Source organism: Bacteroides intestinalis DSM 17393, assembly GCF_000172175.1.
GTDB classification, from domain to species: domain Bacteria; phylum Bacteroidota; class Bacteroidia; order Bacteroidales; family Bacteroidaceae; genus Bacteroides; species Bacteroides intestinalis.
In genome coordinates this window covers 1,671,067-1,728,737 of the sequence record NZ_ABJL02000008.1, presented here as the reverse complement: position 1 = coordinate 1,728,737, position 57,671 = coordinate 1,671,067, and the positions used below count along the sequence as shown (strand labels likewise).

Sequence of the window (57,671 nt, the reverse complement as noted above, 5' to 3'; positions counted from 1 at the left end):
CAGATAATGATATGAAAATCACTTCAATAAGACATGACAAAGATACAGGCAGAGAGATGATGACCATTTATGATGCCGATGTGCTGATGGAGAAGATGAAAACGGAAAACAGAGATGGGTACGTAACCGGGTTACGAACTGTTATGCCTCAGTTGGAAGGTACTGGTTCCACATTTGCCTATATTGACAAACTTCCACGTATCTATCCTGCCGTGGAGTATGCCCGCACTAAAGACAGAGGGCGAAGAATGAAACAATACAATGGTCTGGTTCAGCTTGAAGTGAAGAAGCTAGCTGGATTGGCGGAAGCTGAACTGGTGAAACGTCAGGCGATGCTGCTTCCTCAAACGTTTGCTGCTTTTTGCGGTTCCAGTGGAAGGAGTGTGAAGATATGGGTATGTTTCGCCTTACCGGATGGAAGCTTACCGAAGCGTGAACAGGAAGCCGCATTGTTTCATGCCCATGCCTATCGCTTGGCGGTGAGTTGTTATCAGCCGTTGTTCCCGTTTCCCATTGCCTTGAAAGAGCCTTCACTGATGCAAAGCTGCCGGATGACGCTTGATGAACATCCCGGATACAATCCTCATGCGGTACCTTTCTGTCTGGAACAGCCATTCTCCATGCCCGGCGAACAGACCTTCCGGCAACGGCAGTTGGCTGAGAAAAATCCGTTGCTGAGGCTGGAACCTGGGTTTGAAACGTCGCAGACCTTCACCATGCTTTTTGAAACTGCCCTCGATAAGGCGCTCCGGGATATGGAGAACTGGCGACGGGGAGATAATCTCCAACCGTTGCTTGTCCGCCTTGCGGAGTATTGCTATAAGGCGGGCATACCGGAAGAGGAAGTTGTGAGGCAGACGATCATTCATTATTATGCACAGGCAGAGGAGCAAACGGTACGTACCATGGTTCATAATATTTACCAAGAGTCTAAGGACTTTGGCTCTAAAACTATTTTGACTCCGGAGCAGGATACCGCTCTGCGTCTGGAAGAGTTTATGGAACGGCGCTATGAGTTTCGTTATAACACGGTGTTGAACGATTTGGAATATCGTCAGCGTGATTCCATTCATTTCTATTTCAGACCGGTGGATCGGAGGGTACGCAATACGGTGGCGATTAATGCCCTGAAAGAGGGGATTCGTGCCTGGGACCGTGACGTGGAGCGTTATTTGACATCAGAGTATGTGTCTTTGTACAATCCTGTTGAAGAATACCTTTGTAATGTGGGGCATTGGGACGGAAAAGACCGCATCCGGGCACTTGCCAATCTTGTGCCATGCAATAATCCGCATTGGAGGGAGCTGTTCTACCGCTGGTTTCTCAGTATGGTGGCACATTGGCGTGGGCTTGATCGCCAGCACGGAAACAGTACGTCGCCATTATTGGTCGGTGCGCAGGGGTATCGTAAATCTACCTATTGTCGCATTATTTTGCCACCTGAACTGCGTTTCGGATATACGGATAGTCTTGATTTTAAGAGCAAACAGGATGCGGAGCGTTATCTGGGACGTTTTCTGTTGGTGAATCTGGATGAGTTTGATCAGATTAGCTCCAATCAGCAGGGCTTTCTGAAACATCTTTTGCAGAAACCTGTGGCAAATTTGCGGAAACCCTACGGTTCTACCATTCAGGAGGTGCGCCGTTATGCTTCGTTTATCGGTACCAGTAATCAGATGGAACTGCTTACCGATCCCAGTGGTAGCCGCCGTTTTATCTGTATCGAAGTGACTGCACCTATTGATACGAATGTCACCATCAACTACAAGCAATTGTATGCTCAAGCCATGGATGCCATTTATAAAGGTGAGCGCTACTGGTTGAATGATGAGGACGAAGCTATCCTGAAAGAAACCAACCGGGATTTTGAACAGATCAGTCCGCTCGAACAGCTTTTCCACTGCTATTTCCGGGTGGCGGAAGAAGAACGGGAAGGGGAATGGCTGACCGCAATGGAGATATTCAATTATCTACAGCAGAAAACCCGCGATAAACTGTCGGTCAGCAAAATAGGGCACTTCGGCCGTTCGCTGAAGAAATTGGATATTCCTTGTAAAAAGTCAAATAGGGGGACGGTGTATCATTTGGTGAGATTATGAAAAATATATTGTATGTTTTGTTGCTTATGGGTGTTGGATTCATTTCTTGTATTCCACGTCCGACAAATAGTCAGGATAAAATTTTGGCTTATGCAGACACATTGATTAGAAAATCATATTATGATAGTGCTTTGCAGATTCTTGGTTCTGTTTCACCGGAATCTTTATATACACCGGCTTCACAAGCCAGATATGCTTTGTTATTAACTCAGGCCTACGATAAAAATTACATTCGTCATACTGATGATTCATTGATACGTATAGCTGTGAAATATTACGATAATTCAAAGGATGAATCGATGTGTGCGAAAGCACATTATTACTGGGGACGTGTGTATCAGGATAATAAAGATGTAATTGGAACTGTGCGCGAATTTATGAAAGCATTGCCCATAGCAAACAAAACGCAAGATTATGATTTATTGTGCTTATTACATTCTAATTTGGGACACTTATTGTATACACATGGATTGCTTGAAGAAGCCGATTCCGTATATCAACAAGCAGAACGAATGGCGAGTGAACATAAAGATTCGTTGAGATGGGTAGTAAGCCTCATCAAAAGAGCAGATATTTGTATGGAAAGAGGAGAAGGTTTCTATTTGGAGGCAGAACGGAAACTGTTGAAAGCTCAAACAATATTGTCTTCTGGCGGTAACACTCCTTTGGCAAAGAAAATGCTATATTCTCTAGCGTCATTATATCAATATATGGGAAGGACGGAAGAAGCGATAGAAACTGTACACAATTTTTTTATCATAGAATCCGATACAGCGAAGTACTTCGCTTCTTTTTTGATAGTCGGAAGTAGCTTTTATAAAGAAGGACAATATGATTCTGCCACTTATTATTTAAAAAGAGCGGTACAATCCAAATCTTATTATACAAAATATGGAGCTTATATGAGATTGGCTGATGTGGCTAGAATACAAGGAAGATATTCAGAGGCATTGCAATATGAAGATGCATACATAGCTTATAAAGATTCTGCAATGAAGGAAGAATATCCTGCTAAGGTTATTGCAACATTAAAAGATATGTTCTATCATCAGTCCGTATATCAATATGAGACTTTCATGTCTCGTTATAGATTGTATATACTATTGTTATCCATAGTTTTATTGATTACGATCAGCAGCATTGTTTGGCGGCACTTTACAGGACAACACAAAGTTAAATTATCATTGCTAAATCAACAAGATATCCAGACAAAAACAGGTGTACTTGAACAGCTTTTGCAGGAAAAACGTGATGAAATTAGTCTTTTGGAACAATCATGCGCAGAAAGTGAAGGTGATAGAATTAAACAACTACAAATAAATAGTTGCTTAAATGGACTTTTGGAAGAGGAAAGGCGTATTGTTAGTGACTTGAAAGCGCTATTAGAGCAAAAGGAAGAAGAAATAAAACAGCTGAAAGGTATTAAGTTTAAGAGATTAATAGAAGACACTTCTATCTATCAACGATTACTGTATATAAAAGATGAAAATGCTAAAAACTCTACCGGTAAAATGAATTTGGAAGAGGAAGATTGGGAGGAACTATTATCAGAAATAGATTTGGTATCTTTCGATTTCACCACACGTTTAGTAGATCGATATGATGCTTTAGTAGATAATGATATTAGATTTTGCTGTCTCATAAAACTTGGATTCAAATTCTCTGAAATAGCACTAATCCTTGGTTGCAGTGTAGATGCTGTATATAAAAAAGAGAAGTCTATATTGCGCAGAATGGATATGGAACATACAATTAGACTCAAAGAAATATTGAGAAATATTTGACGGAAAAAGTGGAATAATCATCAGAAGTAATTTGATAGTTTATTGATTATTAAGCGGTTATATCCTATACTCTTATGCATTAACATATCACTCTAATATTTTTATAATGAATTTTGCTCGAACTTTGCGACAAATTAAAAAAATAAGATATGAAAAATGCAATTCTATTTTTTATCATTCTTGCAACTTTATGTTGTAATACAGAGATCTATTCTCAAACTTCTCCCGTTGATGACTTTTCAAAGTTTTCTAAACAAGATATACCATTAAAAGGAGATGATACTGATTTTGATGAGGGCATTGCGCGTACTCCTGCACGACAATCTGCTGCTACTGCTTTTCTTTATGGAAATTGTGTGTATGTTAATTTTGCATGTCCTGTCAATGATGTTAAAATTGCTATCATTGATAAAAGTACTGGCAAATACATATATGCTGAGAATCATAATCAACCTGATATAATAATTGATATAAACACGAAAAATAAAGGGGAATATCAGATTATGATAAATTCTATATATTTCTTTTTATGGGGAGAATTTAGTATAGACCAATAATATTCTGAAATAAATTTCCATATCATGAAATTAATACGTTTATGGGGCATATTGTTATTTGTCCTAACATCTTGTAATTTCCGTTCGTCAGATTTGGAAGAAGCACTGGTATTAGCAGGCAATAACCGTTCTGAACTTGAAGCTGTTCTTGATCATTTTAAAGACCGAGGTAAAGTGGCTTATGAATCAGCATGTTTTCTAATAACCAATATGCAATACCACGAAAGTAAAGATGAAATTGTATTAGACAGTTTGTATAATAGCTATTTTATACATACAGATTCTCTTTATAGAGGTATTTTTAGCAAAATACCTCTAAACGAACAGAAAGAATATAAGGGACGAGAATATGATTCTTTGCGTTTGACTTTAGGTGATATTTTTAATACATTGCCAGCTCCACAAATTAAGTCAGGTGTTCACCTTTCTGATTTGCAAACTGTTAAGTCGGACTTTTTAATAGATAATATTGAGGAGGCGATTAAAATTTGGGAGGCAAATGAATATGACTATCGAAAAGATTTTGATTTTTTTAAAGAATTCATTCTTCCGTATCGAACAACGAATGAGTATCTAGTGCATAAACGTAGTGAAATACGTAAAATGTACGAGAGTTTATTAGTGGACACTGCTTCTATCCGTACACAAATTGAACACTATAAAATTTATGTAGATAAATGTAGATGGATAAATCATCATACAAAACCTAAAGGACATTTAGGTATCTATGATCTGTTTGTGCCAAAATTTAAAATGGATTGTCATAATATGACAAATTGGAGTTGTAATGTGCTTCGTGCTTGCGGCATTCCAACGATATACGAATTTACCCCTAAATGGACCGATCGGGATAATCGACATTTTTGGTGTGTTTCTCCTGACTCCATTGGCATATTACAACCTTATACCGCACCAGATAATAATATCAGAGAAGATTGGGAAAGTGATATTAAATATGCAGGAAAGGTATACCGTAAGACCTATGGAGCACAAAAAAATACTCCTTACTTTTGGGCTGATGAAGATGAATTTATTCCAGAAAGTTTTAAGACTCCACTACTTAGTGATCAAACATTCAGATATCATCAGACAATAACTTTACGATTACCCTTTAAGGTAGATAGCCATAATAACATAGCTTATTTAGCGATGTTTACTGTCGATAATAAATTAGTTCCGGTAGGTTGGGGGAAAATAGATCATTCAAAACATGAGATTATCTTCGAACAAGTTCCTTTAAATACTCTGTTTTTTCCGGTTTGTTATGATGCAGACAATATGCTGCCTATAGCTGAACCATTTATCATTTATTCATCCTCAAAATTAAAAGATATACCTGAACCTTTAACAACGAATGAATTACCCCGGAATGTAGTAGATGTGTCTGTAGTTGATGGAAAACTATCATTTGACAAACAGACAAAATGGTCCGATTTAAAGTATTTGACATTGAATTGTGATACTTCTCAAAAAATCAGGATGCATTTGCTACGCAAGTATCCACAAAAAAGAAGAATGAAAACTTTTTATGAAAAATTGAATGGTGCTTGCCTACTGGGAGGTAATCAAGAGCGAGGGGAATATGATACACTTTGCACCATAAAGGAGATGCCTGTACCTTATTTACAAGAAATTGCTTTTGAGAATTGTAAGCAATATCGCTATTATCGCTTTTGCACTTCCAATAGTGAACCTGTAAATATTGCACATATGGAATTTCTTGGAAATTATTCTCCAAATCATAATTGTGCAATTCCTACGGCTTTGCCTGTTTTCTCAGAAGAAGAATTGGTACGGCAAAAATCGTGTCAACTCTATCGTATAAATGGAGTTCCGATACGGACAGGCAGTAAACCCGAATATGCTTTTGATAATAATTATAATACGTATGTCGGCGCAGCAAGTATTGGCATGGATTTTAAAACACCTGTACAAATAACAAGTATCCGTTTTGTGCCTCGCAATGCCAATAATATGATTGTTCCCGGTAATAGTTATATGCTTCTTTATTACGATGGTGAATGGAAAGAACATAAAGTATTACGGGCAGAACATCAATATTTGGATTTTGAAAATGTTCCTGTAGCTACCTTGTATTGGCTGCGGAATTTGACAGAAGGCAAAGAGGAACTTCCTTTCTTCTATATTGATGGAAAACAATATTTTTTGCATATCGATACTGTATTATTGTAGTTAATATAAAATGAAAAGCAAAATAAATTACTTAATCTCATTGTTGTTAGGTTTACTGATAATTATGTCTGTAGCCGGTATACCAGTCGAGGTATTCAATCATCCCAAAACATTTGCAGTTTTTGGAATGGCTGGAATTTCTCTTATAATAAGTTTTTTATGTTTTATTGCACCTCAAAAAGATATCAAATTTTCTAGATTAAATATATTTTGCTTCCTGTTTTTGTTACTTTATGTAATAGACTTTTTACATCTGAATACTATATGGAACATAGGATATTTATGTTTATTGTCTTTATTTATTGCTAGTCATTTGCTGCAGCAAATACATTATATTATTATCTTTAAAAGTTTGCTGGGTGCTGCTGTTTTACTTACGATATGGGGATATTTGCAATATTTTGAATATATCCCTTCTAATAGTGAATATTTTCTCATAACAGGCCCGTTTCATAATCCGGCAGTATTTGCTATTATGCTAAGCCTGTTGTTGAGTATAGCTCTAAACAGTATTATACTGTTTTATAGATCACTGATGAATCATAAATTCTTTCTGGTATTCATAATTACAGTTGTTCTATTTTGTATCCCTCTTTTAATATTAACCTATGCTCGTGCTGCCTATTTGGCACTGCTTGCATCTGTCTTATATTGTTTGTATCTAAAATTGAGGAATAATGGGAAGGGAAGAAAGATAAAGCTATACTATTCAGCAGGGGTATTACTTGTAATTTTGATTTCTATCGGAATGCTATATAAACTAAAGCCACAGTCGGCTAATGGACGCTTTCTGGTATGGAAGATAAGTTGTAGAATGATACATGATAAACCCTTAACAGGATTTGGAAAAGGTGGTTTTGCTGCAAATTATCTATATTACCAAGCGGACTATATGAAATCATTTGCGTCTCCTGAAGAACGAAGACTGGCAGGAAGTACTCATCTTGCTTTTAATGAGTCATTGCGTATAACTGTAGAATATGGGCTTATTGGATTAATTATCTATTCCTCTTTTATTATTTGGATACTTTTTTTATCTACCAACCGGACTACTGTTTGTGTTTTGTTAAAAGCTTTTCTTGCAGGAATAGTAGTCTGGGGTATGTTTGGATATCCAGATCAAGTATTTTCTATACAAGCTTTATGGATTATTGCTATAGCTTGCTATTTAAATAAAAACTCTGGAACTACATATGAGTTCTCGGGTACAAATAGGCTACTTTCTAAAATTGTAATAATAGTAATATGTGGTACAAATTGTTTTTTAGGCATGAAGCTTTGGAATAAACGGACTTCCTATCATGAATTATACACTTGCTTGGACTCTCAAAATTTTCTATCTATTTCTCAAGATTCTAACATTTTTGTTCGGTTACAAGAAGAAATGATTGACGATATTAATTTCGCTTATCTATATTGGCAATTAACAAAAATGAGACATCAAGAGATTGAATTTTTGCGCATATCAGATTATTTGGAAAAGAGCTTTCCTACACCGGGATTATTACTTATGAAAGGGGATTATTTGAAAAAAAAGAGCTGCTGGAAAGAAGCTGAAGAAGCTTATAAATTAGCATCGGATATGATGCCTTCCCTACAACTGCCTCGTGGAAAATTGGCTTTTTTATACAATGAAACTGGTAGAAAAGAAGAAGCAGTAGCAATAGCCCACGAGATACTTACTGAAGATGTAAAAGTTTACAGCTTTAGTACCTTCGATTTACATCGTGATTTAAGAAGAATCTTCGAAGATGAACTAAAATAATTGTTTAATGAAAAAAGAAAAAGCATGAAAAACATTGGAAAATGTAAAAAATGGCGTATTTTAGCATGTATAGGAATACTTTGCATGCTATTTGCCTGCGCTGATCACATGTTGCAGGATGATGAAAGGTCCACAACAAGACGTTCGAAAAACAAAAATAGAGAACTCACATCATCAGCAGCTAAAGAGTGGTTTGAAAGTAATTATGCTCCGGTTGTAACGACACGTACTTCAGGTGGAGAAGGAAAAGAACTGGCTATAAAACCATATTGGGATAAAGCCAAAGAAAGTAATAGGGGACGTTTTGAAGTTGTTGAAACTCCTACTCTAAGCAAGGGAATGCATATAATCCTTGATGAGGAAACTACAAAGCATTGGCAACCAGGTATGAAAGCTGATTATATCCGTAATACAACAAAAATGGTTGTATTGAAGGATTTGGTAACTAATAAAACTCGAAGTTTCATTATGGTATTTGTAGGATCGTATGATTATTTGACGCGTAGTCGGAATATGGGAAGAAACAGCTATCTCTATAGAGAACCCGATTATGATGGAATGGTACTGTATTACGCGATAAATGGTACCTTTATCAATGGTTGGAGATACTCTAATGGAAAACTTGTGGGCTATATTTCACCTTCATATAATGAACAAGGTGAATCTTCGGCCCAGACTCGTGGTTATTATGATTGTCATGATGTATATACAACAGAATATAGACAAGATTGTCATGATGAATATGAGCTCGTTGGAGGTGATATGGAAACTGGCTTAATATATGATATTGTGAACTATTGTGATTATATACCTTATACAACATCTTATCAAGATTGTCATTATGTTGAAGATAGTACAAGTGATAATGATGATGATGACAACTGGTGGAATAATCCTTATCCTCCTGGAGGAGCAGGCAATGAAACTAATCCGGTTAAACCCGGCAGCAACAACAGTCCAAAAGCTAAAAAGATCTTCCGCAATTCCAACATGACTGAGGCTAACTGGAAAGTTTTGGAGAAAATGCTTGATAAGATTTTAGCTGACTGCATGGGGGAAGCATTGTATAATGGCTTGGCAAATTTTCTTAATGGTCAGACTTTGACTATTCAGTTTAGTAATGGGTCAGACGGCTTATTTAGCGGGAATGGGGCAACGGCGGGTATTACCCTTGGTAGCCAAATGGAAAGTAACCAGCTATTCCATGAAATGATGCATGCTTACAGGGCTTATCAGGAGACACTTTCTTCCTATAAAGGTTCTAACATGAACGGAGAAATAGAAGCATGGTATGCACAGTATCTTTATACAAGTAGATTACCGGAATATCCAGGAAGCAAATGGGAAGAAAGGGATAATACTGATCCGCGGCGTGTTGCAATCAAAAATCTAACAAATATAATTGATAATAAAGGGAATATACGTTCTGGAGCAAGTGTTGGAGAGTTGGAACTTGAAATTGCAAATACGGTAGTACCTACTTTTCATGAGAACTATTATCCAGCGGATAAATATCCCTTTGATTATGATAGACCAGGATTGGAGAATTTTACAAATTTAAAGAAACTAACAATAAATTGCTAATGAAAACTTTAATTATTTTTATCAGTATACTGTTCAGTGCTACATATATGTATGCACAGACAAATTATTATGCCACAACTAAAACTTTCAATCAAGATGGCTATATTTATCAGTGTGATGTACGAGCCTCTGGGTTTGTTACACTTTATAATAAAAGTAATAAATTAATTAATGTTTATCCTGTTTATAAGAATACTGGTGAATCTTTTGTGCAAACAGATGCGGGTATTAAATTGCTTGAGAGTGATACTTGGACACGCTCAAAACGTTTTTCTATTGTTAATGCTGCATTTTCTGATAGTGAAAAACAAAGAATAAAGGGATATGATTTTAATATAAAGATGTATATAAATTCAAGTACAGGTAGGGTTGATGAAGTAAGTTTTGAGTTTCATAGGTCCGGTCCTTTTGCAACAATTCCTGTTTCCGTTTATCGCAAAATAGAAACAGAAATAAAGAAAGAGCTTTGGTTTACTCTTACTGCCGAGGGAAAAATGCTGAGTTATATTTTTTATTGGTGGGCACAAGAGCCTAAATAAGTAAATCGCTTAAATAATAATGTCTGTGCGTGTAAAAATGAAAACTTTAATTCTTGCTATTAGTACATTGTTTTGTGTTGCATATTTGCATGCACAGACAAATTATTATGCCACAACTAAAACTTTTAACCAAGATGGCTATATTTATCAGTGTGATGTACGAGCCTCTGGGTTTGTTAGACTTTATAATAAAAGCAATAAATGGATTAAAGTTTATCCTGTTTATAAAAGTACAGGTGAATCTTTTGCACAAACAGATGCAGGCATTGAACTGTTTGAAGATGATAATTGGACTAGTTCTAAATGTAAATCTATTGTAAATGCTGCATTCTCTGATAGTGAAAAACAGAAGGTAAAAGGACATGATTTTAATATAATTATGTATATAAATTCGAGTACAGGTAGGGTTGATGAAGTGAGTTTCGAGTTTCATAAGTCTGATCCTTTTGCAGCAATTCCTATTTCTGTTTATCGTAAGATTGAAATAGAACTTAAGAAAGACATATGGTTCACTCTTACTGCCGAGGGGAAAATGCTGAGTTATATTTTTTATTGGTGGGCACAAGAGCCTCAGTAAATCACTTAATTTAAATCATAAAAATCGTTTCACGTAAAAGACTATGAATATGAGAACATTACTACTTACATTGTCGCTGTTTCTTTCATTAGTTAGCCAAGCTCAAATAGCTTATAAATTATCTTATGATAAGCAGACTAAAATTGTAAATTTGAATTTAACCAATCAGTTTGATGAATTGGCTATCATTGAACCTCGTATGGATGATGCTCCTGGATCGGGAACATACTATAAGATAAACTATAAAGATATAGAAGGAAAGATATTAAGCTCATCCTCTAACTATGTTTTTAAAATGCGTAGTAATGAAATCTTTATAGGATCTAAAAAAAATAAGGATTATAAAATTAATTTACGTGAACAGTTTAAGGGAAATACTGTAAATGATATTTATACTGTAGAACTGTAAATACATATTCAGGCTCGAGAATTTAAACATACAGTGAGCGAAGAGTATCGATGGGAATAAATAAGTGTTTTTTCCGTATGATTCAATATATTTGCATGCAGTAATGTAATCCTAAAAGTAAGAAGCCTTTCAATGAAAAACTCAATTCCCCGGTATACTTTCTATAAGACTAAGTACGGAAGCGAACTTTTAGTGGATGTCGTAGAGCTGAAGTACGTAAAAAGGTTCTTGACCAAGGGCACTGTGCACACATTGACTTACTATGATATTACTTTCGTTACAGAGGGAGAAGGAAACTTTTCTATCGATAATCAAACGCATAAGGCAGTTCCCTGTGATGTCTTGTTTTCCAAGCCCGGAGAGATACGGAATTGGGATACCGGCCACATTGTAAATGGCTATGCTTTGATCTTCGAAGATGAGTTTCTGTCTTCCTTCTTTAAAGATCCGTTGTTTGTGCAGCATCTTTCTTTTTTCAACGTGGGGAGTAAATCTGTCGGACTGCATTTGTCGAATGAGCTTTATGTACGTATGCTTCAATTGTTGAGTGATATTAAGACAGAGATCGATTCGTATAAACAAAACGACGTACATGTATTGAGGGCATTGCTTTATGAAGCTCTCATGCTTCTGGACCGGGCATATCAAAAGATGTTGTCTGACGGCAGTATCCATAAAGAGGCAAATAGTACCCATCTAAGCAAGTTTATGGAATGGGTAGGGACCGACTTGAGGGAACATCACTCTGTCCGTTACTATGCGGACAAACTGTGTATCACTCCCAATTATTTGAATGAGATTGTAAGTTCGGCTCTGGGGATTAGCGCGAAACAATACATTCAGAATAAGGTTATGGAAGAAGCTAAAAGACTACTTGTTTATACGGATTTTCCTATCTCGGAAATTGCATTTGAACTTCATTTCTCTACTGTCTCCTATTTTGTACGCTGTTTTCGCCAATCTACGGGTGAAACTCCTTTGGCTTATCGGAGTATATATAAACCGTGAAAAGTGTTATTTCTTCCTTGTTTTTTGTTATACTACTTTTCCGTTATGCCCCTATCTTTGCCTCATTCAATAACCCAATAAAATAATTGAATTATGAGAGATGTAGAAAAAACAGTAGGGAATATGATTGATAAATTGAAAACGGTCTTTATCGGTTCGATAGATGCCGAAGGTTTTCCGAATATCAAAGCTATGCTGCAGCCCAGGAAAAGGGAAGGAATAAAAGTTATCTATCTGACCACAAATACTTCATCAATGCGTGTTGCGCAATATCGAAAGAACAATCATGCAAGTATTTACTTTTGTGATACAAGGTTCTTTAGGGGAGTGATGTTGCGCGGCACAATGGAAGTGCTGACGGATGATGCCAGCAAGGAGATGATATGGCAGGAAGGAGATACGATGTATTATCCGGAAGGCGTGACCGATCCCGACTATTGTGTCCTGAAATTTACGGCAATTTCCGGTAGATTTTATAGTAACTTTAAGTCGGAAAGTTTTGTAGTTGACTAATAATCAGATGGCTTTATCTTCCTAATGCTAAACTTGTCTTTTTTGTGTTACTCTTTGTCCATTTTGTGGCTATTGTCTTGGTTGATATAGCCTAATTTTGCACATAATTTGTGTTGACTATGTAATCTTAAGAATGTATTTATGAGACAAAAGTACTTAAAAGGTATTATGATTGTGGCTGTCACAATCGTATTCGGCAGCTTGGTGACAGGATGCATGGAAAAAGACGTGTATAATCCGGATGCAGGAAAACAGCCTTTACCTGATCCTGATGAATATTTCGGTTTTGAAACACGTGGTGATGTAAAACTTCTGGTGAACTATGACGTTCCGGGTTTTACTGCTCTTGTAGAGGTATATGACGAAGACCCGATGGAAACAGTGGAAGGTACACCGGTGAAAAAGGAAGGAGTAGAGGCTATATTCAAAACTTATACGGACAATAATGGAAAGTATGAAGGAGAGATGCATATACCTACTTCCGTGAAAACAGTATATTTGTATACTGCGGCATGGGGATTACCCAGATGCGTGCAACTGAATGTAGAGAATAATGCTGTAAACTTTGACATGAGTGTAAAAAAACAGAAGTCTTCTACTCGTTCTTATCTTTTCAATGGTCAGGTTCCATATACTATTAATGGGCGGAATCATCTCTATTCGTTGTGTAAGTGGGGAGAGGCAGGCTCTCTTGATGGTACATATCTGAAGTCGGTTGATAAGATTGGTGACGAGACTCCCTTAGAAGTAGCAGAACGCTTGATGAAATTTTTTAATCCTAATGGAATGTCGGGAGTAAATAATTCATATCTATATAAAGGACCCAGGGTTACCAATATAAAGATAACAGTAGAAACGATGTTGGATGTTATATTCCTTAAACGTGATGCATCTTATGATAATACATTCGGATATTATTATTATAAGACAGATGAGGAACCTCAGATGATATCTTCTGTTGATAAATATATTGTATTTCCAAATGTTAAATTATTTGCGTATGAGGGCAAGTATTTACCAATCTTGAAGTGTGGAAACAAAGCACGTTTGCTTTATTTTGATGAAGATGGTAAAGCAAGTGAGAAATTTCCGGCAGGGTATACGGTAGGCTGGTTTATATATGCTGATGGATTCAATGGGTACTACCATGATTATGATGTTAAAGAGAATGAAATTAGGACAAAAGAACTTCGTACTTCTAATGAGGCTTTTGGGAATTTGAATGGATTCGTTTCTGTGAAAGATGAGAAGAGCGGAAAAACGATTATAGGTGTTGAAGATGGGGCGAATCAAAGTTACTGTGACCTCTTATTCTATGTAGACGCCACTCCGGAAGGAAGTATTGATGATCCCGATAGACCTATTATTAAACCTGATGACGGTAAAGACGATCCGGAACCGGATCCGGTGGAACCTCTGAAAGGTACATTAGCCTTTGAGGATATCTGGCCTTCGGGCGGTGATTATGACATGAATGATGTAATAGTAGAATACAGGCGTGAAGTTACTTTTAATACCAAGAACATGGTAACGAAGATAACTGATATATTTACTCCGGTACACGATGGCGCTACATTCTCAAATGCGTTCGCTTATCAGATAGATCCCGGACAATTTGGTAAAGTGACCTCGAACTCAACGGGTGTAAAAGTAGAAAGTGAAACGTCGTCCATTATAGTGACTCCTAATGCTAAGGGAAGTATCGGCAAGACGTATACAATAACCAGGGAATTTAACGCTTCATTTAAGAAAGATGATTTGAAGGGGTATAATCCATATATCATTGTGAAATATGCTGAGGGACAAAAGGATAGGACAGAGGTGCATTTGCCTAAGTCTAAAGCTACATCCTTAGCGAATCAGTCACTTATCGGCACTAATCAGGATGCTTATTACATTGATCGTGAAGGGGAATATCCGTTTGCCATTGATATTCCTGTATTGGGCTTCAAGCCGGTGACAGAATCTCACCGTATTGACAGTGAATATCTTGATTTCTCGAAATGGGCAGAGTCAAAGGGTACTAAATATACAGACTGGTATAATAATTATTCCGGTCCAAAAAAATAATCTAATTGATGGGGATGGAGCAAACGGACAGCCTATGGCTGAATAGTTTGCTCCATTTTTTTTGTTTTAATGCTCTCAGTATACCTCTTTATTGAATTAAATTATTACCTTCGCTTTAATCAATGCCTGAATAGGCCTTATATATGAAAGGATTTCTGATTATAAAGAATATTATTCTTAGCAAGCAAACACTTCTTTTGGTTTATATTTTAGTTTGGGGTATGCAGGCGTATAGCTCTGATATTCTGTCTTCTGCTTTTCCGTATAATTATCGGTATAAAAGTTTTAAGAATATATATTTCCCAATAGAGTCTAATGTTGTAAATGTAGTCTTTCAAGATGATACAGGATTGGTGTGGGTCGGTACTCAAAGCGGTCTATTCTCTTATAATGGATATCAGATTTATAAATTGGCAAGAGAAACCGATATAGAGTATGCCAATATCACTGCGATTGTACAAGTAAGTAAAGAATACCTTTGTATCGGGACTAACAAGGGACTGCGATTTCTTAATCTGTTTACTGAACAGTTTGAGAATCTGTATCCGGTAACTCAAATGGTCAAGTCTGTCCGCTCTTTGGCTGTTTGGGATAATAAACTTTGGATAGGAACTAATGATGAAGGATTACTGTACTATGATTTTCAGGATGAATTCATAGTACATTTGCCATTAGATCCCGGAAAAAGTAAATCAATCGTTTATTCATTTGAACCGGCCGATGGTAGGCTTTATATAGGTTCTTATGATGGATTAAGCTGCTATGACCCGGTAAAACAAGTAAGAGAGACAGTCATATTGCCTGAAAAGTTCCGGAAGTTAATGGTGAATTCATTGCTGTGGGATGAACAACAGAATTGCCTATGGATTGGGACAGAAGGATATCTACTCAGGTATTGCCTTAATGACTCTCGTGTAGAACCGTCTCTTGCATTACCATCAAATACTTTTAAAACATTGGCTTTTGATAACAAGAATAACATTGTGATAGGTACGGATAATGGCCTGTATATTTATAGCCGAAGTTTTGGAAAAGTGAATCATATACTTCATGATTTGCGAAACGAGCAGTCCTTGTGTAATAATGTAATCTCTTGTAGCTATATTGACAGAAATAATAATGTTTGGTTAGGGACTGACTATGGTATATCGTTGATTGTTGATGATTCTGCTTTTCAGTTTATTCATATTTCTGAATTGACGGATGAGAGGAATGGTAATGATTTTACCCATATATACAAGGATAGCAAAGGAGGGTATTGGTTAGGAGGAACAAACGGACTTTTACTGTTTGACAAGAATGGTAAAGTGAAATGCTTTAATATTGAGAATCCGAAGAACTTGCTTCGGCATAACAAAATCAGATGTATATATGAAGATCGTGATCATATTGTATGGATTGCTACGGATGCCGGAGTGGCAAGATATGATAGGGAGAGGGAGAAGTTTGTACATTATAACATAGTAGACAGGCTGAATCGGAAGAAAGCAAATTGGGCGTATGATGTTTATGAGGATGAATATGGCAGCCTATGGATTGCGACTTATCTGGGCGGAATATTTATCGTTAACAAGCGGGAATTGCTTGCACACGATGATCGAGTTTTGTTTCGGGCGGAATGGAACTTGTCTGATTCATTGATTTCAACCAAGGTAAGTGAAATTGCTTATCAGATAGAAACTGATAAATATGGTTTCATCTGGGTCAATACTCAAAAAGGTTTAGCCCGGATAGACTGCAAAGCCCGTAAAATACATATATTAGACGTTTATCCGAATCGGATGATTTATGATGGAATTCAATCTATCTGGTATTCATCAAACAACGAGATTTATAAACTTAATGTCCTGACTTATACCAGTGAGAAAATAGGTGAATTATCCAGGGGAAGTCAGGTACACTCATTTGTGTTGGAAAATACCAATATTTGGGTTTCGTGTACGGAAGGAGTCATGGCATGGGATATTGTCTCATCGCAGAGAACCGGTATGGCATTTTCAGGAAGATATTACCAAGCCGGATTCTATGACAGGCAACATGATGTCATCTTGTGGGGAGGATATGATGGAATATCTTATGTATCCACTCATGCCATAAAGAGTGAAAAGGGAGCTGTCCCGGTTATTGTAACAGCTGTCCGGAGCAATGATAGGCAACTATTGCCTATGGTGGATTATGCAGGGAGTAGTATCCGATATCAGAATAAGATAGAATTGCCACATACGGAAAAGAATCTGACATTTGAGTTTTCCACATTAGCTTATTCTTCAGAATCTGAATTTTATTATCGTTTGGGAAACAGTAAACAATGGAGTAAATTAGAACCGGGACAGAATCGTATTTCTTTTGCCAATTTACATTCCGGCAGGTATAGGTTGTTCATGCGGAATGGGAACTCCGATGATCCTCAACTATCCCCGGTTACAGAGTTTGGTTTTACCATTCTTCCGCCATGGTATGCTTCAGTAATAGCCTATGTTATATATGCACTTGCATTGGCAGTGATCGTTTTTGTTATTATAAAATATATCCGAAGGAATCTTAGATTGAAATATGAGCGTAAAGAGAAAGAAAAGACGTTGGAGCTTTCAAATCTGAAATTAGACTTCTTCATTCATATTTCACATGAGATCAAGGCTCCTTTAAGCCTGATCATAGCTCCTTTAAGCACGTTGATTAAAGAAACTAAGAAGCCGGAACATAAAAGCCGACTGGAGTTTATATATAAACATGCACTGAAATTAAATTTGCTGATTCATGAAGTGCTTGATTTCAAGCAGATGGATTATACGAGTGAGGATACTTTGATCCGATCTAATATTGAATTATGTTCTTTTATAAGGAATATTCTGGATGCTTTTTCTACAATCTTTGTAGATAAAAATATCCGGTCGGCCTTTGTGTCCAATGGTGAACAGATGTGGATGAATTTGGATATAGTAAAGATGGAATCTGTAATCTCGAATATAATCACTAATGCTATTAAATTCATTCCTGATGAAGGAGGACAAATTGAGGTCTCCATAATTCAGGAAGAACAAACGGTAGCTATACAAATCTCGGATACCGGTAGCGGCATAAGGCGTGAAGATCTTCCTTATGTGTTTATCCGGTACTTTCAGAGTAAAAACAAAGAGAGGCGTAAAGATGGAAGTGGCATTGGTCTGTATATAGTTCGGAAGTTTATAGAATTGCATGGCGGACATGTTAGTATTCATAGTGCCGGTGATGATTGTGGAACTTTGGTCACCATCACTTTGCCTTTATCCGGTGATAATTGTGTGGTTTCCATGCAAAATCACTCTCAGGCGGACTCACAATTAACTCCGCTTGCAGGGAAACCTGTATTATTGATTGTTGATGATAATGTTGAAATGGCAACTTATCTGGCGGAGGCTTTTTCTGAAGAATACTGTTGTCTTCATGCCTTAAATGGTAAAGATGGGATAACTATTGCCTCTGAACACTACCCGGACATTATTCTTGCAGACCAGATTATGCCGGAAATGGATGGTATTGAGTTTTGTAGGGAGATACGGAAGATGTCACAAACGGCCTTAGTGCCTATTATTATGTTAACAGCGAGAGATGATAAGGAGACGGAACTTAAAAGTATGAAGGCAGGTGTGGATGTGTTTATGTCTAAGCCATTTGACGTCGATAAACTAAGGTCGAGGTTAGAACAATTACTTCAAACCCGGCGTGAAATAGAGAAGAAATTATGCGTTGAAACAACTGTACATTCTCAGATAAAAGAGAAAGAAACGGATACAGGGGAGGCTTTTATAACCGAGCTTGTTTCCATAATGGAAGAGAATATGGAAAACACTGAATTCAATGTTTCTATGCTTTGCCAGTTAGTGGGGATGGATAACAAACAACTATATCGGAAGGTTAAGCAGTTGGCAGGAGTGACTCCTGTAGATCTCATTCGCCGGATAAGGATGAAGAAAGCAGCCGTGTTACTATCGCAACATAGATTTTCCGTATCAGAAGTCATGTATATGGTCGGATATTCTAATCCGTCTTATTTCTCTAAATGCTTCGTAGCTGAATATAAAATTTCTCCAAGTCAATACGCGTCTAAATTACAGTCAGAAAGAAAATGATTAAAGATACCTATTGGGGATAGTCATATTTGGAATATGCATCGTATATTTGTGCCATGGATCAAACAGTGGATAAACAGTACTGTCGCTGTATCTCAATGCGCCGGATGAAACGTCGGTTGAAGGATTGCTGACGGGGATTTATATTCCTATTGATAAATAATTAAATGATATAAGTATGTTAGAATTGCCAGAAGTACTTACACTGAGTAAGCAAGCCAATGATGTTTTAAGTGGTAAAACGATTACGCAAGTGTTCAATGCTACCAAGCCTCATAAGTTCACGTTTTACAGTGGCGATCCACTGGAGTATGGAAAGTTGCTCGTCGGAAAGACGATTTTGTCGTCTAAAGGGTATGGAATGTTTGTCGATTTCTACCTGTCGGGCAATGTGATAATGAATATTGGTGACGGGGTGAGCGCACGTTACTATAATCCGGGTGATAAAGTTCCTGCCAATTACCAGTTGCTGCTGACCTTTAAAGATGAATCGTTCCTTGTATTTACGGTTGCTATGTATGGCTTTATCAGTGCCTATCCCGATGCCGTTATCGACAATAAATATTATACGATAAGCCGTGAAAGTATTTCCCCGCTGAGTGATGCTTATACGGAAGCGGAATTTGAGAAATTATTTGCTTTCGCCAAAAAGACATTGACGGCTAAAGCTCTGCTGGCTACCGAACAACGTATTCCGGGCGTAGGAAATGGGGTAACGCAGGATATTCTGTTCAATGCCGGGATTCACCCGAAACAGAAAGTGTTTGACCTGTCGGATGGACAGAAAGGGGTACTTTTTAAATCTCTGAAGGATACCTTAATGGCTATGACTTCCGGAAGAGGCCGTGATACCCAGACGGATCTTTATGGAAATGAGGGAGGGTATAAAACGATTCTTTCTTCCAAAACATGGAAGAATCCTTGTCCGCGTTGTGGCAGCGTAATTGTCAAAGAAGCCTATCTTGGAGGATCGGTTTACTATTGTTCTGAGTGTCAGAAAATAAGGAAAACATAATAACAACTTAAATTATAGTTATGGCGAAAGGAACATGTCACAAGGGTGGTGTTCTTTTTTCTCTTCTGATAATTTGGAGGAATAAAAAGTCTGCCTATCTTTGTGGCGATATAAAAAAATGTTGGATGTTTAAAGTTAAGAAGGATTCGGTAAGTAAATAACTGTGGGCATTATGCTCTCGGTTATCCTTTAGTTCAACTCGTGCATATTCTTGCAGGAGTTATTTTTATACCTATATATCAACAATAAAATTTAAACATCATGAGTAACGAAAATAAATCTATTCACGAATTCGATTTTAGTTTAATCTGCGAATACTTTTCAAGTGTAGAACGTCAGGGACCGGGAAGTGCTGAAACAACAATCAAGGCTCTTAGCTTTGTTGAGGGGCTTACGGATAAATCTCTGATTGCTGATCTGGGTTGTGGCACAGGTGGCCAGACAATTACGCTGGCGCAACATACTCCGGGACAAATTACAGGCATTGATTTGTTTCCTGATTTTATTAACCAATTCAATAGTAATGCCGAGCACTTTAATCTTCAGGACAGAGTGAAAGGTATTATTGGATCAATGGATGAACTTCCGTTCCGGAATGAAGAATTAGATCTTATCTGGTCGGAAGGAGCCATCTATAATATTGGTTTTGAATATGGGTTGAATCTATGGCGTCCGGTTTTGAAGAAAGGCGGTTATATTGCCGTATCAGAGGTGTCATGGTTCACTGACGAACGTCCGGCTGAGATCGATGATTTCTGGATGGATGCTTATCCTGAAATAAATACGATTCCCAATAAGCTGGCACAGATGCAGAAGGCCGGATATATCCCTGTAGCCTGTTTCTGTATACCGGAAAATTGCTGGATCGAACATTTCTATATGCCGCAGGTTGAAGCCCAAGAGGACTTCCTACGAAAATATAAAGGTAACCAAGCTGCTGAAGAACTGATTGCCAATCAGCGCCATGAGCAACAATTATACTATAAGTATAAAGACTTTTATGGTTATGCATTCTACATTGGGAAGAAAATCTAAGTAACTAATGAAGGAGAATTGCCCTGAGGACAATTCTCTTTCTTTTTTATATACTTTAGAGAACAACTTTCTTTTTTTATATAAAATAAATTTGAAAAAGCCATTTGTTGTTTCTATATTTAGCCCTGAAAACGACAGCAGGTTGATTAAGTAACCTTTAAAACAAGATATTATGAGAAACTACTATTTGGTATTACTACTCTTAATGACTAATTTATTTAGTTACGCGCAACAAACCCTCATTAAGGACTCTCTAAAGTCTGAAGTCTTAGGACAGACCCGTCATTTGAATCTGGTAATATCGGATACAGTCGGTATGCAACCAGGTAAGAAATTGAATGTAGTATATGTTTTGGATGGGGATAATGCATTTGTGAATTTGGTGGCATCACAAATCTCTTTTGTAACAGATATGGAGTCTGATAAAGGAGTTCCTGCATATTTGGTAGTAGGCATTGAGTCCGAAAATACCAGAATGGATGATTTTATAGCAAAAGGAGAATATAGAGTGACAGGACGTGCTGATCTGTTTCTGGACTTCATGTCTAATGAATTGTTTCCATATATCGAAGCTCACTATAATTTAAATAACCATAGAGTTTGTGTCGGGCATTCATTGGGAGGTTCCTTATGTATGCATGTTTTGTGTAACCGGGATTCCATGTTTAATGCCTATATGCTGTTTAGTCCCAACTTGATCTATGAGAAACATCAATTGATTCGTGACTTTAAAACCAAGAATCCGGATAGTCTTCATAAATTTGTTTTCATAGCCAATGGTGATGCCGGGGAATTGGAGCAGAATTATCTTAAAGGCGTGGAGGAACTGGATTCACTCATTACTAATTCTCCTCAAATAGACAATTTCAAAATTATATTCGAATATATGTCTGATGTCAACCATTCGGAATCTGTACCTGTGTCATTTGGGAAAGCGGTGAAAGAATATTTAGGTTATTCATATGGAACTCCGAAAGAAGAAGAATGAACTGCATTATTAAGTGAAGAAGATTATGCCATAGCTGTCAAAAAGATCTATGACAATAGACGATTGTATCTGGGTTATCAATTTTATCCGGAAGTATATCCCTTGTATAATGATTGGATAACGGTGGCTGGCAAGAATGAGCAACCAGACAAAGTGATACAGCTTGCTAAATGGGCCATATCAATTTATCAGAATGATTTTAGTCATTATATCATGTATTTGGCCATGTCCGAAGCCTACATGGATAAAGATGATGTGAAAACTGCCCTAAAAGCGTGCGATGACGCAAGAAGGGCAGTTAATTTATTGCGTGAAACAGTTGATCCTCAAACTTATGAGTATGCTTTGGAAGAGATTAATACATTGGTTGACGAAATTAAACAAGCGGAAAAATAACTCTAATGTCTGCAATTCAGAAGAATCCATTCTGTCATATCTTTCAAGACTTCAGGACTGATGGTTTCTTCTAATTGCCCGTATTCCATAATTGTACAAGTCTTACAGGATTGGAACAAATGGTTCAAACCGGGATATTTCTTAGTGGTAACTTTCTTGTTCCCGTTAGACTTTACCCAATCTTCCACAGCTTTGAGATTCATGTCTGCATCTACCTGTATGTCTTTATCTCCATTGACAGCTAGTACCGGACATTTTATCTTCTTTAAATCTTGGGTCGGATCGTATTTCATGAAATGAAGATACCATGGGGAGAGCATTCCGTTCATCTCAACTTCTATTTGTTTGGCGATGTTTGGGTCTTGCAGTTGTACGGGTGGCAGTGTTGCGATAATGTTGGCATATAGTTCTTTCCGGATTTCCTCAGTGCTTTTGTCCTGTGCCAATATAGCATAACGGGTGCGTAATGTGGGTTTACTTAACTCCCACATGGCATCAGAGGTACCATTTGACTTGCTAATAGCTTCTGCTTGTTTCAACATCAGGCTGTCTCCTTTTATGGTAGCGCCGGCCATTGAAATGATGTAAGCAATATCTTTGCTACGGGCGCCCAATATAAAAGCCACGGTTCCTCCACAGCTATGACCGATGATTCCTATCTGTTTGGGATTAATTTCTTTTCTGCCTTTCAGGTAATTGATTGCTGCTTCTGCATCGCTGGCATAATCTTCGTTGGTGGCTTCTGCAAAAACGCCTGTTGAGCCTCCTACGCCTCTGTCGTCGCAGCGAAGTACGGCTATACCGTTACGGGTCAGGTAGTCTGCTATTACCAGAAATGGCTTATGTCCCATTATTTCCTCATTCCTGTTCTGTGCGCCACTACCGGTAACCAATACTACTGCCGGGAATTTTTTCCCCTGTTCGGGAAGCGTCAGAGTACCGGCAATTGTGATTCCGGCTTCTTTATTTTCAAAAGTAATATCTTCTGCTCTATAGGGGAAAGGTGGTTGTGGTTCTTGGGGACGCTTAGGCTTGGCTGCTTCTCCTTTTTCCAGATTTAGTTTGAATCTAAGTCCTTGTGTGAAGTCTCCGTATATTTTGCCGTCTTTCTCCAGCTTTCCTTTGTAAGAGGCACGAATATCAGGAATCTGAATCGTCAGAATCGAATCCTGAAAGAGTGTGGAACCTGTTGGGATGCCTTTTACATTCTGATCGGGACTATCACAAGTAGAGGTATATCCCTGCTCGGTTTGTTGCAGGTTGAAGCAAATAGTCAAGGAAGCGTTGGGGAGAGACAGCTTTCCATTCCATGTTCCGGATATGTCCTGAGCATGGGTGCAAATAGGAAAGATAAATCCTAAAAGGAATAGAATGGAGTGTTTTTTCATATCTGGTGATTTAAATGGTTTTCATATAATATTGTTATTCTTCGATATCTCATTTTGCTGACGAAGGTACGCTTTTATATCTTCATATAGCCTATCTCCTTTAAAATTCTATTCAAGCTTCTTTTGAGAAGAGAAATAAAAGGCTTTGTTTATAATAGGCTTAAAGAGATTTTGTATATCTTTGCATAATTACAAAATTAGACTTAAAGGAAACATAATGAAGACAAAACGCTTATTAGGATTATTGCTATTAATCCTGCCAATCACTGGCTTTGTTGCTTGTAGTGATGATGAACCGCAAGACAAGGTAGAAACTGTAAAAATGTTTATTTCTGACAAAACTGGTACTTATCAGCCTTGGGGGAGTGATTCTCCTATCGATTGTATGTTGGTGAAAGAAGAAAGTGAAAGTGACTACAAAACGCTGGATTTTCAAGGAATTACTGATTTCGTTTACGAAAAAGGCTATGAGTATGCTTTATGGGTTGAGAAAAGAACCTTGGTTAATCCTCCTGCTGATGGGAGTAGCATTGTCTACAAATTGATAGATGTAATATCGAAGGCAAAAGTAGAGTATGAATACACTATAAAAGTAGATGGCCCTAATCCTTTTATTCTGTCTCCCGAAGGTGGTGAATATGAAATACCTTTTACCTGTAAAGCGAAGAAATTTGCAGAGGGTAGCCTGGTTGAAGATGGATATATTTCTTTAAAAGGGTTGAGATATAATATGGGTACCAATTACGGAGGGCTGACAAGAGTCGTAAAAGATGGTGAAAAGGTTGGGTTTTATAAATTTGTAATAGAAGGCATTCCGCGCTTTAATATGAAAGCGGCTCCTGTATGGTATTGTGGTATCTACACTCCGGATGCGGATTTACTTTTCGGACCTGAGCCGGAGCCTATTTATAAACAACTGTTTGAACAACCACAGACAGAGGGTGAGGACTATTATATGAATTCGGTAATCTTTATGTCTACAGGCACATTTGCTGAATAAACTCTGAAATAATATTTAAAACATACTTGAACCGGGTCTGGGCCTGATCTGCTCCGTACCAACTCCGTACCTGGTCCGTATAAAGGTACCTTTATTGGGAGTTGATACGGAGCAGGTACGGGGTTGGTACAGGGCTGGTGTGGACTTGGTAAGGCAGCGAGCGTATATTTTATACTAAGATCTGCGTAAAATCTCTCTATCTTGCAAAATGCCTTATCTTTTTGAGTAGTACAGCGTGTTTATAAAGAAAAAAGCTCCGAAATCATTCGATTTCAGAGCTTTAAGCGGTGCGTACGGGACTCGAACCCGTGACCCCATGCGTGACAGGCATGTATTCTAACCAACTGAACTAACGCACCATAATTTCATTTCTTTAATTGCTTTCTCTCTCGATTGCGGTTGCAAAGGTAGGCATTTCTTTGAAACCTGCAATAGCTACGATGAAATTTTTTTGCTTGATTTTATCACTTTTCCTTTTATATCCTCATTTTGAGAACATTGGAATATGAAAAAAAATAAGTTCTTGCAGAGCTTTTTGCGAAAGGGGATTGGGATGGTTTTGTAATGAAAACGAAGCTTTCTGTTGCTTGATTTAAACTTCTTGCTCGAAAACTTCGTTGTTTTACAATAAATCGTTATTTTTGCAAACTCAAATCGAGAAAATTGTAATTCGAAAACGATAAAAACGATAATTTAGGATGATGAAAACGGCCAAACTGTTACTTCACTGTCCCGACAAACCGGGAATTCTGGCAGAAGTGACAGACTTTATAACGGTAAACAAGGGAAATATTATCTATCTGGACCAATATGTCGATCACGTGGAGAATATCTTTTTCATGCGTATCGAGTGGGAATTGAAGAACTTCCTGATACCGCAAGAGAAAATTGAAGATTATTTTGCTACGTTGTACGCACAGAAATATGAAATGTTTTTCCGTCTCTATTTCTCGGATACGAAACCACGCATGGCAATATTTGTATCTAAGATGTCGCATTGCTTGTTCGATTTGCTGGCACGCTATACGGCAGGAGAGTGGAATGTCGAGATTCCTCTTATTATAAGCAACCATCCCGACTTGCAACATGTAGCCGAACGTTTCGGAATACCTTTCTATCTGTTCCCTATTACAAAGGAGACTAAAGAAGAACAGGAGAAAAAAGAAATGGAATTGCTGGCAAAGCATAAGGTGAACTTCATTGTACTGGCGCGTTATATGCAGGTGATTTCAGAGCGGATGATTGATGCCTATCCCAATCGGATTATCAATATTCATCACTCTTTCCTTCCTGCATTTGTGGGAGCAAAACCTTATCATGCAGCATTTGAGCGTGGTGTGAAGATCATTGGTGCTACCAGTCATTATGTAACAACAGAACTGGATGCAGGACCGATTATTGAACAAGATGTAGTTCGTATCACTCATAAAGATACTGTAGAAGATCTTGTTAATAAGGGGAAGGACTTGGAAAAGATCGTTCTCTCGCGTGCCGTGCAGAAGCATATTGAGCGCAAGGTACTGGCATATAAGAATAAAACAGTGATATTTAGTTAAGGTATATTCATGAAAGTAGCGATTATCAAATATAATGCGGGCAATATTTATTCGGTGGATTATGCGCTGAAGCGTTTGGGCGTGGAAGCTGTGGTAACGGCGGATAAAGATGAATTGCGTACGGCGGACAAAGTGATCTTTCCAGGTGTGGGTGAGGCGGAAACCACCATGAAGTTTCTGCGTGCCAGTGGCATGGATGCATTGATTAAGGAACTTAGACAGCCTCTTTTAGGGATATGTCTGGGTATGCAAGTGATGTGTCGACATTCTGAAGAGGGAGGAGATGTAGATTGTCTGGGTATTTTTGATACGGAAGTGAAGCGTTTCGTTCCACAGAAGCATGAGGATAAAGTGCCTCACATGGGTTGGAATACGCTCACAGAGACGAACAGTGGCTTATTCAAAGGCTTTACAAAAGAAGAGTTTGTCTATTTTGTGCATAGTTTCTATGTTCCCGTCAATGAATATACGGCTGCTGTGACGGACTATATACAACCGTTTAGCGCTGCCTTGCATAAGGATAATTATTACGCTACCCAATTCCATCCGGAGAAAAGTGGAGGTGTGGGAGAGCGTATCCTGCGCAATTTTTTAGAATTATAATTAAGTAGATGAATATATGATAGAGTTTATTCCTGCAATAGATATTATCGACGGAAAGTGTGTACGCCTTTCGCAAGGTGACTATGACAGTAAGAAGGTGTATAACGAAAATCCGGTAGAAGTGGCCAAAGAAATGGAGGCACACGGTATTCGCCGGCTTCATGTGGTAGATCTGGACGGAGCGGCTTCTCATCATGTAGTCAATTATAATGTTTTGAATAGAATCACTTCACAGACTTCCCTGATAGTTGATTTCGGTGGTGGCGTGAAAAGTGATGAAGACTTGAAAATTGCTTTTGAGAATGGGGCACAGATGGTTACAGGCGGCAGTATTGCGGTGAAAAATCCTGAGCTATTCTGCCATTGGCTGGAAGTTTACGGCAGTGGGAAGATAATTCTTGGTGCGGACGTGAAAGACCGGAAGATAGCTGTGAATGGCTGGAAGGACGAAAGTGCCTGTGAATTATTTCCCTTTCTGAAAGAATATGTAGAGAAAGGCATTCAGAAAGTAATTTGCACGGATATTAGTTGTGACGGTATGTTGCAGGGGCCTTCTATTGAACTGTATAAGGCAATGCTGGAAGAACATCCTGATCTTTACCTGATAGCAAGTGGCGGTGTCAGCAGTATGGAAGATATACGTGCATTGGAGGCGGCTGGAGTACCGGCTGTAATTTTTGGTAAGGCTCTGTATGAAGGGCGTATTACTTTGAAGGAAATTGAAAGAATGATGCAGGATTATTGACGAATCATTCTCATGAATATAAATCGTTAAAACAAAACAGAAGTGTTAGCGAAAAGAATTATTCCCTGTCTCGATATCAAAGACGGACAAACAGTGAAAGGAACCAATTTCGTCAATTTGCGTCAAGCGGGCGATCCGGTGGAACTGGCGCGTGCGTATAGTGAGCAAGGTGCTGATGAATTGGTTTTTCTGGATATAACAGCTAGTTTTGAAGGTCGCAAGACATTTGCAGAGTTGGTGAAGCGCATTGCTGCCAATATCAGTATTCCGTTTACGGTAGGTGGCGGTATCAACGAATTGAGTGATGTAGATCGTCTGCTGAATGCCGGTGCAGATAAAATTTCTATCAATTCTTCTGCAATTCGCCGTCCCGAACTGATTGATGAAATAGCTAAAAACTTCGGTTCGCAGGTATGCGTGCTGGCGGTAGATGCCAAACAAACTGAAAAAGGCTGGTGGTGCTATCTGAATGGAGGCCGTGTAGAAACAGATAAGGAACTGTTTACCTGGACCAAAGAAGCCCAGGAACGTGGTGCCGGAGAAATACTTTTCACCAGCATGAATCATGATGGCGTAAAGACCGGATACGCCAATGAAGCACTTGCTGAAATGTCTGACAATCTCTCTATTCCGGTAATTGCATCGGGCGGAGCAGGAGCAAAAGAACATTTTCGTGATGTGTTTTTGCAAGGAAAAGCAGATGCAGCGTTGGCAGCCAGTGTTTTTCATTTCGGAGAAATTAAAATTCCCGATTTAAAATCGTATCTTTGCGCCCAGGGAATACCAATGCGGGTGATGTAAAAGTGATAGAGTGGCAAAGTGATAAGGCGATAAAGATGACAGAATATTACCGCATCATGCTGCATAGCAATTAATAATTTATAGCTTATAATTAATAATTACCTAAATGGATTTTGATAAAATGAACGGACTTGTTCCGGCAATCATACAAGACGCAGACACCGCTAAGGTGTTAATGTTGGGCTTCATGAATAAAGAAGCTTACGACAAAACGGTAGAAACCGGTAAAGTGACTTTTTTCAGCCGCACCAAGAACCGTCTTTGGACGAAAGGTGAGGAGAGTGGCAATTTTCTGAATGTCGTTTCTATCAAAGAAGACTGCGATCAGGATACATTGCTGATTCAGGTACACCCTGTGGGGCCTGTTTGCCATACAGGTACGGATACATGCTGGGGTGAGAAGAATGAACAGCCTGTAATGTTCCTGAAGCATCTTCAGGATTTTATTATTAAGCGCCATGAAGAGATGCCGGAAGGTTCTTATACAACCAGTCTGTTTGAGTCAGGTGTGAATAAAATGGCACAGAAAGTGGGTGAAGAAGCTGTGGAAACAGTGATCGAAGCTTGCAACGGAACTGATGAACGGTTGATCTATGAAGGAGCCGATTTGATATATCACCTCATCGTGCTGCTAACATCCAAAGGATACAGTCTGGAAGATTTGGCACGCGAGTTGCAAGAACGTCATAGCGCTTCGTGGAAGAAACACTAAACAATTGACAATTAATAATTAAATGGGAATGGCTGAACCGCTGATACGATATAAAGATGTGGAAGTACACCAACAGGACTTGTGCGTTCTGAATGAGGTAAACCTTGAGCTGCAGAAGGGAGAGTTTGTGTACCTGATCGGTAAGGTAGGTTCGGGTAAGACCAGTTTGCTAAAGACCCTCTACGGAGAACTGGATATTACTGCCGGTGAAGCAATGGTACTGGGGTATGATATGAGTCGCATTAAGCGTAAGCATATTCCGCAGTTGCGTCGTAAATTGGGCATTGTGTTTCAGGATTTCCAACTGTTGACGGACCGCACGGTGAACGATAATCTTGCTTTTGTATTGAAGGCTACGGGCTGGAAAAACAAATCGGAAATAAAAGATCGTATTGCTGAAGTGCTGATGCAGGTAGGAATGGGTAATAAAGGATATAAGTTTCCTAACGAACTTTCGGGAGGCGAACAGCAACGCATCGTTATTGCCCGTGCTATGCTCAACTCTCCGGAGATTATCCTGGCGGATGAACCGACCGGTAATCTGGATGCGGAAACGGGACGTGCTATTGTAGGACTATTACATAACATCAGCCGCACGGGTGGCTCGCTGGTATTGATGACTACGCACAATCTCCATCTGCTTCACGAGTTTCCGGGACAGGTATATCGCTGTGCAGGTCATCAGATAACAGATGTGACGTCCGAGTATTCGGGTATGATGCCGACTGTAGAAGAAACAAATAATAATATATAATCATTTAATACAGGAACGAAAATGAAAGTTTTAAAGTTTGGAGGTACTTCCGTAGGTTCTGCATCGCGGATAAAGGAAGTAGCCAAATTGATCACTGATGGTGAACAAAAGATAGTTGTACTCTCGGCTATGTCGGGCACAACTAATACATTGGTGGAAATTTCGGACTATCTGTACAAGAAAAATCCGGAGGGTGCCAACGAAATCATTAACAAGCTGGAGGCTAAATATAAACAGCATGTGAATGAGTTGTATTCCACTCCCGAGTATAAACAGAAAGGTCAGGAACTGATTAAATCTCATTTTGACTACATCCGTTCTTACACCAAAGATCTTTTCACGCTGTTTGAGGAGAAAGTGGTTCTGGCACAGGGAGAATTGATCTCTACTGCCATGATGAACTATTACCTGCAAGAGTGTGGTGTGAAGTCCATTTTGCTTCCGGCTTTGGAATATATGCGTACCGATAAGAATGCGGAGCCTGATCCTGTATATATTAAGGAGAAACTTCAGATGCAGTTGGAATTGCATCCCGGTGCTGAGATTTACATCACACAAGGATACATTTGTCGTAATGCTTACGGAGAAATAGACAATCTGCAACGTGGTGGAAGCGATTATACCGCTTCTCTGATCGGTGCAGCTATCAATGCTTCCGAAATCCAGATATGGACCGATATCGACGGTATGCACAATAATGACCCGCGTATTGTTGACAAGACTGCTCCTGTACGTCATCTTCATTTTGAAGAAGCTGCTGAGCTGGCTTATTTTGGTGCGAAGATTCTTCATCCCACTTGTATACAGCCTGCCAAGTATGCCAATATACCGGTGCGTCTGCTGAATACGATGGACCCGACTGCTCCCGGTACTATGATTTCTAATGATACCGAGAAGGGTAAAATCAAGGCAGTTGCAGCCAAAGATAACATTACAGCTATCAAGATTAAATCCAGTCGTATGTTGCTTGCCCACGGTTTCTTGCGCAAGGTCTTCGAAATCTTTGAGAGCTATCAGACTTCTATCGATATGATTTGTACTTCTGAGGTAGGAGTATCTGTATCTATTGATAATACGAAGCACCTCAACGAGATTCTGGACGACCTGAAGAAGTACGGAACCGTTACAGTAGATAAGGATATGTGTATCGTCTGCGTGGTAGGTGATTTGGAATGGGAGAATGTCGGTTTCGAAGCGAAGGCACTGGATGCCATGCGCGACATACCGGTACGAATGATTTCGTTCGGTGGTAGTAACTACAACATTTCTTTCCTCATTCGTGAGTGCGATAAGAATCAGGCATTGCAGTCGCTTAGTGATGCACTGTTCAACGAAGAATAAGAGAAATAAGAAAGTACAGATATAAAATGATATGGAGCGCAAACTACACAAATTGCACAACTCGCTGATAAAGGCTCTTGTGTAATTCGCGTAATTTGCGCTCTTTTCTTTATAAACAAAGTTTTGAAGTATGAAAGGAACATTTCCCATAGATAAATTCCGTGAACTGCGTACCCCCTTTTATTATTATGATACGAAGGTGTTGCGCGACACTCTTTCCTGCGTGCGTGCAGAAGCTGCTAAATATGGCAATTTTGAGGTGCATTATGCTGTGAAAGCAAATGCTAATTCGAAGGTGCTTTCTATTATCCGTGAGAACGGGCTGGGTGCCGATTGTGTGAGTGGAGGAGAAGTGCGTGCTGCTGTTAAGGCAGGTTTTCCTACAAATAAGATTGTTTTTGCCGGAGTGGGCAAGTCTGATTGGGAAATAAATCTGAGTCTGGACTATAATATTTTCTGTTTTAATGTAGAGTCTATTCCTGAGCTGGAGATTATCAATGAACTGGCTGCAGCTAAAGGTAAAGTGGCTAATGTCGCTTTCCGTATCAATCCGAATGTAGGAGCTCATACTCATGCCAATATCACTACCGGACTAGCGGAAAACAAGTTTGGCATTAGTATGCAAGACATGGATCATGTGATAGAAGTGGCTTTGGAGATGAAGAATGTGAAGTTTATCGGATTGCATTTTCACATTGGTTCGCAGATATTAGATATGGGTGATTTCGTTGCCCTGTGCAATCGTGTAAATGAATTGCAAGACAAGCTGGAAGCACATCGCATCCGCATCGAGCATATCAATGTAGGTGGTGGACTGGGTATTGATTATAAGCATCCCAACCGTCAGGCAATACCTGATTTCAAAGATTATTTCTCTACTTATGCCGAACATCTGAAACTGCGCTCTTATCAAACACTTCATTTTGAATTGGGACGTGCCATAACGGGGCAGTGCGGTTCACTTATCTCACAGGTGCTTTATGTAAAACAGGGAGCAAATAAGAAATTTGCCATCCTTGATGCTGGTATGACGGATTTGATTCGTCCTGCATTGTATCAGGCTTATCATAAGATAGAGAATATTACTTCCGAGGATGCAGTTGAGGCGTATGATGTGGTAGGTCCTATCTGTGAATCGTCGGATGTTTTCGGGAAAGCGATAGATTTGAATAAGGTGAAGCGTGGAGATCTGATTGCATTACGTTCTGCAGGTGCTTATGGTGAGATAATGGCTTCGAGCTATAACTGTCGTGAGTTGCCACAGGGGTACACTTCGGACGAACTGGTGTGAAAGAATTGAATATATTGTAGGAAGCGTGTAAGACTATCATTTAAGTCTTGCACGCTTTTTGTCATTTTGTATTTAATTTATTTGTATTTGAAATATGAAAATTGTTTTTTTATTTTCAATATCTATATTTGTATGATGTGATTGGAAATGGAAAAGCAATGGAGGAGTTATACGCCGGACATATATATACTAGCTTCAAATGTACTTCTGATTTTATTTATTTAAAAAATGTTATCAAATGAACAAATGTTGTGTATCATTGTTACTTTTGTAATGATTTCAATTTAATTAAAAAATACGATTATGATTACTGAAAAATTACAGAATGCAATTAACGAGCAGATTACGGCTGAAATGTGGTCGGCTAACATGTATTTGGCTATGTCTTTCTATATGGAAAAAGAAGGATTTTGTGGTATGGCACATTGGTTGAAGAAACAGTGGGCAGAAGAGAATGAACATGCTTGTTCACTGGCCGATTACGTAATTAAGCGTGGTGGTAAGGCCAAAGTCGATAAGCTGGATGTAGTTCCTAATGATTTTGGTACTCCGCTGGAAGTATTTGAACAGGTTTACAAACACGAATGTCGTGTATCCGAAATGATTGACAAGTTGGTAGATGTAGCTGCTGCTGAGAAAGATAAAGCAACGCAGGACTTCCTGTGGGGATTTGTGCGTGAACAAGTAGAAGAAGAAGCAACTGCTGCAGGCATTGTTGATATGATTAAGAAAGCCGGTGCAACGGGTATCTTCTTTGTAGACGTAAAATTGGGCGAACGTTAATAATCTTTTGATATAGAATTGATAAGTCAAAAAAAGAGCTGCTTGATTTTTTAAGCAGCTCTTTTATTTTTGCTGTTTCAGTATTTTAATCTACCTTTGTTACTCTTTTTAACACGTACTGTGAATTACTATGCGTATGGGCAAAATAAATTTTAAATTCCTCCTTTGGATAATGTTGAGTTGCCATGTCTTGAGCGCTTGTTCGGAGATGGAAAAACGGAAAGTGCTGGTGGTGCACTCTTATGAGAAAACTTATGCTGCTTATCCTGATTTTAATAAAATGATTGCCGAAACTTTCCGGAAGAGAGGGATTGATGTCGAACTCCGTACAGTGTATTTAGATTGCGAGGCTTATCGGGATAACTTAGAATCTTTGTATCTGCACTCTCTGTTGGATGAAGTTTCCGAAAACTGGGAACCGGAAATTATATTGGTTAATGATGACCAGGCAACTTATTCACTGCTGAAGTGCGGACATCCGCTGGCGAAGCAACTCCCCGTTGTTTTTGGTGGAGTGAATTACCCTAACTGGCCTCTTATAAAGCAATATCCCAACGTGACCGGATTTCGTGATAAAATAGATTTTATGGCGAATATCAAGGCTGCGAAAGAGATATTCGGGAAGGGGATGCATCTCTTCACTATTATAGACTCCACTTATCTGGATAAACAAATAAGGAAGGATGCTTGGGAACAGTTGAAAGACGAGAAGGTGGAAGGTTTCATGAACTCAAAAGAATTCAATTCCAGGGAATGGAAGGAGTTTGTAAAAGACAAGAGTTATACGTATTTTGCCGGGCTTACTGTCCGGCTTCAGAAGGATCGTTCGGATGCCGGACTACTTTGGAGTTTGAGCCAATACACAAGAGATAGGTGTTATCTTCAATTGAAAAGGGACTTTACGACTGTCAATATCGGAAATATCTGTTCCAGCCCCAGTCTGACAGCCATTAATGAAGGTTTTGGCTATGGCGAGAAACTGTTGGGGGGATATATGACGACGATCCCAATACAGGTAGGGGAAATGGTGGATGCGGCGGTCAGGATTTTGCATGGTGAGAAGCCTTTGGATATGCCCATCGCAAACAGTGCTAAAGAGTATGTGGTAGATTGGGAGGTGATGGAGCAGAGGGGGCTTTCGAAGGCGGATATTCCAGAGAAGTATTCTATTATCCATATTCCGTTCAGTGAGGCATATCCTTGGCTGTGGGGAGGAATTATTTTCTCAATTACAGTTCTATTGATTACGCTGTTTGTCTTGTTGTTTTTCCTTTATCGTCGGGAGCAGGGGAGGAAAAAGAAAGCTCTCAATGCGCTGGAGGATGAAAAAGAAACGTTGGCGCTGGCTATTGAGGGGAGTGATACGTACGCGTGGAAGTTGGAGAATGATTATTTTATATTTGAGAGTGATTTCTGGAAGTCGCAGGGAATGATGTCGAAGGTACTTACGTTTGATAAACTCATTAAGTTTATTCATCCGGAATGCCGGGATGAGGTGGAGGAAAACTGGAGGAAGATATCCTTAATCCGTAAGGTGGCGGTGCAGGTGCGTTGCGACTTTAACGGAAAAGGATATCAATGGTGGGAATTCCGGTATAAGACCATTGCATTGCCGGATGGCGGCTATAAGGCTGCCGGACTGTTGCTGAATATACAGGACATTAAAGATCATGAACATGAACTGGAAGAGGCGCGTCTGCTGGCGGAAAAAGCTGAGCTGAAACAGTCGTTCCTAGCGAATATGAGCCACGAGATACGCACTCCGCTGAATGCGATTGTCGGCTTTTCCAATATATTGGCAGCGGATGAAGAACTGGAACCAGATGAGCGCTGTGAGTATATCAAGACGATCAACAAGAATAGTGATTTGCTGCTGCTGCTGATAAATGATATCTTGGAACTTTCACGGCTTGAGTCGGGCTATATGTCCTTTGAATTTGCTCCATGCGGAGTGGAGGAATTGGTGGATGAAATCTATCAGACCCATCAGATGTTAATACCGGAACAGTTGGAATTTATTAAGGATAAGGATACAGTGCCGGTAAGGATAAATGTGGATAAAGGACGGTTGGCGCAAGTGGTCACTAATTTCCTGAATAACGCTTCTAAATTTACAGCTTCAGGGTATATCAAGCTGGGATATCGTTATTTACCTGAGACTTCGGAAGTGGAAATTTATGTGGAAGATACAGGCTGTGGCATTCCTCGCGCCGAGCAGAAGATGATTTTTAATCGGTTCTACAAGCAGAATGAATTTTCGCAAGGAACGGGCTTGGGGCTTTCTATCTGCCAGATTATTATAGAGAAATTGCAGGGAAGGATTGAACTGCACTCGGAACAGGGGAAAGGGAGCAGATTTGCGGTGATACTAAAAGCTACAAGCTACGAGTGACTTGTAGCTCGTAACTCGTAGCCTGTAACTTAGCGCACTTTAGTGCGCTAATACTCCAAGTTCTTTTCCTACCTTAATAAATGCCTCGATACATTTATCTAGATGTTCTTTCTCGTGTCCTGCCGAAATCTGTACGCGGATACGGGCTTGCTCTTTCGGTACTACGGGATAGTAGAACCCGGTTACGTAGATACCCTCTTCCTGCATGCGTGCGGCATATATCTGAGACAATTTGGCGTCATACAACATCACGGCGCAAATGGCGCTTTGAGTGGGTTTGATGTCGAAACCGGCAGCAGTCATCTTATCGCGGAAATAGCTCACATTGTTTACTAACTTGTCATGTAGCGCATTACTTTCTTTCAGCATCTTGAATACTTCGATACTTGCACCTATCACAGCCGGAGCTACTGAATTAGAGAACAGATACGGACGGCTGCGCTGACGCAACAGGTCAATGATTTCTTTCGGTCCGGTCGTGAATCCGCCCATAGCACCGCCGAAGGCTTTACCTAATGTTCCAGTATAGATATCTACGCGTCCGTAAGTTTGATACAGTTCGCTTACACCATGTCCCGTAGGACCTACTACGCCTGCAGAGTGCGATTCGTCTACCATCACTAGTGCATCGTATTTCTCAGCCAGATCGCAAATTTTGTCCATTGGGGCAACATTGCCGTCCATAGAAAATACACCGTCGGTGACTATGATGCGGAAACGCTGTGTCTGGGCTTCCTGTAGGCATTTTTCCAGTTCGGTCATATCGGCATTGGCGTAGCGGTAGCGTTTGGCTTTGCATAGGCGGACACCGTCGATGATGGAGGCATGGTTCAGAGAATCGGAGATGATGGCGTCTTCTTCCGTAAATAGCGGCTCGAATACACCACCGTTAGCATCAAAACAAGCAGCATATAGTATGGTGTCTTCCGTCTTGAAATAGTCAGAGATAGCAGCTTCCAGTTCTTTGTGAATGTCTTGTGTTCCGCAGATGAAGCGTACGGAAGACATGCCGTAGCCACGGTGATCCATCATCTTTTGGGCAGCGGCAATTAGTCGCGGATGGTTGGACAAACCCAAGTAGTTGTTGGCGCAGAAATTCAGCACTTCCTTCCCTTTTACGGTGATGGCGGCTTGTTGCGCACTCTCGATCAGGCGTTCTTCTTTATAGAGTCCGGCCTCTTTAATTTCAGCAAGTGTATTGCTGAGATGTTCTTTCATTTTCCCGTACATAGCTTTATAAATTAAAAGTTTGTCATCTTAATACTAAACGATACAAAGGACACGATTTTTCTTCAAATAAACAATAGCAAAATGATAGAATAATGAAAAAAAAGTATGTATATTTGCGCGTCTCTAAGTAAGGAGTACCTTATAAATAAGTCGTATGAAGAATATTTTGGTAATTGGAGCAACCGGACAGATAGGTTCGGAACTCACATTGGAATTGCGTAAACGTTATGGGGATGACCATGTTATCGCTGGATACATTCCGAGTGCTATGCCTAAAGGGGAATTAAAGGCATCAGGTCCTTCAGCTATTGCCGACGTGACCGACCGTCAGTCTATTGAAGTGGTGGCCCGCCAATTCAAGATTGATACGATTTATAATCTGGCAGCTTTGCTTTCGGTTGTTGCTGAAAGTCGTCCGGCCATGGCTTGGAAAATCGGTATCGACGGATTATGGAATGTACTGGAAGTAGCGCGCGAGTATGGTTGCGCAGTCTTTACCCCGAGCTCCATCAGTTCGTTCGGAGAAGCTACACCTCATGTGAAGACTCCGCAAGATACGATTCAGCGCCCCCGTACCATGTATGGTGTAACCAAAGTAACTACTGAATTATTGAGCGATTATTATTATACTAAATACGGTGTAGATACCCGTGCGGTTCGTTTTCCGGGTATTATCTCCAATGTGACCCCTCCGGGTGGAGGTACTACCGACTATGCAGTCGATATATTTTACTCCGCAGTGAAAGGTGAAAGGTTCGTATGTCCTTTGAAGCCTGGTACTTATATGGATATGATGTATATGCCTGATGCGCTGAATGCAGCTATTTCATTGATGGAGGCTGCTCCGGCACGTCTGAAGCATCGGAATGCTTTCAATATCGCTGCCATGAGCTTTGATCCGGAAGAGATCTGTCAGGCTATCAAGAAGCATGTGCCCGACTTTGAAATGGTATATGAAATTGATCCATTGAAGCAATCTATTGCAGACAGTTGGCCTGATAGTCTGGATGATACCTGTGCTCGTGAAGAGTGGGATTGGAAACCGCAGTATGATTTAGAGTCCATGACAGTGGATATGCTTGAAAAGTTAAGAGCTAAACTAAATAAGTGACCTGATGAGGTCTCGGTAAAGAATGAGAAAAATAGGATTGGGGTTCTTTCTTCTCGTTTTCTTGATGTCATGCGGCAACAAGAAAACGAAGATGGACCCTTTTGCGACAATCACCAATTTGGTGGATTCAGCTTCACATAAGGCTGATACTGTGCCGGAGGTTGAAGAGGATAACGATCCTAAGCCCATAGAAGCGGATGAATCATTTGATGATTTTATCTATAGTTATGCTTCGGATGACGCCCTGCAACGGCAGCGGACCAAATTTCCGTTGCCTTTTTACAACGTCGATACACCTTCGAAAATAGAGAAGGAGGACTGGGGACATGATTATCTGTTTACCCAGCAGAGTTATTATACATTGCTCTTTGATGATGAAGATGATCTGGAATTGGTAGGAGATACTGCACTCACTTCTGTACAGGTGGAATGGATTTTTCTGGAAAACCGCATGGTGAAGAAATACTATTTTGAACGTACTAAGGGGGTATGGATGCTGGAAGCTATCAATCTCCGCCAGATAGAACAGGGCGAAAATGAAGACTTCGTTACGTTTTACTCTCGCTTTGTAACCGACAGCATTTATCAGAGTCGACATATCCGGGAACCTTTGGAATATATCACGATAGATCCGGATGATGAGTTTTCTATTCTGGAGACTACGCTTGATTTGAACCAGTGGTATGCCTTCCGCCCTATATTGCCTGTGGATAAATTGTCCAATATCAATTATGGACAGAAGAATAGTGATAACTCAAATACGAAAATCCTGAAAGTGAACGGGATTGGAAATGGATATACCAATATCTTCTATTTCCGCAGACATCGCGGAGAGTGGGAGCTATATAAATATGAGGATACGAGCATTTAATAATTAAAAATTAATAATTAAAAATTAAATGAAGATACCGAATACATTCGGGATTGATGTGGAAGCTGCCGTGTTTCTGGAATACGGTTCGGTAGAAGAATTGGAGAAGTTGATTGCCGACGGGCGTATCACTTCTCCTTATCTGCATATTGGCGGAGGGAGCAATCTGCTGTTTACCGGAAATTATGAAGGAGTGATATTGCATTCGCACATTGGTGGCATTGAAGTAACGGCTGAAAATGAAGAAAAGGTTTCGGTGCGTGTAGGTGCTGGTGTGGTATGGGATGATTTTGTGGATTATTGCACGGAACGTGGCTGGTACGGTGCTGAGAACCTGTCTCTTATACCTGGTGAGGTAGGAGCGGCAGCTGTACAGAATATTGGTGCCTATGGTGTAGAGGTGAAAGACCTGATTTCTTCCGTGGAGACGGTGAACATACAAGGAATGAAACATGTTTACCAAGTGGATGAATGTAATTACTCATACCGGAACAGTATTTTTAAAAGTCCGGAAATGAAGCAGGTATTCGTCACGTATGTTTGTTTCTCTCTGAGTAAGAAAGAACATTATACGCTGGATTACGGCACGATTCGCCAGGAACTTGAAAAGTACCCGAAAGTGGATTTGAAAACATTACGCCGGGTAATCATTAGTATTCGTGAAAGTAAACTGCCTGATCCGAAACTGCTGGGTAATGCCGGGAGCTTTTTTATGAATCCTGTCGTTTCGCGTGAAGTCTTTGAGGCTTTGAAGAAAAAGTATCCTCAAATACCCTTTTATGAGATGGGGGCTGACCGGATAAAAATTCCAGCAGGCTGGATGATAGACCAATGTGGTTGGAAAGGTAAAGCGCTGGGGCCTGCTGCTGTGCATGATAAGCAGGCGTTGGTATTAGTAAACCGGGGTGGGGCAACGGGAGCTGAGATTGTAGCCCTTTCGGATGCCGTGCGGGCGTCAGTTCGCGAGAAGTTTGGTATTGACATTCATCCCGAAGTGAATTTTATTTGAAAGATTGATAATTAATAGGTAATAGACGTGAAACTAAGAATATTAGGGAGCGGAACATCGACAGGAGTGCCTGAAATAGGTTGTAAGTGTGAAGTTTGTACTTCTGCCGATCCGCGTGATAACCGTTTGCGTGCATCGTCTTTGTTGCATACGGATGATGCGGTGATATTGATTGATTGTGGACCGGATTTTCGGGAGCAGATGTTGCATGCAGCTTCGTTTGAAAAAATAGATGGAGTGTTGATTACCCATGAACATTATGACCATGTGGGTGGGCTGGATGATCTTCGTCCTTTCTGTCGTTTCGGTGAAATACCTATATACTCCGATGAGTATACGGCAACTCACCTGCGTGCACGGATGCCTTATTGCTTTCTGGAGCATAAATACCCGGGTGTTCCTCAAATTTTCTTGCAGGAAGTGGAAGCCGGAAAAACGTTCTTCATCAATAATACGGAGATTACCCCTTTGCAGGTGATGCACGGGCGTCTGCCTATTCTGGGGTATCGTATCGGTAAACGTATGGCTTATATTACAGATATGCTGACTATGCCCGAAGAATCCTATGAACAATTACATGACTTGGATGTTCTGGTTGTGAATGCCTTACGCGTAAAACCGCATCCTACGCATCAGAGTATTTCCGAGGCTTTGGAAACGGCGAAGCGTATTGGCGCACGGGAAACTTATTTTATCCATATGAGTCATCATGCCGGATTGCATGTCGAGCTTGAAAAACAGCTTCCGCCTGATGTACATTTGACCTTTGATGGTATGGAAATTGAGTTTTGAGGCACAGGCATTCTAAAACTTTTTTATATCTACTAAAGTTTTTGAAACATTTGTTTTGTTTTATTAGTAGAAATAATTATTTTTGCCGAAACTTGATGCCTGAAAAACCATGAAGTTACGTCTTATCATAAGAATTGCCGTGATTGTGTCCATAGTATTGCTATGTACGGGGTTCGGGGTGTATTCATTCTTCAGGTTGAATGAGGTGGAGAGTCAGAAAGATTTTAATCTTTATACTTTAGTCCCTCAAAGTGCAATGGCTGTGTTGGAGACAGATCGCATGGCTGAGCTGGTTGAGGGTATCAATCAACTGAGTTGCAGCAAAGATAATCACTTCCTTTATGCTTCCGAACTCTTTGTCTATCTGAAAAACTATCTGCATACCTTGCTCGATGATACTCCGCATGGCCTTAGTAAGCAGATGAATAAAATGCTTATCAGTTTCCATGAACCGGATAACCCATTGAATCAGGTGTTGTATTGCAGTCTGGGTTCGGGAGATTATGAGTTGGTGGAGTCGTTTATCAGGAAATATAGTTCCAGTGCATTTCCTTCTAAATTCTTTGATTACAGGGGTGAAGAGATTAGTATTTATCCTATGCCTGAGGGGCGCTTTTTGGCGGCATATTTTACCCCGGACTTCCTGGCTATTAGTTTTCAGAAACGATTGGTGGAACAAGTGATCGATGCACGACTTTCTAAGAAATCATTAATAGATATGCCCTCATTCAAACTGATGCATGCAGGAAAGAATACGAATGTGGAAGCTACGGTGTATGTGCGCATCAAGTCGGTGGATATGGGGAAAAATACGGATGGCATTCGTTCGCAAACCTATCTGGGAAGTTGGGCGGAGTTTGATTTGAAGCTGAATGAAACTGCTATTTATTGTTCAGGTATCAGTCATGGCTCGGACACTACACGTACTTTTATCAATGCTTTACGCCGTCAGCAACCGGTGGAGGGGTTTCCGGGAGAACAACTTCCACTCTCTACTTTCTTTTATGACTGTTGGGCTATTTCAGATATGGATGCCATGTGTAGTTTTACGGCAGAGCAGGAATATGCCAAAGCTACTTATTCCGATTATATCAAAGAGAGGGATGAGGAGTGGATGGACTTTCTGAAGACTTATGCGGGAGATCAGGTGATTTCTTGCCTCTTCGAGCCGAAAGATACATTAAGTGAGTATCCATGTGCAGTGATGAGTGTTCCGGTGAAGAATATGTCGCAGGCTGAACGTCGTTTGCAATCACTGCTTTATACTTCTCCCAAGGAAGTGGATGCACCTCCTGTTCCGCAGGAGCGTCCTGATTATCATCTTTATCCCAAAGCATGGGGACACCGTTATTATGTATTGCCTCGAAATACTTTACTGACCCAGTTGACAGGTATCACGGAATCGGCTCTTTATACATATGTCTGTTTTTATCGTGGACATTTGTTGATGGCGCCGGATGTGGTTAGTCTTACTGCCTATATAGATGCTATGGAGAATGGAGAGGTGCTGGATGATACGGCGCTTTACGAGGAAGGAATAGGAAGTCTTTCACCATCGTATAGCTTTGTGATGATGGTGGATATGGAAAGGATGGTAGAGCAGCCGGAAACATATGTACGCCTGATACCTAACTTTTTCTTTCGTCAGGCGAAGTTTTTTCGCCACTTTATACTTTCTATACAGTTTACTTGTGTAGAAGAGGTGGTATATCCGAATTTGGTGCTTTTATACAAAGGGTAAATGGGAGGTTCAAAATGCTTGTAATTATATAATAAAAAAGAGGAGAATTATTCTCCTCTTTTTTATTATATCTAAATTTTATATATTTTAGAACGGCAGATCGTCTTTAGCATCACCTGCCAAGAATTCTGGTGCGGCAGTCGGTGCCGGTGGCGGAACAGGTGCACCCGGTGCACCGGCAGGAGCTGCAGCGCTGACACGCTCTACTTTCCATGCACGGATACTGTTGAACCAACGGTCTTGCCATTGGCGTGCATCCACATCAAATGATACGGTCAGTTCTTCACCCATCTGGATGTTAAACTGTTCTATTTTGTCTGCTCCGAAAACATCGAAACACATTTTGCGGGGATATTGGCCGTGGTCTTCAATCACGTATTCTTGTGCTTTCCACTCATTGCCCGACTTTGCCACTCCGCCTCTTGGCTGGAGTATAGCGATAATTTTTCCTGTAAATTCCATTGCATTCTTTTTAAATGATGCGGCGAAGTTACAATATTTTAGGGAAATCCGGCGAAGTTCCGGACGTTTTTTCTTAATTTTCTTTGTTGTGGGAAGATCTTTTTTTGTAACTTTGTCCGATACTATGAAGTTATAGTACGAATAGGGAATAATATAAAACTTAAATACACAGAATATATGAAATTTATCGTTTCGAGTACTGCGCTCTCCAGCCATTTACAGGCTATCAGCCGTGTGATTAATTCGAAGAATGCGTTGCCCATTTTGGATTGTTTCCTCTTTGAACTGAAAGATGGAACATTGTCGGTTACTGTTTCTGATAGTGAAACGACGATGGTAACATCAGTTGAAGTGAATGAAAGTGATGCTGACGGACGTTTTGCCGTGGCTGCTAAAACAATTCTGGATGCTTTGAAGGAAATCCCCGAGCAACCGCTGTCGTTTGAAGTAAATACTGATTCCTTGGAAATCACAGTACAGTATCAAAACGGTAAGTATAGTCTGATGGGGCAAAATGCCGATGAATTTCCTCAATCGGCTATGCTGGGCGATAATGCCGTACGTGTAGAGATGGAAGCATCCGTATTGTTGGGTGGCATTAATCGTGCCGTATTTGCTACGGCTGATGATGAACTTCGTCCAGTGATGAATGGTATCTATTTTGATATCACCACAGAAGATATTACAATGGTGGCATCTGATGGTCACAAACTGGTACGTTGCAAAACATTAGCGGCCAAAGGTAATGAACGTGCAGCATTCATTCTGCCTAAAAAACCGGCTTCGTTGATTAAGAACTTGTTGCCTAAAGAACAAGGACAGGTTGTTATTGAGTTCGATGAGCGTAATGCTGTATTTACATTGGAGAAATATCGCATGGTATGTCGTCTGATTGAAGGACGTTATCCTAATTATAATTCGGTAATACCGCAGAATAATCCTTATAAAGTGACTGTAGACCGTATACAGTTGGTAGGTGCACTACGTCGTGTATCTATTTTCTCGTCACAGGCAAGTAGTCTTATCAAGTTGCGTATGCAGCCCAATCAGATTGTGATTTCAGCCCAGGACATTGATTTCTCTACTTCTGCTGAAGAAACATTGGCTTGCCAGTATGATGGCAATCCGATGAGTATTGGTTTTAAATCGACTTTCCTGATTGATATTTTGAATAATATTGCTGCTGATGAAGTGATAATTGAACTGGCAGACCCGTCACGTGCAGGTGTCATCATCCCCGTTGAACAAGAAGAAAATGAGGACTTGCTGATGCTGCTGATGCCGATGATGCTGAATGATTAAAAAAATAATAGAGTTAACGAGGTACGAGTTGACAAGGAGACAAGGGCTGTGCTGTTATGCCGGGAATGCCTTGTTCCCTTGTCAACTCGTTCCCTTGTCAACTGTAAAATAGAAGAATAATGAAATTAAACCTCAAAAACCCGATTGTTTTTTTTGATTTAGAGACGACCGGAACGAGTATCAATGTAGACCGTATCGTTGAAATCTGTTATCTCAAAGTACATCCCAATGGTAATGAGGAAGCAAAAACACTTCGTATTAATCCGGAAATGCATATTCCCGAAGGCGCATCTGCCGTTCATGGTATCTATGATGCGGATGTGGTAGATTGCCCTACCTTCAAAGAAGTGGCCCGTACCATTGCCAATGATATAGAAGGATGTGACCTGGCAGGATTTAATTCCAACCGTTTTGATATTCCCGTGCTGGCCGAAGAATTTCTTCGTGCCGGTGTAGATATTGACCTGAGCCGCCGCAAGTTTGTGGATGTACAGGTCATTTTCCATAAATTAGAGCAACGTACACTTTCTGCTGCTTATAAATTCTATTGTGGAAAGAATCTGGAGGATGCACATACGGCGGCAGCTGATACACAAGCTACTTACGAGGTGCTGATGGCACAGCTGGACCGTTATCCGGAATTGCAGAATGACATCGCTTTCCTGGCTGAATATTCCAGCTTTAACAAGAATGTGGATTTTGCCGGACGTATGGTTTATGATGATAATGGCGTGGAAGTATTCAACTTTGGAAAATACAAAGGGATGTCGGTGACAGATGTATTGAAGCGTGATCCGGGTTATTATAGCTGGATACTGAACAGTGACTTTACACTGAATACTAAGGCAATGTTGACTAAGATACGTCTACGTGAATTAACTAATAAGTAGTATCATGGCGAATACACTGAAAGGGAAGAAAATAGTATTAGGTATAACCGGAAGCATTGCTGCCTATAAAGCTTGTTATATAATCCGGGGATTGATAAAACAAGGTGCTGAAGTACAGGTTGTCATAACTCCTGCGGGGAAAGAATTTATAACTCCAATTACGCTTTCGGCGTTGACGAGTAAACCGGTCATCAGTGAGTTTTTTGCCCAGCGTGACGGCACATGGAATAGCCATGTGGATCTGGGTTTATGGGCGGATGCTATGCTTATAGCTCCGGCTACTGCTTCGACGATTGGCAAAATGGCCAACGGTGTGGCTGACAATATGCTGATAACGACTTATTTGTCGGCTAAAGCTCCGGTATTTGTGGCACCTGCCATGGATCTCGATATGTATGCCCACCCTTCTACACAAAAGAATCTGGATACGCTTCGTTCTTACGGAAATCATATTATAGAACCGGGCACGGGAGAACTTGCCAGCCATCTGGTAGGTAAGGGACGTATGGAAGAGCCGGAAGTCATTATTCAGCATCTGGCGAATTATTTTGCTGGGAAAGAAGGTGATTTGCGAGGTAAGACCATTATGATCACTGCCGGACCTACTTATGAAAAGATTGATCCGGTGCGTTTCATCGGAAATTATTCTTCCGGTAAAATGGGTTTTGCTATTGCTGATGAATGTGCTGCCCGTGGAGCTAAGGTTATTATGGTATCAGGTCCGGTGCAACAGCAATTGAAATATCCGGCAAATTGGTTTGCAGTGGAATCGGCAGATCAGATGTATGCTACGGCGTGTAACTTTTTTGTAGAGGCTGATGCTGCTATTCTTTCGGCTGCTGTTGCCGATTTTACACTGGAACAAGTTGCTGATGCCAAGATAAAGCGGGAAAAGGAAGGGGAAATGACGTTGCGTTTGAAACCTACGAAAGACATTGCTGCCTGTCTGGGACAGATGAAGAAAGAACGTCAGGTATTGGTAGGTTTTGCTCTGGAAACGAATGACGAACAGCATAACGCTGAAGATAAGTTGCAACGGAAGAATCTGGATTTTATCGTGTTGAATTCCCTGAATGATAAGGGGGCCGGTTTCCGGTGCGATACGAATAAAATCAGTATCATCGACCGTGAAAGTAAGACGGACTTTCCGTTGAAATCAAAGGCAGAAGTAGCTACGGATATTGTAGATCGTCTAGTGGAAGTATTGAAGAATAAGTAAATAAGCTAGTGAGGAATAAGACACTTTATATGACTCTGTTTCTGGTTGTGGTGGTGTTAAAGTCTGCTGCCCAGGAATTGAATTGTAAATTTACGGTGAATTATTCTCAGATACAAGGTACGAGTACGCAGGTTTTCACTACGCTTGAAAATGCTTTGATGGAGTTTATCAATACCCGTCGGTGGACGCAGGCGCAGTATGAAATGAATGAACGGATTCGTTGCTCTATGAACTTGACAGTGAAAGAGTATAATGAGGCGGACGGGCGTTGGAAATGTGAGTTGATAGTGCAGTCTACACGCCCTGTCTGGCAATCCGGTTATCAGACGGTAGTTTTTAGCTTTAAAGATACGGATGTTGCTTTCAACTATCGTGAGTTTGATCCGCTGGAACTGCGGGATAATGTTATTGACAGTAATCTGACGGCAGTAATTGCTTACTATGCTTATATGATTATCGGACTGGACATGGACACGATGGCTCCACAAGGTGGTACGGAGTTTTTTCGGGCGGCTGAAGATATTGTAACAGCTGCACAGAATCTTGGTGAAACCGGTTGGAAAGCGTTCGATAGCAGTCGGAATCGTTATGCGTTGGTTTCCGATTATCTGGAAGATGGTATGACGCCTTTGCGCAAATTGATGTATGGGTATCATCGTACAGGTATGGATGAACTTTCAGTGAATGCTGCCCGTGCCCGTGCTACAATAACATCTATGCTTAGCGGTCTGAAAGAGGCGCAGCAGAATAAACCTATGTCGGCATTGCCCGGTTTGTTTACTGAAATAAAAAAAGATGAATTGATTAATCTTTATTCCCGTGCTGCAATGAAGGAAAAGGAAGAGGTTTGTGAGCTGCTTTCTTCTGTCAATCCTTCGCTGACTACCGAGTGGGAAAAGATAAAACAATAATAGGAAGTGGGTAAGATTTAAAATTGTAAATAAGTCATGTTACGTTCGCTTTACATACAGAATTACGCGCTTATAGAAAAGCTTGATATTAGCTTTGGTGCAGGTTTCTCCGTTATCACGGGTGAGACGGGTGCCGGTAAGTCTATCATACTGGGTGCTATCGGCTTGTTGCTGGGTCAGCGTGCCGAAGTAAAAGCCATTCGCCAGGGTGCATCGAAGTGTGTGATTGAGGCCCGTTTTGATATTTCAGCTTATGGTATGGAGCCTTTTTTTGAAGAGAATGAACTGGAATATGAAGAAGAGTGTATCTTGCGTCGTGAGGTGTATGCATCCGGCAAAAGCCGTGCATTTATCAATGATACTCCGGCTTCGCTTGTACAAATGAAAGAACTGGGTGAACAGTTAATTGACGTGCACTCTCAGCACCAGAATCTTTTGTTGAATAAAGAAGGATTCCAGTTGAATGTACTCGATATATTGTCTCATAATGATGAACAACTTTCCGTTTATCAATCTTTGTACAGAGAATGGAAGCAGACACAACAGGATCTGGCTGATCTTATAGCCCGTGCTGAGCAGAATAAGGCAGATGAAGACTATATCCGTTTCCAGTTGGAACAGTTGGAAGAAGCGAATTTATCTGCAGGTGAACAGGAAGAACTGGAACAAGAGACGGACACATTGAGCCATGCTGAAGAAATAAAGGCCGGTTTGTTCCGTGTCGGGCAGTTGCTGACCTCTGATGAAGGCGGTTTGCTGGCTGGGTTGAAGGAAAGTCTGAATACAATGCTTGGTCTGCAAAAGGTCTATTCTCCGGCTACAGAACTTGCTGAACGTCTGGAAAGTACATATATTGAATTGAAAGATGTTTCTCAGGAGGTTTCTTCTCAGGAAGAGGATGTCGAGTTTAACCCTGAGCGTCTGGAAGAGGTGAATGATCGGTTGAATCTGATTTATACCTTACAGCAAAAGCATAGAGTAACTACCGTAGAAGAGTTGTTGGCGCTTACTGAGGAATATGCAGCAAAGTTGGCCGCCATTACTTCTTATGATGAACGTATCGGTGAGTTGACCACTCTTTGCGATACCTTATATAATAAGGTGAAAAAGCAGGCTGCTGTTCTTACCAAAGCCCGTACCGGTGCTGCCCGTGAAGTGGAGAAGCAGATGGCTTCACGTTTGGTTCCGTTGGGTATGCCTAATGTGCGTTTTCAGGTGGAAATGGGAATGAGAAAAGAACCTGGCGTACACGGTGAAGATACTGTAAATTTTCTCTTTTCTGCCAATAAGAACGGCGCATTGCAAAGCATTTCATCGGTAGCTTCCGGTGGTGAAATTGCACGTGTCATGCTGTCCATCAAGGCCATGATAGCCGGTGCGGTGAAATTGCCCACTATTGTATTCGATGAAATAGATACAGGAGTATCCGGTGAGATTGCCGATCGTATGGCGGATATTATGCAGGAAATGGGCGAACAGGATCGCCAGGTAATCAGTATTACTCATTTGCCGCAAATTGCTGCACGCGGATGTGCACATTATAAAGTATATAAGCAAGATAACGAAACCGAAACCAACAGCCACATACGCAGTCTGGCAGATGAGGAGAGGGTAGAGGAAATAGCCCATATGCTAAGTGGGGCTACTTTGACAGAAGCTGCTTTGAATAATGCAAAGGCGCTTCTTGGTATCAAAAGATAGCCTTTAATTTTAAATTATTAATTTTTAATTCTCAAAGATGGTTGATAAGAGTGAAATGATTTTCGGCGTTCGCGCTGTGATAGAAGCAATACAGGCAGGAAAGGAAATCGATAAGATTCTGGTGAAGAAAGACATTCAGAGCGATTTATCCAAAGAACTTTTTGCTGCACTAAAAGGAACTTTGATTCCGGTGCAACGTGTTCCGGTGGAACGCATTAACCGCATTACCCGTAAGAACCATCAAGGGGTGATTGCTTTTATTTCATCCGTTACGTATCAGAAGACAGAAGATTTGGTGCCCTTTCTTTTCGAAGAGGGCAAGAATCCGTTGTTCGTCATGTTGGATGGTGTGACCGATGTTCGTAACTTTGGTGCTATAGCCCGTACCTGTGAGTGTGCAGCGGTAGATGCTGTTATTATTCCTGCTAAAGGAAGTGTAACGGTGAATGCAGATGCAATGAAAACATCTGCCGGAGCCTTGCATGTGCTGCCGGTTTGTCGTGAGCAGAATCTGAAGACTACATTGCAATATCTCAAGGATAGTGGTTTCCGCATTGTGGCAGCTACGGAAAAGGGGGACTATGATTATACTAAAGCTGATTATACAGGACCGATGTGTATCATAATGGGAGCTGAGGATAAAGGCGTTTCCTATGAGAACTTGGCTCTTTGTGATGAATGGGTGAAAATCCCGATGCTGGGTACTATCGAGTCGCTCAATGTTTCTGTTGCGGCAGGTATTTTGATTTATGAAGCTGTGAAACAAAGAACCAACTAAGATATGAAAAAGAACTTGTTGTTGACACTCACCCTCTGTTTGCTGGCACAGTGGAGTGTAGCTCAGGCACCCAAATGGGTGGAAAAAGCCAAGCGTGCTGTTTTCTCGGTAGTCACATACGACGAGAGTGATAAGATACTCAATACGGGAAACGGATTTTTTGTTACCGAGGATGGAATGGCTCTGTCTGATTATAGTCTGTTTAAAGGTGCGCAACGTGCCGTAGTCATTAATTCAGAGGGCGAACAAATGCCTGTGGAAGTTATCATGGGAGCAAACGATATGTACGATGTTGTGAAGTTCCGTGTAGCGATCTCAGGGAAAAAAGTACCTGCATTAGTGGTATCTCCTACGGCTCCGACTGTAGGTACAAGTGTCTACTTGTTGCCTTATTCTACACAAAAGGACCGTTCTTATACTGCCGGACAGGTAAAAGAAGAATCTAAGGTAGAGGGACAATACCATTATTATACGCTTGATATGCATCTGAAAGACAAGATGGTAAGTTGTCCGGTAATGACTGCTGACGGACAAGTTTTCGGTCTTGCACAGAAATCTTCAGGAAAAGATACAGCTACCATTTGCTATGCGGTAGGCGCTGATTATGCTATGTCTCAGAAGATCAGTCCTCTTTCTTTTAATGATCATGCTTTATCAAGTATTGGCATTAAGAAAGCGTTACCTGATACAGAAGAACAAGCGTTGGTATATCTTTATATGGCTTCTTCACAGCAAACTCCGGAGCAATATGCCGAATTGCTGAATGATTTTATTGCCCAGTATCCTAATAGTGCCGATGGTTATTTTCGTCGTGCCAACAGTCAAATGTATTTGTCGAAAGAAATAAGTTCGATGGATAAGGTGGCTGCTGATATAGATAAAGCACTTGAGGTAGCACAAAAGAAAGATGATGCATACTTCAATCGTGCCAAATTAATTTATAATTATCAGTTGACTAAACCGGAAACCACCTATAAAGATTGGACATATGACAAAGCATTGGATGAAGTTCGTAAAGCAATAGCAATTGAGGAACTTCCGGTTTATGTTCAGTTGGAAGGTGATATTCAGTTTGCTAAAAAAGACTATGCAGCAGCTCTTGCCAGCTATGAGAAAGTAAATAAAACCAATATTGTTTCTCCTGCTACATTCTTTAGTGCTGCTAAGACAAAAGAATTGATGGAAGCAGCTCCGGAAGAAGTGTTGGCTTTGATGGATAGCTGTATAGCACATTGCCTGCAACCGTACACTGAAGATGCTGCCCCTTATCTGTTGGAACGTGCCCAAGCACGCATGAATGCCGGACAGGGGCGTAATGCAATGCTTGATTATGATGAATATTATAAAGCTGTGCGTGGTAATGTGAATGATGTGTTTTACTATTACCGTGAACAAGCCGCTTTCCAAGCAAAACAATTCCAACGTGCGTTGGATGATATGGCAAAAGCAATTGAACTTAATCCGAAAGAGTTGACTTATCGTTCGGAACTTGCTGCGGTGAATATTCGCGTGGGTAGAAATGAAGAAGCTATTAAAGTTCTGAAAGATGCCTTGACAATTGATCCTAAATATGCTGAAGCTTATCGTTTGATGGGAGTTGCACAATTGCAGTTGAAGCAGAATAAGGAGGCTTGTGCTAGTTTTGCGAAAGCAAAAGAGCTGGGTGATCCGAACGTTGATGCCTTGATTGAGAAGCATTGTAAGTAGTTGCAATACAGATGATATGTCTGTAAAAAAGGCTCTGCTTTCACAAGCCGAGCCTTTATCGGGAAACTCCCGTGTCAAAAAAGAATTAGCTAAGTCTAGGTTTTTAAAACAGGTATAAGTGAATTTTTCTTTTGTGTATAATCCTATTAGGTAAATGCATGAAGTTGCAGAATACTGCATAGAATATCTGTTTTTTTTCTTGCATAAATCGTAAATTGTTGAATATTAAAATATTATTGGAATGAAAAAAGTAATTTGCAGTCAGAAAGCACCGGGAGCTATCGGTCCTTACAGCCAGGCTATCGAAGCGAATGGAATGATATTTGTATCTGGTCAGTTGCCTATTGATGCAGCTACCGGACAGATGGCAGAAGGGGCTGAAGCACAGGCCCGCCAGTCATTGGAGAATGTTAAGCATATCCTTGGAGAAGCAGGTTTGACGATGGCAAATATTGTCAAGACTACTGTTTTCCTGCAAGATATGTCATTGTTTGCAGATATGAATAAAGTATATGCCACCTATTTTGATGGTGATTTCCCTGCTCGTTCGGCTGTTGCAGTGAAAGCTCTGCCTAAGGATGCTTTAGTGGAGATCGAGTGTATCGCGGTTCGCTAACAGGTCAGCAACAATAAAGCTACTGCCTCCTACGAAGATAAAGTCTTCCGGGAGGCTTTTTTCTTGTGCCGCCTGCACGGCGGAAGGGACATCCGGGTAACAACTTCCTTGTAATCCGGCTTCAGAGGCAAGCCGTGAAAGTTCATTTTCGGGTAATGCACGTTTGACGCTGGCTTTCGTGAAGTAATATTCAGCGTCTTTGGGCAGCAATGCCAATACCCCATGTATGTCTTTGTCATTCACCATACCTATAATGAAATGCAACTTTCGGTAAGATTGCTGTTTCAACTGCTCTGTGATATAGGTGATACCACCTACATTGTGTCCGGTATCACATATCAGAGTAGGGGCGTCCTGCAATTTCTGCCAACGTCCCATCAGTCCGGTTAGTTCACAGACATGGGCAAAACCACTACGGACAGCTTGCTCACTCAGATTGTATCCGGCTTGTTGTAGCTGTGCGATGGCTGTGAGTAAAGTATGGGTATTCTTAGTTTGGTATAATCCTTTCAGTTCACATTCCAATCCGGGGTATTCATCTTTTTGGTTTTCTTCTGCAAAGAAAATGGGCGCATCCACTTCGCGAGCCTTTTTTGTAAATACAGGTTTTGTTTCGGGAGTAGTTTCTCCGATCACAACGGGTATTCCGCTTTTGATAATACCGGCTTTTTCGCTTGCTATCTTCTCTAATGTATTACCGAGGAACTGGGTATGATCGAAACTTATATTGGTGATAATACATAAATCAGGATGTATAATATTGGTACAATCCAGTCTTCCACCCAGTCCTACTTCAATAACTGCTACATCTACATGTTCATTGGCGAAATAACGGAATGCCATGGCAGTAGTCAATTCAAAGAAAGAGGGATGTAGAGGTTCAAAGAAATTTCGTTCTTTTTCTACAAATCGGACTACATACTCTTTCGGGATGGATTGTCCATTCACCCGAATACGCTCGCGGAAGTCTACAAGGTGTGGAGAAGTGTAAAGTCCTACCCGATATCCTGCTTCCTGCAAAATGGCAGCAAGCGTGTGCGAACATGAGCCTTTTCCATTAGTTCCCCCTACATGGATGCTGTGGAAGTTCCGGTGCGGATGTCCGAAGTGTTCGTCCAGTGCCAGTGTATTCTCTAAACCTTCCTTATATGCTGAACTTCCCACCTGTTGAAACATGGGGACACTGTTATATAAGTATAATAAAGTGTTCTGATAATCCATCTTTTAAAATATTTAACGAGAAAGCAAGCCATTCTCTCTTTTTAATTCCTATCTTAGAAGCTGCAAAGATAATGCAAACTGAGAGCAGAATAAAATGAACTTGTTCATTTTTTATGTCGATGTGTAGCTTATCTTCGCTTGGAGGCAAATATATCAACAATTTAAATCTAAAAGAGTATGGGAACAAAGAAAAATTTTGTGATTGATACGAATGTAATCCTTCACGACTATAACTGTCTTAAGAATTTCCAAGAGAACGACATTTATCTTCCCATCGTAGTTCTTGAAGAATTGGACAAATTCAAGAAAGGGAATGAACAGATTAACTTCAATGCCCGTGAATTTCTCCGTGAACTCGATTTAGTTACCGATGACAATCTTTTCAATAAAGGTGCCTCTCTGGGCGAAGGTCTGGGAAGTTTATTTGTGATAGCCGGTTCGGTGGATGCTCCGGATGTGTTCGATTCATTCCCCGAGCGTATTCCCGATCATAAGATTCTGGCTGTAGTGGACTGGCTGACGCGCCAGAAGAAGGACATGAAAACCATCCTGGTGACTAAGGATGTGAACCTCCGGATGAAAGCACGTTCCATAGGTCTGCTTTGTGAAGATTATATCAACGACAAGGTGATAAATGTGGATATATTTGAAAAGTCAAATGAGGTATTCGAAGGAATTGATCCTGCTTTAATAGACCGAATTTATTCTTCCAGAGAAGGACTGGATATCAGTGAGTTTGATTTCAAAGATATTATTCACCCGAATGAATGTTTTATCCTGAAGAGTGACAGGAATAGTGTTCTTGCACGTTACAATCCTTTTACACATACAATCTGCCGGGTAAATAAAACAAAGAATTATGGTATTGAACCCAGAAATGCTGAACAAAGTTTTGCTTTCGAAGTGTTGACTGATCCTAATATTAAGTTGGTTGCTCTGACGGGTAAAGCTGGTACAGGAAAGACTCTGCTAGCTTTAGCAGCTGCCCTTAGTCAGATGAATGATTATAAACAGATTCTGCTGGCACGTCCGATTGTTGCTCTATCCAATAAAGACATTGGCTTCCTACCGGGTGATGCAAAAGAGAAAGTGGCACCTTACATGCAGCCCTTGTTCGATAATCTGAATGTCATTAAGCGTCAGTTTGCTTCTAATTCTACTGAAGTAAAACGTTTGGAAGATATGCAGAAAAGCGAGCAGCTGGTAATCGAGGCGTTAGCTTTCATTCGCGGACGTAGTTTGAGTGAAACTTATTGCATCATTGATGAAGCACAAAACTTGACTCCACATGAAATAAAAACTATTATCACCCGTGCTGGCGAAGGAACCAAAATGGTGTTTACCGGTGATATTCAGCAGATAGACCAACCGTATCTGGACAGTCAGTCCAATGGCTTGGTTTACATGATTGATCGTATGAAAGATCAGAACCTTTTTGCTCATGTGAATTTGTTAAAAGGAGAGCGTAGTCAACTAAGTGAATTAGCTAGTAATTTGATGTAACAGAGCTTTATAGGCAATAAATATGGCGGCAAGGTTATATACGTAACTTTGCCGCCATTTAATTTTATCACACATTTTTATCTTTTTCTTCCCATATTTGATAAAAAATAATGTATCTTTGCCTCGCCTAAAACAAAACTGTCAAACGAAATGAAACATAAATTTTTTCATCGATACCTCTCAGCAAAGGTATTGCCGATTTGGACTATTCTGTTGATCGATGTATTGATAATCGTTGTATCCAGCCTGTTGGCTTATGCACTTCGATATGATTTCCGGAGTATTTTCCTGGAATCCTCTACCATTGACAAAACGATTGTATGTACAGTTATTGTCAACTTGGTATTCTTTCGGATATTCCGCACATATTCCAATGTGTTGCGCTTTTCTTCGTTTATAGATATTATGCGCATCTTCGTTTCATTAACAGTGTCTTATGCGCTGCTGATGATTTCGAGTGTGCTTTTATCAAGCTACATGGATGTTCGCCTGGCACCTGTGAGCGTATTCTTCATGGCATATATTATTAGTTTTGCCATGATGTCTTGTTCGCGCATTGTTGTGAAGATGTTTTATGAACTGCTGAATTTCGATGGAAGTCATAGTGCCAATGTCTTTATTTATGGTGCTAAGGAGGCAGGAGTCAATATTGCTAAAGCATTGCGTGTAAATTTGCGTAATCACTATCGTCTGCGTGGTTTCATTGCCGATGAGCCGGAGCTGATAAATAAGGTGATGATGGGAGTGAAAGTATTTCCCAATGACGAGACGCTGATTGATGTACTGAACGATCGTGATGTGCATACCATTATTATTTCGCCTGCCAAGATGGAGGAACTGAAAAGATCAGATATGGCTGACCGTCTTTTGGCTCATAATATCAAATTAATGACTGCGCCTCCTTTGAGTGAATGGAGTGGGCAGACTTTGAACCGTACCCAACTGAAAGAAATACAGATTGAAGACCTCTTGCAACGTAACCCTATTGAAATCGATATCCATAAGGTAGCTTCTCATCTGGAAGGAAAACGGGTGATGATAACTGGTGCTGCCGGTTCTATCGGTAGTGAAATTATGCGTCAGGTAGCCTCTTTCAATCCTTATAAGTTGATTCTGGTAGATCAGGCAGAAACTCCGTTGCATGATATTCGTCTGGAGTTACAGGACCGTTGGCGTGATATTGATGCGGAAACGATTATTGCAGATATTTCCAATGCTACGCGTATGGAAGAAATCTTTAAAGAATATAAACCTCAGTATATTTTTCATGCGGCTGCTTACAAGCATGTGCCGATGATGGAGGACAATGTTTCAGAGTCTATTCAGATTAATGTGTATGGAACCCGTACTATTGCTGATTTGGCTGTGAAATATGGAGCTGAGAAGTTTGTAATGATTTCTACCGATAAAGCTGTAAACCCCACAAATGTGATGGGATGTTCTAAACGTATTTGTGAGATTTATGTACAGTCTTTGGCGAAGAAGCTGCAACAGAAAGGTGGGCATGTAACCCAATTCATTACGACACGTTTCGGCAATGTATTAGGCTCCAACGGTTCTGTAATTCCCCGCTTCCGCGATCAGATACAACGTGGTGGTCCGGTGACTGTTACTCATCCTGAAATTATCCGTTATTTCATGACGATTCCTGAAGCTTGCCGCTTGGTACTCGAAGCCGGTAGTATGGGAAATGGGGGTGAGATTTATATCTTTGATATGGGTAAGCCGGTGAAGATTGTAGATCTTGCCAAACGTATGATCAGTCTTTCAGGACGTACGGATGTGAAGATTGAGTTTACAGGACTACGCCATGGAGAAAAACTTTATGAAGAGTTGCTGAATGTAAAAGAGTTGACCAAACCGACTTACCATGAGAAGATCATGATTGCAACAGTCCGTGAATATGATTATGACGAAGTAAAAGAGCGTATCCAAAAACTGATAGATGTTAGTTATACTTATGATCAGATGAAGATTGTGTCAGCTATGAAGGATATTGTTCCTGAATTTATCAGTAAGAATTCATGTTTTGAAGCATTGGACAAGAAACCGGATTAAGTCATCCTGTAAGGAAATAGTAATAAATAAATGTAATGTCCCGTAACAATATACGTTAGATACACTAACAATATATGTTAAGGGGCATTACGTATAATGATATGTTGTGTGGTTCCTGCTATTTTCTACTGGAGAAATATTTCATGAACTGAGTACGTTCGAAGGTATTCACACCATTCAAATCGCTAACATTCAACATTCCTTTGAATTGAGAGATTGTTTCCATTCCTTTACGATCCATCCATAAATTCAGGAAACGGGTATATTCTGCTACAAGTGCATAACTGTTTTGATAGAATGCGCTACAGATTTCTACGGCTGAAGCTCCTGCAAGAATTGCTTTTACGATTCCTTCGGGAGAATGAATACCGCCTGATGCTGCGTAATCCAGCTTGTTTACTGCTGCTGAGGCAATACCTATCCAGCGTAAAGATTTAACCAGATCAGCTCCTGTACTGAATACATTTCCTGAGATTTGCTTCATTTTCTCGATATCGATATCCGGCTGATAGAAACGATTGAACAATACAACAGCGGCAGCT

At 40.2% G+C, this 57,671-nt stretch carries 48 protein-coding genes and 1 tRNA gene (1 of these 49 running past the window's edge); 43 read left to right on the top strand and 6 right to left on the bottom strand.

Going from position 1 to position 57,671, the window contains the following annotated elements:
- The first annotated feature begins 11 nt into the window (after positions 1 to 11).
- The 17 genes from BACINT_RS16340 (at position 12) to BACINT_RS16260 (ending at position 22,641) form a co-directional block, all read left to right on the top strand.
- Positions 12 to 2,099, top strand: coding sequence for a BT4734/BF3469 family protein (locus BACINT_RS16340; RefSeq protein ID WP_007665042.1), 2,088 nt, complete (start codon positions 12 to 14; stop codon positions 2,097 to 2,099).
- Positions 2,096 to 3,883, top strand: a complete 1,788-nt coding sequence (locus tag BACINT_RS16335) for a tetratricopeptide repeat protein (RefSeq protein ID WP_007665041.1) — start codon at positions 2,096 to 2,098, stop codon at positions 3,881 to 3,883. Before BACINT_RS16340 ends, BACINT_RS16335 begins: the two co-directional genes overlap by 4 nt.
- A gap of 149 nt (positions 3,884 to 4,032) precedes the next feature.
- Positions 4,033 to 4,440, top strand: coding sequence for a DUF3244 domain-containing protein (locus BACINT_RS16330; protein WP_007665040.1), 408 nt, complete (start codon positions 4,033 to 4,035; stop codon positions 4,438 to 4,440).
- 24 nt (positions 4,441 to 4,464) lie between these two features.
- Entirely contained in the window at positions 4,465 to 6,633 is a 2,169-nt protein-coding gene (locus BACINT_RS16325) for a hypothetical protein (RefSeq protein WP_007665039.1), read from the top strand.
- Between the two features lie 10 nt (positions 6,634 to 6,643).
- Positions 6,644 to 8,398: an O-antigen ligase family protein gene (locus tag BACINT_RS16320; protein ID WP_007665037.1), complete on the top strand. Its 1,755-nt coding sequence runs from the start codon at positions 6,644 to 6,646 to the stop codon at positions 8,396 to 8,398.
- 24 nt (positions 8,399 to 8,422) lie between these two features.
- Positions 8,423 to 9,982, top strand: a complete 1,560-nt coding sequence (locus tag BACINT_RS16315; protein ID WP_021968309.1) for a hypothetical protein — start codon at positions 8,423 to 8,425, stop codon at positions 9,980 to 9,982.
- Complete coding sequence (locus tag BACINT_RS16310) at positions 9,982 to 10,521, top strand: DUF5043 domain-containing protein (RefSeq protein WP_007665033.1); 540 nt, start codon at positions 9,982 to 9,984, stop codon at positions 10,519 to 10,521. Before BACINT_RS16315 ends, BACINT_RS16310 begins: the two co-directional genes overlap by 1 nt.
- A 37-nt stretch (positions 10,522 to 10,558) precedes the next feature.
- The gene (locus tag BACINT_RS16305; protein WP_052302198.1) at positions 10,559 to 11,098 is read left to right on the top strand and encodes a DUF5043 domain-containing protein; all 540 of its coding nucleotides are present in this window, start codon (positions 10,559 to 10,561) and stop codon (positions 11,096 to 11,098) included.
- A 49-nt stretch (positions 11,099 to 11,147) separates the two neighbouring features.
- Positions 11,148 to 11,507, top strand: a complete 360-nt coding sequence (locus BACINT_RS16300) for a hypothetical protein (RefSeq protein ID WP_157448662.1) — start codon at positions 11,148 to 11,150, stop codon at positions 11,505 to 11,507.
- Between the two features lie 132 nt (positions 11,508 to 11,639).
- Entirely contained in the window at positions 11,640 to 12,515 is an 876-nt protein-coding gene (locus BACINT_RS16295; protein ID WP_007665028.1) for an AraC family transcriptional regulator, read from the top strand.
- Positions 12,516 to 12,608: 93 nt separating this feature from the next.
- Positions 12,609 to 13,028, top strand: a complete 420-nt coding sequence (locus BACINT_RS16290; RefSeq protein WP_007665027.1) for a pyridoxamine 5'-phosphate oxidase family protein — start codon at positions 12,609 to 12,611, stop codon at positions 13,026 to 13,028.
- A 141-nt stretch (positions 13,029 to 13,169) separates the two neighbouring features.
- Positions 13,170 to 15,098 carry an LruC domain-containing protein gene (locus BACINT_RS16285; protein ID WP_007665026.1) on the top strand — a complete coding sequence of 643 codons (1,929 nt, stop codon included), beginning with the start codon at positions 13,170 to 13,172 and terminating at the stop codon, positions 15,096 to 15,098.
- Between the two features lie 143 nt (positions 15,099 to 15,241).
- On the top strand, positions 15,242 to 19,207 hold the full coding sequence (locus BACINT_RS16280; RefSeq protein ID WP_007665025.1) for a hybrid sensor histidine kinase/response regulator transcription factor: 3,966 nt from the start codon (positions 15,242 to 15,244) through the stop codon (positions 19,205 to 19,207).
- 178 nt (positions 19,208 to 19,385) lie between these two features.
- A complete protein-coding gene (locus BACINT_RS16275; RefSeq protein WP_007665024.1) occupies positions 19,386 to 20,222 on the top strand; it encodes a formamidopyrimidine-DNA glycosylase in 837 nt (278 codons plus the stop codon).
- A gap of 261 nt (positions 20,223 to 20,483) precedes the next feature.
- Positions 20,484 to 21,257: a class I SAM-dependent methyltransferase gene (locus tag BACINT_RS16270; protein WP_007665020.1), complete on the top strand. Its 774-nt coding sequence runs from the start codon at positions 20,484 to 20,486 to the stop codon at positions 21,255 to 21,257.
- Between the two features lie 172 nt (positions 21,258 to 21,429).
- Positions 21,430 to 22,245 (top strand): alpha/beta hydrolase, encoded by an 816-nt coding sequence (locus BACINT_RS16265; RefSeq protein WP_021968304.1) that lies wholly within the window; start codon positions 21,430 to 21,432, stop codon positions 22,243 to 22,245.
- Between the two features lie 123 nt (positions 22,246 to 22,368).
- Positions 22,369 to 22,641, top strand: a complete 273-nt coding sequence (locus BACINT_RS16260; protein ID WP_021968303.1) for a hypothetical protein — start codon at positions 22,369 to 22,371, stop codon at positions 22,639 to 22,641.
- Positions 22,642 to 22,643: 2 nt separating this feature from the next.
- Here the strand turns inward: BACINT_RS16260 and BACINT_RS16255 are convergent, their stop codons facing one another.
- The gene (locus tag BACINT_RS16255; RefSeq protein ID WP_007665014.1) at positions 22,644 to 24,029 is read right to left on the bottom strand and encodes an alpha/beta hydrolase family protein; all 1,386 of its coding nucleotides are present in this window, start codon (positions 24,027 to 24,029) and stop codon (positions 22,644 to 22,646) included.
- A gap of 217 nt (positions 24,030 to 24,246) precedes the next feature.
- Between BACINT_RS16255 and BACINT_RS16250 the strand changes: the two genes are divergently transcribed.
- A complete protein-coding gene (locus tag BACINT_RS16250) occupies positions 24,247 to 25,029 on the top strand; it encodes a DUF4377 domain-containing protein (protein ID WP_007665013.1) in 783 nt (260 codons plus the stop codon).
- Positions 25,030 to 25,314: 285 nt separating this feature from the next.
- On the opposite strand, the gene BACINT_RS16245 is transcribed toward BACINT_RS16250, so the two are convergent.
- A tRNA-Asp gene (locus BACINT_RS16245) sits at positions 25,315 to 25,388 on the bottom strand.
- Between the two features lie 339 nt (positions 25,389 to 25,727).
- Here BACINT_RS16245 and purU point away from each other — a divergent pair.
- The 10 genes from purU to BACINT_RS16195 all read left to right on the top strand — a co-directional run bounded on the left by purU (position 25,728) and on the right by BACINT_RS16195 (position 36,007).
- Positions 25,728 to 26,585, top strand: a complete 858-nt coding sequence (purU, locus tag BACINT_RS16240; RefSeq protein ID WP_007209755.1) for a formyltetrahydrofolate deformylase — start codon at positions 25,728 to 25,730, stop codon at positions 26,583 to 26,585.
- A 9-nt stretch (positions 26,586 to 26,594) separates the two neighbouring features.
- Entirely contained in the window at positions 26,595 to 27,188 is a 594-nt protein-coding gene (gene hisH / locus BACINT_RS16235) for an imidazole glycerol phosphate synthase subunit HisH (RefSeq protein ID WP_007665012.1), read from the top strand.
- Between the two features lie 16 nt (positions 27,189 to 27,204).
- On the top strand, positions 27,205 to 27,933 hold the full coding sequence (gene hisA, locus BACINT_RS16230; protein WP_007665011.1) for a 1-(5-phosphoribosyl)-5-[(5-phosphoribosylamino)methylideneamino]imidazole-4-carboxamide isomerase: 729 nt from the start codon (positions 27,205 to 27,207) through the stop codon (positions 27,931 to 27,933).
- A 42-nt stretch (positions 27,934 to 27,975) separates the two neighbouring features.
- On the top strand, positions 27,976 to 28,734 hold the full coding sequence (hisF, locus tag BACINT_RS16225; RefSeq protein WP_007665009.1) for an imidazole glycerol phosphate synthase subunit HisF: 759 nt from the start codon (positions 27,976 to 27,978) through the stop codon (positions 28,732 to 28,734).
- 106 nt (positions 28,735 to 28,840) lie between these two features.
- Positions 28,841 to 29,446: a bifunctional phosphoribosyl-AMP cyclohydrolase/phosphoribosyl-ATP diphosphatase HisIE gene (gene hisIE / locus BACINT_RS16220; RefSeq protein ID WP_007665007.1), complete on the top strand. Its 606-nt coding sequence runs from the start codon at positions 28,841 to 28,843 to the stop codon at positions 29,444 to 29,446.
- A 28-nt stretch (positions 29,447 to 29,474) separates the two neighbouring features.
- Positions 29,475 to 30,200 carry a cell division ATP-binding protein FtsE gene (locus BACINT_RS16215; RefSeq protein ID WP_007209750.1) on the top strand — a complete coding sequence of 242 codons (726 nt, stop codon included), beginning with the start codon at positions 29,475 to 29,477 and terminating at the stop codon, positions 30,198 to 30,200.
- A gap of 21 nt (positions 30,201 to 30,221) precedes the next feature.
- On the top strand, positions 30,222 to 31,541 hold the full coding sequence (locus tag BACINT_RS16210; RefSeq protein ID WP_007665003.1) for an aspartate kinase: 1,320 nt from the start codon (positions 30,222 to 30,224) through the stop codon (positions 31,539 to 31,541).
- Positions 31,542 to 31,671: 130 nt separating this feature from the next.
- Positions 31,672 to 32,832 (top strand): diaminopimelate decarboxylase, encoded by a 1,161-nt coding sequence (gene lysA / locus BACINT_RS16205; protein ID WP_007665002.1) that lies wholly within the window; start codon positions 31,672 to 31,674, stop codon positions 32,830 to 32,832.
- Between the two features lie 303 nt (positions 32,833 to 33,135).
- A complete protein-coding gene (locus tag BACINT_RS16200) occupies positions 33,136 to 33,615 on the top strand; it encodes a ferritin (RefSeq protein ID WP_007665000.1) in 480 nt (159 codons plus the stop codon).
- Positions 33,616 to 33,745: 130 nt separating this feature from the next.
- Entirely contained in the window at positions 33,746 to 36,007 is a 2,262-nt protein-coding gene (locus BACINT_RS16195) for a sensor histidine kinase (protein WP_007664998.1), read from the top strand.
- A 39-nt stretch (positions 36,008 to 36,046) separates the two neighbouring features.
- Here the strand turns inward: BACINT_RS16195 and kbl are convergent, their stop codons facing one another.
- Positions 36,047 to 37,237: a glycine C-acetyltransferase gene (gene kbl, locus BACINT_RS16190; protein WP_007664997.1), complete on the bottom strand. Its 1,191-nt coding sequence runs from the start codon at positions 37,235 to 37,237 to the stop codon at positions 36,047 to 36,049.
- Positions 37,238 to 37,391: 154 nt separating this feature from the next.
- Here kbl and BACINT_RS16185 point away from each other — a divergent pair, with 154 nt between their 5' ends.
- From BACINT_RS16185 to BACINT_RS16165, 5 genes are all read left to right on the top strand, one after another.
- Positions 37,392 to 38,348, top strand: a complete 957-nt coding sequence (locus tag BACINT_RS16185) for an NAD-dependent epimerase/dehydratase family protein (RefSeq protein WP_007664995.1) — start codon at positions 37,392 to 37,394, stop codon at positions 38,346 to 38,348.
- A 22-nt stretch (positions 38,349 to 38,370) separates the two neighbouring features.
- A complete protein-coding gene (locus BACINT_RS16180; RefSeq protein WP_007664993.1) occupies positions 38,371 to 39,219 on the top strand; it encodes a DUF4348 domain-containing protein in 849 nt (282 codons plus the stop codon).
- A 28-nt stretch (positions 39,220 to 39,247) separates the two neighbouring features.
- The gene (gene murB, locus BACINT_RS16175) at positions 39,248 to 40,228 is read left to right on the top strand and encodes a UDP-N-acetylmuramate dehydrogenase (protein ID WP_007664991.1); all 981 of its coding nucleotides are present in this window, start codon (positions 39,248 to 39,250) and stop codon (positions 40,226 to 40,228) included.
- A gap of 27 nt (positions 40,229 to 40,255) precedes the next feature.
- A complete protein-coding gene (locus BACINT_RS16170) occupies positions 40,256 to 41,020 on the top strand; it encodes an MBL fold metallo-hydrolase (protein ID WP_021967225.1) in 765 nt (254 codons plus the stop codon).
- Between the two features lie 109 nt (positions 41,021 to 41,129).
- Positions 41,130 to 42,761 carry a hypothetical protein gene (locus BACINT_RS16165; protein WP_007664985.1) on the top strand — a complete coding sequence of 544 codons (1,632 nt, stop codon included), beginning with the start codon at positions 41,130 to 41,132 and terminating at the stop codon, positions 42,759 to 42,761.
- An 87-nt stretch (positions 42,762 to 42,848) separates the two neighbouring features.
- Here BACINT_RS16165 and BACINT_RS16160 read toward each other — a convergent pair whose 3' ends face one another.
- Positions 42,849 to 43,223 carry a DUF3127 domain-containing protein gene (locus BACINT_RS16160; RefSeq protein ID WP_021967224.1) on the bottom strand — a complete coding sequence of 125 codons (375 nt, stop codon included), beginning with the start codon at positions 43,221 to 43,223 and terminating at the stop codon, positions 42,849 to 42,851.
- A 177-nt stretch (positions 43,224 to 43,400) separates the two neighbouring features.
- On the opposite strand from BACINT_RS16160, the gene dnaN reads away from it, so the two are divergent.
- From dnaN to BACINT_RS16120, 8 genes are all read left to right on the top strand, one after another.
- On the top strand, positions 43,401 to 44,525 hold the full coding sequence (gene dnaN, locus BACINT_RS16155; RefSeq protein ID WP_021967223.1) for a DNA polymerase III subunit beta: 1,125 nt from the start codon (positions 43,401 to 43,403) through the stop codon (positions 44,523 to 44,525).
- 119 nt (positions 44,526 to 44,644) lie between these two features.
- Positions 44,645 to 45,415 (top strand): 3'-5' exonuclease, encoded by a 771-nt coding sequence (locus BACINT_RS16150; protein WP_007664979.1) that lies wholly within the window; start codon positions 44,645 to 44,647, stop codon positions 45,413 to 45,415.
- Positions 45,416 to 45,419: 4 nt separating this feature from the next.
- Positions 45,420 to 46,634 carry a bifunctional phosphopantothenoylcysteine decarboxylase/phosphopantothenate--cysteine ligase CoaBC gene (gene coaBC, locus BACINT_RS16145; RefSeq protein WP_007664976.1) on the top strand — a complete coding sequence of 405 codons (1,215 nt, stop codon included), beginning with the start codon at positions 45,420 to 45,422 and terminating at the stop codon, positions 46,632 to 46,634.
- Positions 46,635 to 46,663: 29 nt separating this feature from the next.
- On the top strand, positions 46,664 to 47,545 hold the full coding sequence (gene porD / locus BACINT_RS16140; RefSeq protein WP_007664973.1) for a type IX secretion system protein PorD: 882 nt from the start codon (positions 46,664 to 46,666) through the stop codon (positions 47,543 to 47,545).
- Between the two features lie 36 nt (positions 47,546 to 47,581).
- Positions 47,582 to 49,246 (top strand): DNA repair protein RecN, encoded by a 1,665-nt coding sequence (gene recN / locus BACINT_RS16135; RefSeq protein ID WP_007664970.1) that lies wholly within the window; start codon positions 47,582 to 47,584, stop codon positions 49,244 to 49,246.
- Between the two features lie 37 nt (positions 49,247 to 49,283).
- A complete protein-coding gene (rlmB, locus tag BACINT_RS16130) occupies positions 49,284 to 50,024 on the top strand; it encodes a 23S rRNA (guanosine(2251)-2'-O)-methyltransferase RlmB (protein WP_007664967.1) in 741 nt (246 codons plus the stop codon).
- Between the two features lie 3 nt (positions 50,025 to 50,027).
- Positions 50,028 to 51,731: a serine protease gene (locus BACINT_RS16125; RefSeq protein ID WP_007664955.1), complete on the top strand. Its 1,704-nt coding sequence runs from the start codon at positions 50,028 to 50,030 to the stop codon at positions 51,729 to 51,731.
- A gap of 241 nt (positions 51,732 to 51,972) precedes the next feature.
- Entirely contained in the window at positions 51,973 to 52,347 is a 375-nt protein-coding gene (locus BACINT_RS16120; RefSeq protein WP_007664953.1) for a RidA family protein, read from the top strand.
- On the opposite strand, the gene BACINT_RS16115 is transcribed toward BACINT_RS16120, so the two are convergent.
- Positions 52,315 to 53,568 carry a bifunctional folylpolyglutamate synthase/dihydrofolate synthase gene (locus BACINT_RS16115; RefSeq protein ID WP_007664949.1) on the bottom strand — a complete coding sequence of 418 codons (1,254 nt, stop codon included), beginning with the start codon at positions 53,566 to 53,568 and terminating at the stop codon, positions 52,315 to 52,317. The genes BACINT_RS16120 and BACINT_RS16115 overlap by 33 nt on opposite strands.
- A 177-nt stretch (positions 53,569 to 53,745) precedes the next feature.
- Here BACINT_RS16115 and BACINT_RS16110 point away from each other — a divergent pair, with 177 nt between their 5' ends.
- Entirely contained in the window at positions 53,746 to 55,071 is a 1,326-nt protein-coding gene (locus BACINT_RS16110; RefSeq protein ID WP_007664946.1) for a PhoH family protein, read from the top strand.
- Between the two features lie 150 nt (positions 55,072 to 55,221).
- Positions 55,222 to 57,129: a polysaccharide biosynthesis protein gene (locus tag BACINT_RS16105; RefSeq protein ID WP_021967222.1), complete on the top strand. Its 1,908-nt coding sequence runs from the start codon at positions 55,222 to 55,224 to the stop codon at positions 57,127 to 57,129.
- Between the two features lie 118 nt (positions 57,130 to 57,247).
- Here the strand turns inward: BACINT_RS16105 and BACINT_RS16100 are convergent, their stop codons facing one another.
- Positions 57,248 to 57,671, bottom strand: partial view of a dihydroorotate dehydrogenase-like protein gene (locus BACINT_RS16100; RefSeq protein ID WP_007664942.1) — the 3' portion only. It continues 554 nt past the right edge of the window; 424 of the gene's 978 nt are visible here — the last part of the coding sequence; its start codon lies beyond the right edge, outside the window; it ends in the stop codon at positions 57,248 to 57,250.

Coding starts and splice junctions, on each gene's coding strand:
- BACINT_RS16320 (WP_007665037.1), top strand. CDS start 6,644: ATGAAAAGCAAAATAAATTACTTAATCTCATTGTTGTTAGGTTTACTG.
- BACINT_RS16285 (WP_007665026.1), top strand. CDS start 13,170: ATGAGACAAAAGTACTTAAAAGGTATTATGATTGTGGCTGTCACAATC.
- porD (WP_007664973.1), top strand. CDS start 46,664: ATGACTCTGTTTCTGGTTGTGGTGGTGTTAAAGTCTGCTGCCCAGGAA.
- BACINT_RS16330 (WP_007665040.1), top strand. CDS start 4,033: ATGAAAAATGCAATTCTATTTTTTATCATTCTTGCAACTTTATGTTGT.
- hisH (WP_007665012.1), top strand. CDS start 26,595: ATGAAAGTAGCGATTATCAAATATAATGCGGGCAATATTTATTCGGTG.
- BACINT_RS16250 (WP_007665013.1), top strand. CDS start 24,247: ATGAAGACAAAACGCTTATTAGGATTATTGCTATTAATCCTGCCAATC.
- hisIE (WP_007665007.1), top strand. CDS start 28,841: ATGGATTTTGATAAAATGAACGGACTTGTTCCGGCAATCATACAAGAC.
- BACINT_RS16110 (WP_007664946.1), top strand. CDS start 53,746: ATGGGAACAAAGAAAAATTTTGTGATTGATACGAATGTAATCCTTCAC.
- BACINT_RS16305 (WP_052302198.1), top strand. CDS start 10,559: ATGAAAACTTTAATTCTTGCTATTAGTACATTGTTTTGTGTTGCATAT.
- purU (WP_007209755.1), top strand. CDS start 25,728: ATGATGAAAACGGCCAAACTGTTACTTCACTGTCCCGACAAACCGGGA.
- recN (WP_007664970.1), top strand. CDS start 47,582: ATGTTACGTTCGCTTTACATACAGAATTACGCGCTTATAGAAAAGCTT.
- BACINT_RS16290 (WP_007665027.1), top strand. CDS start 12,609: ATGAGAGATGTAGAAAAAACAGTAGGGAATATGATTGATAAATTGAAA.
- BACINT_RS16335 (WP_007665041.1), top strand. CDS start 2,096: ATGAAAAATATATTGTATGTTTTGTTGCTTATGGGTGTTGGATTCATT.
- BACINT_RS16310 (WP_007665033.1), top strand. CDS start 9,982: ATGAAAACTTTAATTATTTTTATCAGTATACTGTTCAGTGCTACATAT.
- BACINT_RS16300 (WP_157448662.1), top strand. CDS start 11,148: ATGAGAACATTACTACTTACATTGTCGCTGTTTCTTTCATTAGTTAGC.
- rlmB (WP_007664967.1), top strand. CDS start 49,284: ATGGTTGATAAGAGTGAAATGATTTTCGGCGTTCGCGCTGTGATAGAA.
- BACINT_RS16115 (WP_007664949.1), bottom strand. CDS start 53,568: ATGGATTATCAGAACACTTTATTATACTTATATAACAGTGTCCCCATG.
- BACINT_RS16200 (WP_007665000.1), top strand. CDS start 33,136: ATGATTACTGAAAAATTACAGAATGCAATTAACGAGCAGATTACGGCT.
- lysA (WP_007665002.1), top strand. CDS start 31,672: ATGAAAGGAACATTTCCCATAGATAAATTCCGTGAACTGCGTACCCCC.
- BACINT_RS16195 (WP_007664998.1), top strand. CDS start 33,746: ATGCGTATGGGCAAAATAAATTTTAAATTCCTCCTTTGGATAATGTTG.
- BACINT_RS16255 (WP_007665014.1), bottom strand. CDS start 24,029: ATGAAAAAACACTCCATTCTATTCCTTTTAGGATTTATCTTTCCTATT.
- BACINT_RS16325 (WP_007665039.1), top strand. CDS start 4,465: ATGAAATTAATACGTTTATGGGGCATATTGTTATTTGTCCTAACATCT.
- BACINT_RS16180 (WP_007664993.1), top strand. CDS start 38,371: ATGAGAAAAATAGGATTGGGGTTCTTTCTTCTCGTTTTCTTGATGTCA.
- BACINT_RS16275 (WP_007665024.1), top strand. CDS start 19,386: ATGTTAGAATTGCCAGAAGTACTTACACTGAGTAAGCAAGCCAATGAT.
- dnaN (WP_021967223.1), top strand. CDS start 43,401: ATGAAATTTATCGTTTCGAGTACTGCGCTCTCCAGCCATTTACAGGCT.
- murB (WP_007664991.1), top strand. CDS start 39,248: ATGAAGATACCGAATACATTCGGGATTGATGTGGAAGCTGCCGTGTTT.
- BACINT_RS16185 (WP_007664995.1), top strand. CDS start 37,392: ATGAAGAATATTTTGGTAATTGGAGCAACCGGACAGATAGGTTCGGAA.
- BACINT_RS16210 (WP_007665003.1), top strand. CDS start 30,222: ATGAAAGTTTTAAAGTTTGGAGGTACTTCCGTAGGTTCTGCATCGCGG.
- BACINT_RS16270 (WP_007665020.1), top strand. CDS start 20,484: ATGAGTAACGAAAATAAATCTATTCACGAATTCGATTTTAGTTTAATC.
- coaBC (WP_007664976.1), top strand. CDS start 45,420: ATGGCGAATACACTGAAAGGGAAGAAAATAGTATTAGGTATAACCGGA.
- BACINT_RS16215 (WP_007209750.1), top strand. CDS start 29,475: ATGGCTGAACCGCTGATACGATATAAAGATGTGGAAGTACACCAACAG.
- BACINT_RS16125 (WP_007664955.1), top strand. CDS start 50,028: ATGAAAAAGAACTTGTTGTTGACACTCACCCTCTGTTTGCTGGCACAG.
- BACINT_RS16165 (WP_007664985.1), top strand. CDS start 41,130: ATGAAGTTACGTCTTATCATAAGAATTGCCGTGATTGTGTCCATAGTA.
- kbl (WP_007664997.1), bottom strand. CDS start 37,237: ATGTACGGGAAAATGAAAGAACATCTCAGCAATACACTTGCTGAAATT.
- BACINT_RS16315 (WP_021968309.1), top strand. CDS start 8,423: ATGAAAAACATTGGAAAATGTAAAAAATGGCGTATTTTAGCATGTATA.
- hisA (WP_007665011.1), top strand. CDS start 27,205: ATGATAGAGTTTATTCCTGCAATAGATATTATCGACGGAAAGTGTGTA.
- BACINT_RS16150 (WP_007664979.1), top strand. CDS start 44,645: ATGAAATTAAACCTCAAAAACCCGATTGTTTTTTTTGATTTAGAGACG.
- BACINT_RS16340 (WP_007665042.1), top strand. CDS start 12: ATGAAAATCACTTCAATAAGACATGACAAAGATACAGGCAGAGAGATG.
- BACINT_RS16295 (WP_007665028.1), top strand. CDS start 11,640: ATGAAAAACTCAATTCCCCGGTATACTTTCTATAAGACTAAGTACGGA.
- BACINT_RS16265 (WP_021968304.1), top strand. CDS start 21,430: ATGAGAAACTACTATTTGGTATTACTACTCTTAATGACTAATTTATTT.
- BACINT_RS16105 (WP_021967222.1), top strand. CDS start 55,222: ATGAAACATAAATTTTTTCATCGATACCTCTCAGCAAAGGTATTGCCG.
- BACINT_RS16160 (WP_021967224.1), bottom strand. CDS start 43,223: ATGGAATTTACAGGAAAAATTATCGCTATACTCCAGCCAAGAGGCGGA.
- BACINT_RS16280 (WP_007665025.1), top strand. CDS start 15,242: ATGAAAGGATTTCTGATTATAAAGAATATTATTCTTAGCAAGCAAACA.
- BACINT_RS16120 (WP_007664953.1), top strand. CDS start 51,973: ATGAAAAAAGTAATTTGCAGTCAGAAAGCACCGGGAGCTATCGGTCCT.